This is a genomic window from Thalassolituus oleivorans MIL-1 (assembly GCF_000355675.1).
In the GTDB taxonomy this organism is placed as follows: Bacteria; Pseudomonadota; Gammaproteobacteria; order Pseudomonadales; family Oceanobacteraceae; genus Thalassolituus; species Thalassolituus oleivorans.
This window is the reverse complement of record NC_020888.1, coordinates 3660135-3717805: the sequence shown is the minus strand read 5'-3', so window position 1 is coordinate 3717805 and position 57671 is coordinate 3660135. Positions and strand designations below refer to the sequence as shown.

Annotated in this window: 57 protein-coding genes, 1 tRNA gene and 1 riboswitch (2 of these 59 cut by a window edge); of the genes, 30 read left to right on the top strand and 28 right to left on the bottom strand. The window is 46.1% G+C overall.

Annotation, left to right across the window (positions count from 1 at the left end):
• From TOL_RS17125 to TOL_RS17115, 3 genes are all read right to left on the bottom strand, one after another.
• Window positions 1-974, bottom strand: the 5' portion of a protein-coding gene (locus TOL_RS17125; protein WP_015488630.1) for a long-chain-fatty-acid--CoA ligase. The gene continues 682 nt to the left of window position 1, outside the view; only the first 974 of its 1656 coding nucleotides appear in the window; the start codon lies at window positions 972-974; the stop codon falls past the left edge of the window.
• Between the two features lie 163 nt (window positions 975-1137).
• Window positions 1138-2316: an acetyl-CoA C-acetyltransferase gene (locus tag TOL_RS17120; protein WP_015488629.1), complete on the bottom strand. Its 1179-nt coding sequence runs from the start codon at window positions 2314-2316 to the stop codon at window positions 1138-1140.
• 197 nt (window positions 2317-2513) lie between these two features.
• Window positions 2514-3083 (bottom strand): MarR family winged helix-turn-helix transcriptional regulator, encoded by a 570-nt coding sequence (locus tag TOL_RS17115; RefSeq protein WP_015488628.1) that lies wholly within the window; start codon window positions 3081-3083, stop codon window positions 2514-2516.
• Window positions 3084-3341: 258 nt separating this feature from the next.
• Here TOL_RS17115 and ectA point away from each other — a divergent pair, with 258 nt between their 5' ends.
• From ectA to TOL_RS17085, 6 genes are all read left to right on the top strand, one after another.
• The gene (gene ectA / locus TOL_RS17110) at window positions 3342-3983 is read left to right on the top strand and encodes a diaminobutyrate acetyltransferase (RefSeq protein ID WP_317615432.1); all 642 of its coding nucleotides are present in this window, start codon (window positions 3342-3344) and stop codon (window positions 3981-3983) included.
• 5 nt (window positions 3984-3988) lie between these two features.
• Window positions 3989-5254: a diaminobutyrate--2-oxoglutarate transaminase gene (gene ectB / locus TOL_RS17105; protein WP_015488626.1), complete on the top strand. Its 1266-nt coding sequence runs from the start codon at window positions 3989-3991 to the stop codon at window positions 5252-5254.
• A gap of 19 nt (window positions 5255-5273) precedes the next feature.
• Window positions 5274-5672, top strand: coding sequence for an ectoine synthase (locus TOL_RS17100; RefSeq protein WP_015488625.1), 399 nt, complete (start codon window positions 5274-5276; stop codon window positions 5670-5672).
• Between the two features lie 66 nt (window positions 5673-5738).
• On the top strand, window positions 5739-7232 hold the full coding sequence (locus TOL_RS17095; protein WP_015488624.1) for an aspartate kinase: 1494 nt from the start codon (window positions 5739-5741) through the stop codon (window positions 7230-7232).
• Window positions 7208-8155 (top strand): TPR end-of-group domain-containing protein, encoded by a 948-nt coding sequence (locus tag TOL_RS17090; protein WP_015488623.1) that lies wholly within the window; start codon window positions 7208-7210, stop codon window positions 8153-8155. Before TOL_RS17095 ends, TOL_RS17090 begins: the two co-directional genes overlap by 25 nt.
• Before the next feature lie 159 nt (window positions 8156-8314).
• A complete protein-coding gene (locus TOL_RS17085; RefSeq protein ID WP_015488622.1) occupies window positions 8315-9178 on the top strand; it encodes a patatin-like phospholipase family protein in 864 nt (287 codons plus the stop codon).
• A 14-nt stretch (window positions 9179-9192) separates the two neighbouring features.
• On the opposite strand, the gene hemW is transcribed toward TOL_RS17085, so the two are convergent.
• The 10 genes from hemW to TOL_RS17035 form a co-directional block, all read right to left on the bottom strand.
• Window positions 9193-10338: a radical SAM family heme chaperone HemW gene (gene hemW / locus TOL_RS17080; RefSeq protein WP_015488621.1), complete on the bottom strand. Its 1146-nt coding sequence runs from the start codon at window positions 10336-10338 to the stop codon at window positions 9193-9195.
• 7 nt (window positions 10339-10345) lie between these two features.
• Window positions 10346-10672, bottom strand: a complete 327-nt coding sequence (locus TOL_RS17075) for a hypothetical protein (protein ID WP_015488620.1) — start codon at window positions 10670-10672, stop codon at window positions 10346-10348.
• Window positions 10673-10750: 78 nt separating this feature from the next.
• Window positions 10751-11350 carry an RdgB/HAM1 family non-canonical purine NTP pyrophosphatase gene (rdgB, locus tag TOL_RS17070; protein ID WP_015488619.1) on the bottom strand — a complete coding sequence of 200 codons (600 nt, stop codon included), beginning with the start codon at window positions 11348-11350 and terminating at the stop codon, window positions 10751-10753.
• Window positions 11351-11387: 37 nt separating this feature from the next.
• On the bottom strand, window positions 11388-11855 hold the full coding sequence (locus TOL_RS17065) for a DUF4426 domain-containing protein (protein WP_015488618.1): 468 nt from the start codon (window positions 11853-11855) through the stop codon (window positions 11388-11390).
• A 4-nt stretch (window positions 11856-11859) separates the two neighbouring features.
• Window positions 11860-12462, bottom strand: coding sequence for a methionine biosynthesis protein MetW (metW, locus tag TOL_RS17060; protein ID WP_015488617.1), 603 nt, complete (start codon window positions 12460-12462; stop codon window positions 11860-11862).
• Entirely contained in the window at window positions 12455-13621 is a 1167-nt protein-coding gene (metX, locus tag TOL_RS17055) for a homoserine O-succinyltransferase MetX (protein WP_015488616.1), read from the bottom strand. Before metX ends, metW begins: the two co-directional genes overlap by 8 nt.
• Before the next feature lie 57 nt (window positions 13622-13678).
• Window positions 13679-13990, bottom strand: coding sequence for a DUF167 family protein (locus TOL_RS17050; RefSeq protein WP_015488615.1), 312 nt, complete (start codon window positions 13988-13990; stop codon window positions 13679-13681).
• A gap of 3 nt (window positions 13991-13993) precedes the next feature.
• The gene (locus TOL_RS17045; protein WP_015488614.1) at window positions 13994-14581 is read right to left on the bottom strand and encodes a YggT family protein; all 588 of its coding nucleotides are present in this window, start codon (window positions 14579-14581) and stop codon (window positions 13994-13996) included.
• A gap of 96 nt (window positions 14582-14677) precedes the next feature.
• Window positions 14678-15496: a pyrroline-5-carboxylate reductase gene (gene proC, locus TOL_RS17040; RefSeq protein WP_015488613.1), complete on the bottom strand. Its 819-nt coding sequence runs from the start codon at window positions 15494-15496 to the stop codon at window positions 14678-14680.
• A 64-nt stretch (window positions 15497-15560) separates the two neighbouring features.
• A complete protein-coding gene (locus tag TOL_RS17035) occupies window positions 15561-16247 on the bottom strand; it encodes a YggS family pyridoxal phosphate-dependent enzyme (RefSeq protein WP_015488612.1) in 687 nt (228 codons plus the stop codon).
• Between the two features lie 159 nt (window positions 16248-16406).
• Here TOL_RS17035 and TOL_RS17030 point away from each other — a divergent pair, with 159 nt between their 5' ends.
• Window positions 16407-17441 (top strand): type IV pilus twitching motility protein PilT, encoded by a 1035-nt coding sequence (locus TOL_RS17030; protein WP_015488611.1) that lies wholly within the window; start codon window positions 16407-16409, stop codon window positions 17439-17441.
• 18 nt (window positions 17442-17459) lie between these two features.
• Window positions 17460-18569 (top strand): PilT/PilU family type 4a pilus ATPase, encoded by a 1110-nt coding sequence (locus tag TOL_RS17025; RefSeq protein WP_041588548.1) that lies wholly within the window; start codon window positions 17460-17462, stop codon window positions 18567-18569.
• A gap of 74 nt (window positions 18570-18643) precedes the next feature.
• Here TOL_RS17025 and moaE read toward each other — a convergent pair whose 3' ends face one another.
• From moaE to moaA, 6 genes are all read right to left on the bottom strand, one after another.
• Window positions 18644-19099, bottom strand: coding sequence for a molybdopterin synthase catalytic subunit MoaE (moaE, locus tag TOL_RS17020; RefSeq protein WP_015488609.1), 456 nt, complete (start codon window positions 19097-19099; stop codon window positions 18644-18646).
• A 1-nt stretch (window position 19100) separates the two neighbouring features.
• Window positions 19101-19349 carry a MoaD/ThiS family protein gene (locus TOL_RS17015; protein ID WP_015488608.1) on the bottom strand — a complete coding sequence of 83 codons (249 nt, stop codon included), beginning with the start codon at window positions 19347-19349 and terminating at the stop codon, window positions 19101-19103.
• Window positions 19346-19834, bottom strand: a complete 489-nt coding sequence (gene moaC, locus TOL_RS17010; RefSeq protein WP_015488607.1) for a cyclic pyranopterin monophosphate synthase MoaC — start codon at window positions 19832-19834, stop codon at window positions 19346-19348. Before moaC ends, TOL_RS17015 begins: the two co-directional genes overlap by 4 nt.
• A gap of 6 nt (window positions 19835-19840) precedes the next feature.
• A complete protein-coding gene (gene moaB, locus TOL_RS17005; RefSeq protein ID WP_015488606.1) occupies window positions 19841-20383 on the bottom strand; it encodes a molybdenum cofactor biosynthesis protein B in 543 nt (180 codons plus the stop codon).
• 1 nt (window position 20384) lies between these two features.
• Window positions 20385-20978, bottom strand: a complete 594-nt coding sequence (mobA, locus tag TOL_RS17000) for a molybdenum cofactor guanylyltransferase (RefSeq protein WP_015488605.1) — start codon at window positions 20976-20978, stop codon at window positions 20385-20387.
• A 1-nt stretch (window position 20979) separates the two neighbouring features.
• Window positions 20980-21954 carry a GTP 3',8-cyclase MoaA gene (gene moaA, locus TOL_RS16995; protein ID WP_015488604.1) on the bottom strand — a complete coding sequence of 325 codons (975 nt, stop codon included), beginning with the start codon at window positions 21952-21954 and terminating at the stop codon, window positions 20980-20982.
• Window positions 21943-22102: riboswitch (molybdenum cofactor riboswitch) on the bottom strand. Its footprint overlaps the gene before it by 12 nt.
• Window positions 22103-22348: 246 nt before the next feature.
• On the opposite strand from moaA, the gene TOL_RS16990 reads away from it, so the two are divergent.
• Entirely contained in the window at window positions 22349-22633 is a 285-nt protein-coding gene (locus TOL_RS16990) for a DUF6916 family protein (RefSeq protein ID WP_025266500.1), read from the top strand.
• 29 nt (window positions 22634-22662) lie between these two features.
• On the opposite strand, the gene TOL_RS16985 is transcribed toward TOL_RS16990, so the two are convergent.
• The gene (locus TOL_RS16985; protein WP_015488602.1) at window positions 22663-23157 is read right to left on the bottom strand and encodes a GNAT family N-acetyltransferase; all 495 of its coding nucleotides are present in this window, start codon (window positions 23155-23157) and stop codon (window positions 22663-22665) included.
• Between the two features lie 86 nt (window positions 23158-23243).
• Between TOL_RS16985 and TOL_RS16980 the strand changes: the two genes are divergently transcribed.
• From TOL_RS16980 to TOL_RS16955, 6 genes are read left to right on the top strand one after another with little or no spacing between them, the layout of a single operon-like run.
• A complete protein-coding gene (locus tag TOL_RS16980; protein ID WP_015488601.1) occupies window positions 23244-23765 on the top strand; it encodes a phage tail protein in 522 nt (173 codons plus the stop codon).
• Window positions 23766-23800: 35 nt separating this feature from the next.
• The gene (locus TOL_RS16975) at window positions 23801-24325 is read left to right on the top strand and encodes a phage tail protein (protein WP_015488600.1); all 525 of its coding nucleotides are present in this window, start codon (window positions 23801-23803) and stop codon (window positions 24323-24325) included.
• Window positions 24326-24337: 12 nt separating this feature from the next.
• The gene (locus TOL_RS16970; RefSeq protein WP_015488599.1) at window positions 24338-24874 is read left to right on the top strand and encodes a phage tail protein; all 537 of its coding nucleotides are present in this window, start codon (window positions 24338-24340) and stop codon (window positions 24872-24874) included.
• 58 nt (window positions 24875-24932) lie between these two features.
• Window positions 24933-26210, top strand: a complete 1278-nt coding sequence (locus tag TOL_RS18565; protein ID WP_051052435.1) for a S8 family peptidase — start codon at window positions 24933-24935, stop codon at window positions 26208-26210.
• Window positions 26211-26213: 3 nt separating this feature from the next.
• Entirely contained in the window at window positions 26214-27383 is a 1170-nt protein-coding gene (locus TOL_RS16960; RefSeq protein ID WP_015488597.1) for a TIGR03032 family protein, read from the top strand.
• A 10-nt stretch (window positions 27384-27393) separates the two neighbouring features.
• Entirely contained in the window at window positions 27394-34155 is a 6762-nt protein-coding gene (locus TOL_RS16955; RefSeq protein WP_015488596.1) for a beta strand repeat-containing protein, read from the top strand.
• Window positions 34156-34195: 40 nt separating this feature from the next.
• On the opposite strand, the gene TOL_RS16950 is transcribed toward TOL_RS16955, so the two are convergent.
• Genes TOL_RS16950 through TOL_RS16940 form a run of 3 tightly spaced genes read right to left on the bottom strand, consistent with a single transcriptional unit; the run spans window position 34196 to window position 36466 of the window.
• Entirely contained in the window at window positions 34196-34975 is a 780-nt protein-coding gene (locus TOL_RS16950; protein WP_015488595.1) for a CLCA_X family protein, read from the bottom strand.
• 31 nt (window positions 34976-35006) lie between these two features.
• Window positions 35007-35744, bottom strand: coding sequence for a hypothetical protein (locus TOL_RS16945; protein WP_015488594.1), 738 nt, complete (start codon window positions 35742-35744; stop codon window positions 35007-35009).
• On the bottom strand, window positions 35741-36466 hold the full coding sequence (locus TOL_RS16940) for a hypothetical protein (RefSeq protein WP_015488593.1): 726 nt from the start codon (window positions 36464-36466) through the stop codon (window positions 35741-35743). Before TOL_RS16940 ends, TOL_RS16945 begins: the two co-directional genes overlap by 4 nt.
• A gap of 345 nt (window positions 36467-36811) precedes the next feature.
• On the opposite strand from TOL_RS16940, the gene katG reads away from it, so the two are divergent.
• From katG to TOL_RS16930, 3 genes are all read left to right on the top strand, one after another.
• Window positions 36812-38995: a catalase/peroxidase HPI gene (gene katG, locus TOL_RS16935; protein ID WP_015488592.1), complete on the top strand. Its 2184-nt coding sequence runs from the start codon at window positions 36812-36814 to the stop codon at window positions 38993-38995.
• A 222-nt stretch (window positions 38996-39217) separates the two neighbouring features.
• A complete protein-coding gene (locus tag TOL_RS19060) occupies window positions 39218-39373 on the top strand; it encodes a hypothetical protein (RefSeq protein WP_015488591.1) in 156 nt (51 codons plus the stop codon).
• Between the two features lie 178 nt (window positions 39374-39551).
• Complete coding sequence (locus tag TOL_RS16930; RefSeq protein ID WP_015488590.1) at window positions 39552-40796, top strand: succinylglutamate desuccinylase/aspartoacylase family protein; 1245 nt, start codon at window positions 39552-39554, stop codon at window positions 40794-40796.
• Window positions 40797-41156: 360 nt separating this feature from the next.
• On the opposite strand, the gene TOL_RS16925 is transcribed toward TOL_RS16930, so the two are convergent.
• Window positions 41157-41570 (bottom strand): C40 family peptidase, encoded by a 414-nt coding sequence (locus TOL_RS16925; protein ID WP_015488589.1) that lies wholly within the window; start codon window positions 41568-41570, stop codon window positions 41157-41159.
• Between the two features lie 98 nt (window positions 41571-41668).
• Here TOL_RS16925 and TOL_RS16920 point away from each other — a divergent pair, with 98 nt between their 5' ends.
• The 9 genes from TOL_RS16920 to TOL_RS16880 all read left to right on the top strand — a co-directional run bounded on the left by TOL_RS16920 (window position 41669) and on the right by TOL_RS16880 (window position 54074).
• Entirely contained in the window at window positions 41669-42064 is a 396-nt protein-coding gene (locus TOL_RS16920) for a helix-turn-helix domain-containing protein (RefSeq protein WP_015488588.1), read from the top strand.
• Window positions 42065-42098: 34 nt separating this feature from the next.
• On the top strand, window positions 42099-44531 hold the full coding sequence (locus tag TOL_RS16915; RefSeq protein WP_015488587.1) for a type I restriction-modification system subunit M: 2433 nt from the start codon (window positions 42099-42101) through the stop codon (window positions 44529-44531).
• A complete protein-coding gene (locus tag TOL_RS16910) occupies window positions 44528-45820 on the top strand; it encodes a restriction endonuclease subunit S (RefSeq protein ID WP_015488586.1) in 1293 nt (430 codons plus the stop codon). Before TOL_RS16915 ends, TOL_RS16910 begins: the two co-directional genes overlap by 4 nt.
• Window positions 45817-46944, top strand: coding sequence for a DUF262 domain-containing protein (locus tag TOL_RS16905; protein WP_015488585.1), 1128 nt, complete (start codon window positions 45817-45819; stop codon window positions 46942-46944). The genes TOL_RS16910 and TOL_RS16905 overlap by 4 nt, the downstream gene beginning before the upstream one ends.
• Window positions 46937-48046: a DUF3696 domain-containing protein gene (locus TOL_RS16900; protein WP_015488584.1), complete on the top strand. Its 1110-nt coding sequence runs from the start codon at window positions 46937-46939 to the stop codon at window positions 48044-48046. Before TOL_RS16905 ends, TOL_RS16900 begins: the two co-directional genes overlap by 8 nt.
• A complete protein-coding gene (locus tag TOL_RS16895) occupies window positions 48043-49020 on the top strand; it encodes a hypothetical protein (RefSeq protein ID WP_015488583.1) in 978 nt (325 codons plus the stop codon). Before TOL_RS16900 ends, TOL_RS16895 begins: the two co-directional genes overlap by 4 nt.
• 20 nt (window positions 49021-49040) lie before the next feature.
• The gene (darG, locus tag TOL_RS16890) at window positions 49041-50105 is read left to right on the top strand and encodes a type II toxin-antitoxin system antitoxin DNA ADP-ribosyl glycohydrolase DarG (protein WP_015488582.1); all 1065 of its coding nucleotides are present in this window, start codon (window positions 49041-49043) and stop codon (window positions 50103-50105) included.
• Between the two features lie 151 nt (window positions 50106-50256).
• Entirely contained in the window at window positions 50257-53361 is a 3105-nt protein-coding gene (locus tag TOL_RS16885) for a type I restriction endonuclease subunit R (RefSeq protein WP_015488581.1), read from the top strand.
• Window positions 53361-54074: a M48 family metallopeptidase gene (locus tag TOL_RS16880; protein WP_015488580.1), complete on the top strand. Its 714-nt coding sequence runs from the start codon at window positions 53361-53363 to the stop codon at window positions 54072-54074. Before TOL_RS16885 ends, TOL_RS16880 begins: the two co-directional genes overlap by 1 nt.
• A gap of 129 nt (window positions 54075-54203) precedes the next feature.
• On the opposite strand, the gene TOL_RS16875 is transcribed toward TOL_RS16880, so the two are convergent.
• Window positions 54204-54280, bottom strand: a tRNA-Arg gene (locus tag TOL_RS16875).
• Between the two features lie 117 nt (window positions 54281-54397).
• Entirely contained in the window at window positions 54398-54550 is a 153-nt protein-coding gene (locus tag TOL_RS18855) for an EAL domain-containing protein (protein ID WP_231847995.1), read from the bottom strand.
• 68 nt (window positions 54551-54618) lie between these two features.
• Between TOL_RS18855 and tnpA the strand changes: the two genes are divergently transcribed.
• Genes tnpA through tnpC form a run of 3 tightly spaced genes read left to right on the top strand, consistent with a single transcriptional unit; the run spans window position 54619 to window position 56916 of the window.
• Complete coding sequence (gene tnpA, locus TOL_RS18560) at window positions 54619-54918, top strand: IS66 family insertion sequence element accessory protein TnpA (RefSeq protein ID WP_015485608.1); 300 nt, start codon at window positions 54619-54621, stop codon at window positions 54916-54918.
• Window positions 54905-55261 carry an IS66 family insertion sequence element accessory protein TnpB gene (gene tnpB / locus TOL_RS16865; protein WP_015485607.1) on the top strand — a complete coding sequence of 119 codons (357 nt, stop codon included), beginning with the start codon at window positions 54905-54907 and terminating at the stop codon, window positions 55259-55261. Before tnpA ends, tnpB begins: the two co-directional genes overlap by 14 nt.
• 23 nt (window positions 55262-55284) lie before the next feature.
• Window positions 55285-56916: an IS66 family transposase gene (tnpC, locus tag TOL_RS16860; RefSeq protein WP_015487750.1), complete on the top strand. Its 1632-nt coding sequence runs from the start codon at window positions 55285-55287 to the stop codon at window positions 56914-56916.
• Window positions 56917-56942: 26 nt separating this feature from the next.
• On the opposite strand, the gene TOL_RS16855 is transcribed toward tnpC, so the two are convergent.
• Together TOL_RS16855 and TOL_RS16850 are read right to left on the bottom strand one after the other, a co-directional pair.
• Window positions 56943-57161, bottom strand: coding sequence for a hypothetical protein (locus tag TOL_RS16855; protein WP_041588547.1), 219 nt, complete (start codon window positions 57159-57161; stop codon window positions 56943-56945).
• Window positions 57162-57480: 319 nt separating this feature from the next.
• On the bottom strand, window positions 57481-57671 hold the 3' portion of the coding sequence (locus tag TOL_RS16850) for a class I SAM-dependent methyltransferase (RefSeq protein ID WP_015488577.1). It continues 586 nt past the right edge of the window; the window shows 191 of its 777 coding nt (coding positions 587-777); its start codon lies off the right edge, out of view; its stop codon occupies window positions 57481-57483.

Below are 57671 nucleotides of genomic sequence, written 5' to 3'. Positions count from 1 at the left end.
CCAAAATCTTTATCTAAGGTTTCAACCAGTGAACGTGGCGAGGCAGAGCCGCCAACACCAACCGTTTTAACCGACGGAATGCTGAGTTTATTAGCTTTTAAATAATCGACTAAACGCAACCAAATAGTCGGCACACCGAGCATTAAATCGACTTTGGCGTAATTAATTAGCTCGTATAGGTCGGGGCCATCCATGCCTTCGCCTGGCAGTACTAACGTTGCGCCGGACATTGGTGCGATATAAGGCATACCCCATGCGCATACGTGGTACATGGGCACCACAGGCATGACGACACTGTCGGCACCTACGCATAATGCATCAGGGTTACGACTCGCATACGCATGTAACACGGTAGATCCTTGTGAGTATAAAACCCCTTTAGGGTTGCCAGTCGTGCCGGACGTGTAGCATAAGCAGGCGGCGCTATCGTGGTCTAAACGCGGCCATATATATTCGCTGCTGTTTGCGGCTAGTAAGGTTTCGTAGTTTTGCGCGTTGGGTAGTGTTGTTGGCGGCATCTTGTCTTCATCGATCATCAAGATGAAGCCCTTCACTGATGTAAGCTTGTCAGCAATGGTTTCTAGTAATGGAGCAAAACAAGCATCTAAAAACACGTAGCAGTCTTCAGCGTGTTGAATGATGTATTCAATTTGTTCGCTGTATAAACGTGGATTTACGGTATGGCAGATAGCACCAATACCGGATATCCCGTAGTAGCACTCAAAATGGCGATAGCCATTCCACGCCAGCGTCGCCACTCTGTCACCAGGCTGAACACCCAACGAGATTAATGCATTGGCTAACTGCTTACTGCGAGCTAAGGCATCGCGATACGTATATTGATGAATATCGCCTTCTAAACGTCGGCTAACAATCCCGTGCGAACCGTGATGCATCGCTGCATATTCGAGTAAATCAGAAATAATTAAAGGCTGGGTCATCATCTGACCGGGCACGGTGTAAGCAGAAGTCATAAAGCTGTCCTTCGCGTGGAATTTTGATCCACTCAGCTTAAGAGGCATTGAGGAAAACTGCCACAGTAAACGTGAAGTTTGTTGAGGTTAATTGTCAAAATAAATAGGAAATAAAAACGGGGCTATAAGCCCCGTTTTTATTGGATATCGATGTGCTTCATTCTTAGCGTTCAATCGCCAGCGACACTCCCATACCGCCACCAATACATAAAGTGGCCAAGCCTTTGTGTGCATCGCGACGAATCATTTCGTGCAGTAAGGTTACGAGAATACGGCAGCCTGACGCTCCAATTGGGTGGCCAAGAGCAATAGCACCGCCGTTAACATTAATTTTTTCAGCATCCCATTCCAAACCTTTGTTCACTGATAAGGCTTGTACCGCAAAGGCTTCGTTGGCTTCGATGAGGTCTAAATCGCTCACGCTCCAACCGGCTTTTTGTAAGCATTTTTTCGTCGCAGGAATTGGGCCTGTGCCCATGACTTTCGGGTCAACACCGGCGTTAGCGTATGCTTTGATGGTCGCTAAAATCGGCAACCCTAAGGCTTCTGCTTTTTCTTTGCTAGCGAGCATTACCGCCGCTGCGCCATCATTGAGTGACGAGGCGTTACCAGCGGTTACTGTGCCGTCTTTTTTGAAGGCTGGACGCATACCGCCTAGCTTCTCTGCGGTGATGCCAGCGCGTGGGCCTTCGTCGGTGGCGAAAATGATAGGGTCGCCTTTACGCTGTGGAATCGAGACGGGGGTGATTTCATCAACAAAGCGACCGGCCTCAATGGCGGCCAATGCTTTGCTCTGCGAGGCCGCGGCAAAAGCGTCTTGTTCTTCACGGCTAATATCATATTCGCAGGCAATGTTTTCTGCGGTGATACCCATATGGTAATCGTTGAATGCATCCCACAAGCCATCAACAATCATAGTATCAACCATAGTCCAAGGGCCCATGCGCTGACCATCACGTGAGTTTGGTAGAGCGTGAGGCGCATTCGACATGGATTCTTGGCCGCCAGCAATAATCAGGTCGGCATCACCACAAGCAATGGCTTGTGCTGCGAGGTGCAATGCTTTTAAGCCCGAGCCGCATACCTTGTTGATCGTCATTGCTGAGGTCGTTGCTGGCAATCCAGCCTTAATTGCCGCTTGGCGCGCGGGGTTTTGCCCTACTCCAGCGGTGAGCACTTGGCCCATCAATACTTCGTTGACCTCTTCACCAGCAATGCCGGTTTTTTCCATTAACGCTCGTATTACCAAAGCACCTAAATCGGTCGCCTGAATACCGGCGAGTGAGCCGCCGAAAGACCCAATAGCGGTGCGCGTAGCGGCAACAATAACGACGTCGGTCATAGAATTCTCCATTAGAAAACAGTAGCGGGCAGGTAATACGTCCATAGGAGAAGGAATACCCCTCTGGCTTCCACGCCCAAATTAACGTGGGTACTGAATAAAATCAGTGGATAGGATTATAACGGAACTTGTTGTAACTGCTCGCCTTGGCTTTCACCTCGGCGAGCAAAGATGTTAATGCAAGCAGGTTGGCTCACTTAATGACTCGGATCAATTCGGTCTAGCTGACCGAGATCAAGCACAGGGGATGCATCAATATGTTGGGCATCCATCATATGCGCTACTCGTTCAAGAGCCGCGAGTATCATAGTTTGTTCCCAGTCGCGCAGATCTTGGAATTGTTGCACAAAGCTTTCTTGCAGGGGCTTGGGTGCATTTAACAACGCTGTGTCTGCTTCTGGAGTGAGATAGACAAATACTTTGCGTTTATCGACGCTACCGCGTTCGCGTTTCACAAAATTACGCTTTTCTAAGCGATCAATAATGGTGGTCACGGTTGCTTGTGACAGACTAATTTTCCGCGCCAACTCGCCCACCGTCAGCTCTGAATGTAAACGCAATGTCTGCAATATCAGTAGTTGCGGGGATGTTAGCCCAGAGATCTTACTTAACTTTTTCGAGTGCATATCCGTTGCACGGATAATGCGGCGCAGGGATACCAACACTTCATCGTATCGATTCATATCGTCTTTGTAGGCTTTAGAAATTGGCGGAGTGGGTATTTTAGCGGTTTTCTTATCTATAGAGTACGAAATATTTGCGGTCATGCTTACTCCTGATCCTCTTCGGATCACCATTGCGGCTCAATTGATGTGTCTAATTGAATAGACATCTATGTATATTGTTTCGTGTATTGTACGAAAAAAGTCCAATTTAATGTGATATTGCATCGTAGTTGTGCGTTATTTTTGCCAATAAATGACACTTTCATGATTCTGGTGCGTTATTTGGCTGTGTTGAAAGCATACATGTTTAGTGTTGTAAATAAAATCCAACAGTGTTAAATTGTTTCGTGTACTAAGCAAATGACTGAGTACGTAATGGTGCGGGCGATCAAAAGCTACACCGGTACGCGGACTCTGATGAAAGTTATGAACCAGTCTCTGGCTCAGAAAAACGCAATAACGAATACAGAACAAAGCATTATCACTATGCGTAAGCCCAATCCAGAAGACGGATCTACCGTCTATCAGCTGATTGGTCGTTGTAAGCCCCTTGATGAAAATTCTATGTATTGCAACTTGTTGCAGTGCTCTCATTTTCGCGATACCTGTGTGATTGCGGAGCAGGGAGGCTTGGTGGTCGGTTTTGTTTCGGGCTACTTCTTGCCTGACCAGCCAGATACTTTGTTTGTTTGGCAGGTAGCAGTAGGTGAAGAAGCTCGCGGCCAAGGGTTGGCCAGTAGAATGCTTTCTAAATTATTGACTCGCCATCAAGGTCGAGTTCGCCATCTTCATACGAGTATCACGACTGGCAACGATGCCTCGTGGAACACGTTCAAAAAGCTGTCTAGAGAAAATGATGCGCCACTAAATACGCGTGTGATGTTCGACAGAGAGCAACATTTCGGTGGCCAGCATGATACAGAAATGCTGGTTCATATCGGTCCTTTTAAAGCGCTTGCGGGTAGTACCTCTACGGCAAGCCGCGCACATCTTCAGGAGTAAAATTTATGGGTATTTATAAAGATATTGAATCGAACGTTCGTGGTTACTGTCGTTCATTTCCGGTGACATTTAAAACCGCCAAAAATGCACTCCTGACGGATGATCAGGGCACAGAATATATCGACTTTCTGGGTGGCGCTGGCACGTTAAATTACGGTCATAACAATCCAAAATTTAAAGAAGCACTCATTGAATATATTGAGAGTGACGGTATTACTCATGGTTTGGATATGCATACCGAAGCCAAGGGTGCGTTTTTAGAAACCTTCCGTGACTTGATCCTTGAACCGCGTGATATGAACTACAAGGTTCAATTTACTGGTCCTACAGGTACTAACGCGGTTGAAGCTGCTTTGAAAATTGTGCGCATGAATACCGGTCGTTCAACCGTTGTTTCGTTTACCAATGGTTTTCATGGTGTGACTCAAGGCGCTGCTGCGGTTACCGCCAATGGCTATTACAAAAAGTCGATTGGCATGGAATTACCTGGCGTGCAGTTCATGCCATTTGATGGTTACCTTGGTGACTTCAATACACTGTCGTATTTCGAAAAAGCGTTAAAGGATAAGTCTTCAGGTCTAGGCCATCCAGCTGCAGTTATTGTTGAGTGTATTCAAGGTGAGGGTGGGTTAAACGTCGCCAGTAAAGAGTGGATGCAAGGCTTGCAAGACCTATGTAAGCGTTATGAAATGTTATTAATTGTTGATGATATTCAAGCCGGTTGTGGTCGCAGTGGTACTTTCTTTAGTTTTGAAGAATTTGGTATTCAGCCAGACGTTATTACCTTGTCTAAATCACTCAGCGGTTACGGCTTACCATTTGCGTTAGTGTTATTAAAAGAAGAACTTGATACTTGGTCGCCGGGCGAGCATAACGGTACTTTCCGTGGTAATAACCATGCATTTGTAACGGCACGTCGCGCGTTAGAGTGCTATTGGGCTGACGATACTTTTAGTAAATCAGTACAACATAAAGCCAGCATTATTCGTCGTCGCTTAAAAGAAATTCAAGCAGAGCACGGTGGCCAATTGAAGCACAAGGGTCGTGGCATTATGCAGGGCCTAGAATGTGCAAATGGTGAAGTTGCGGGAAAAATCACCGAACTTGCATTTACTCGCGGTTTGATTATTGAAACCAGTGGTTCTGATAGCCAAGTGGTTAAAATTCTGACGCCGCTGACGATTGAAGAAGATCAGTTATTGAAGGGCCTCAAGATTTTGGAAGCATGTATTGGCGATGTAATGGCTGAGCAAATTTCAAAAGCATCTTAATTTAGAGGACTAAAGAAACATGATTGTACGTACCTTAAAAGATTGTAAAAATTCCGAACGCGCGATAAATGGTGGCACTTGGGAAAGTGTTCGTATGTTGTTGAAAAACGACAATATGGGGTTTTCCTTTCATATCACTACTATCTTTGCCAATACCGAAACCCCTATCTGGTATCAAAATCATTTAGAGTCAGTGTATTGCATGAGCGGACGCGGTGAAGTTGAAACCGTAGCGGATGGCAAAATCTATCCGATCGAGCCTGGCACTTTGTACATCTTAGATAAAAACGATAAGCATCTATTGCGTGCTAGTGAAGATATGGAAATGGCGTGTGTGTTTAATCCACCGTTGAATGGCAAAGAAGTTCACGATGAAAATGGCGTTTACGCGTTAGACGGCGAAACATTGACAGACTGACATCCTGAAATCGTCATCCGCAAAGGGTGATAGCAACTTATTCAATAAGAAATTTCAGGAAATAGAATGATGACCATTATGGAAAAAAATACGAATCGCGTCGCCAATAATATCCACAGCGTGGAGAAAATTGGCGGCACGTCGATGAGTAGCTATAACGATGTTTTAAATAATATCTGGCTGCGTAAACAAGTACCGTTTAGTCAAGATGCCGCGTCTTATTACCAACGAATTTTTGTGGTTTCGGCTTACTCAGGTTTAACCAACGCTTTGCTTGAACATAAAAAAACTGGGGAGCCTGGGGTGTACGCCCTATTTGCCGAAATGGATGAAAATCGCCCTTGGCAAGGCAAGCTAAACGAAGTCATGCAGATGATGTTGGATATCAACTCAGATATGTTTTCTGAGCACGAGCTAGTGCGTAAACGTGCAGATCAATTTATTCAGGGGCGCATGGCCGACGTAAAAGACTGCCTCGAAAACCTTGAGGTCGTTTGTTCGTTTGGCCACTTCCATTTGGATGATCACCTTCATCGTGTGCGCGAGATGCTTAGTGCAATGGGTGAAGCACACAGTGCTTATAACTCAGTGCAGCTGTTGCGATTGCATGATGTGAATGCTCGTTTTATCGATTTAACCAATTGGCGTTCAGATACACAAAAATCATTTGATGAGCATATTACCTATGCATTTTCTGATGTTGATTTAGCGACTGAAATGCCAATTGTTACTGGTTATACACAGTGCCGTGAAGGCTTAATGAGTACCTATGACCGCGGCTATAGCGAAATGACCTTCAGTAAAATTGCGACGGTTACTGGCGCGCGCGAAGCGGTGATTCATAAAGAATATCACTTGAGTACTGCCGACCCTATGCTCGTTGGTGCTAACAATGTGCAGCCGATTGGTTTAACAAATTACGACGTGGCCGATCAGTTAGCGAATCTGGGTATGGAAGCTATTCACCCTCGAGCGGCAGCAGGTTTGCGTAAAAGAAATATTATTTTACGTGTGAAAAATACCTTTGAACCTGAGCATAACGGTACCGAAATTCGTAATGACTACAGTAGTAAAAAGCCGAAAGTCGAAATTATTGCGGGCGCACGTAATGTCTGGGGTTTAGAGATTTTTGATCAAGATATGGTCGGAGACTCTAGCTACGGCCAGAAAATGAATGATCTCGTTTTAGAATCTGGCGTCCGTGTGTTAACCAAAGACTTTAATGCCAATACCGTAACTTTTTATCTAAAAGGTAATAAGCGACGAATTAATTGGTTGATGGATCGCTTGCAGCAAGCATACGCCGGTGCAGATATTCGCGTAGAAAAACTGGCGCTCGTTAGCGCGATTGGTAGCGATATGAAAGTGCCCGGTTTATTAAAGTCAGCTTCTTCGGCACTGTCAGATGCGAACGTCAATATCCTCTCGGTACACCAAGCAATGCGTCAGGTTGATATGATGTTTTTGGTTGCTGATCAAGACTATGGCACGGCTGTGAAAGCCTTGCATTCCCAACTAGTGGAGCATTGTGATACATGGGTAGCAGAACAAACAGCGTAATAAAAGTTGCTCTGCATTTAATGCTTTCGATGCTGTTGTTTGTTTCTGCCTTGGTTCTTTTACCGACTCGTGCTCATGCTGAGCCGGTAAATGGTCAAGCTGAAGCAATAACACATGAGCAAAGCGTTGCCAAAGCAGAAGACACCATTAATTCACTACAAGCACCTTTATATAGCGCTTTCACTGAGCGCTATTTACTAGATGAAGTGAAAAATTTACGGCAAATGATCGCCGATACCCATCTTGAGTTGACTGAAAAAGTGGTTGACCGTGAGCTGGGTGTTGCAGATAAAGCGCTGGCCTATGCTACCGATACGGTGACTTATTTCTTTTATTTAATTGCGGGCGCGTCGACCTTGCTCGTCTTGGTCGGGTGGAATTCCTTGCGCGAAATTAAAGATCGTGTGGGAACACTTGCTAATGAAGAAATAAAACGTATCACCGATTCGTACGAAGCGCGTTTGGATAAGTTAGAGCGCGAGCTGCATCATAAATCACGTCACATTGCAGCGACTCAAGAAGAGATTGAATTGACCAATGAAGTCCATTCCTTGTGGTTAAAAGCCTCACAAGAAGCGAGCCCACAAAGCAAGATTGCTATCTATGATCAGATTCTAGAAGTGCGTCCTGATGACCTTGAGGCATTAACCTACAAGGCGGATGCGGCATTAGGTATGGGGCAGACGCAATGGGCGACAAGCTTAGCGAATCGAGCCTTATCGATTGATCCAGATAACAGTCATGCACTCTATCAGCGCGCCTGTGCACATGCTGAGAGTGGCTATGTAGACGAAGCACTGCGAGATTTAGAGAGCGCAATTGTGCAGTCGGAGACGCTACGTGAGCAGGCAGGTTTGGATGCTAGTTTTGAGAGCTTGCAAGATTTACCGCTATTTAAGCAGTTAGTCGTTACGCGAGAGTAGTTGGTACTTGTTATTGGCCTCTTTGTCTTGCTGGTGACAGTTTTACGCTGTATAAAAACTATCACCTCGATAAAATTTATCAAATATCGTAAACCGAATCTTAGGTTTACCCTGCAGAACTACTCTGTGTAATGTTCTACTTTCCCATGGAGGTCCGCTATGACGTCTCCTCGTTCCGCACTCGTCGTCGAAGGCGGCGCAATGCGCGGCATTTTTGCCAGCGGTGTGCTTGATACTTTAATGCTTGCTGGCTACCAAGACTTCGACTTTGCAATTGGCGTTTCAGCCGGCGCGACTAATTTAGCTGGGTATATCAGCCAACAGCCTGAGCGCAGTAAACGTGCGATTTTGGAATATGCACGTCAGCGTGAATTTTATAGTCCAGTACGTTTTTTTCGCGGCGGGCATCTCACTGATATCCATTGGTTGTGGAATTACGCTAACGAACAGTTACCACTAGCGTCTGAGCAGTTTAACGATGCTATTCCTATGTATGCCGCTATTACTCACGTAGAAACCGGTAGTGCGCATTACATGCGAGTAACCGCCGAAAATGTTCACGACTTAATGGTGGCCACGTGTGCAATCCCGTTTGCTTATCGAGATCAGCCGCTCGTTAATGGCGAATATTATGTTGATGGCGGTGTCGCGGATTCAATTCCAGTACGCCAAGCCTACAATATGGGAGCAAGAGATATTACCGTGGTATTGTCGCGCCAACGTGGGTATCGCAAAAAGCCGGCGTCGTCGCAGTGGATGATGGAACGACTAATTGGTCACAACTCTAGCAATTCGCAACTATTAAATGCCATGTTATTCCGTGGCGATGATTACAACGCTAGCTTAGATTTTATTGAGAACCCGCCGGATGATTGTATCGTGCGGGTTGTAGCACCGCCGCCCGAGTTCAATGTCAGCCGGTTAACGATGAAACTTGATAGATTAACCGCCGGATATGAAATGGGAAAAAACGGTGGATTGAATTATTTGCGGGAGGTTTCGCAGTTGAACCAAGTAGCGTAACGGTCAGTAGATCGTTATTCTTCCTCGGTTAAAAATAAGGATAACAAATTATTGAGGTACTGTTGGCCTTTATCGCTGGCGTAAATTCGATTGTCTATATGCAATAAACCCAGCTTTTGAGCACGTTTGATTGGCTCCGCAACGGCAGACAGCAATAACCCGGTGCGCTCTTCAAAATCTTTAATCGAAATACCTTCTTTTAACCGTAGTGCGTTCATTAAACACTCTAAGCCAATATCTTGATCAATAATGGGCTCAACCGCAGTGGCGCGTAAGGTATCTGGGTTTAAGTAATCTTTCGGTAAGCGTGTTTTTTGCGTACGGAAAATTTCACCGCTGTTGGCTAGGGTAATTTTTCCATGAGCACCCGCACCTATTCCTAAGTAGTCGCCAAATTGCCAGTAATTCACGTTATGGCGCGCTTGTTTGCCCGGTTTACTAAAGGCAGATATTTCATAGTGCTCGTAACCATTTTGCTGCAACAAAGTTAAACCAGCTTCTTGAATATCCCAAAGGGTGTCGTCTTCCGGCAGTGTTGGTGGGCGCTTATAAAATTCGGTATTGGGTTCAATGGTCAGTTGATACCAAGACAAGTGGTTGGGATTAAAGCTCAAGGCTTGATTAAGATCTGCGAGCGCTTGATCAATCGTTTGATTGGGTAAGCCATGCATTAAATCTAAATTGAAATTATCGAAACCTGCCAGCTTGGCCAACTCGATTGCGCGTAAAGCTTGGTCGCGATCATGCACTCGCCCTAAGGCTTGTAGATGCTCAGGGTGGAAACTTTGAATACCAATGGATAAGCGATTAATGCCGAGCTTGCGATAAGCGGAAAACTTTTCAGCCTCAAACGTCCCTGGGTTTGCTTCTAGGGTGATTTCAATGTCGGCAGCAAAGGTTAAACGCTGCTGCAGACCAACGAACAAGCGTTCGTAGGCTGTTGCTGATAATAAGCTGGGCGTGCCACCGCCAAAAAATATGCTCTGAATGTCACGCCCTTGTACCCAAATAAGATCGCGATCTAAATCGGAAAGGAGGGCGTCAATGTATTCAGCTTCAGGTAGGTTAGCGTCTGCTTTGTGTGAGTTAAAATCACAATAAGGGCATTTGCGTATACACCAAGGAACATGAATGTAGAGGCTTAGAGGTGGCAGTGTCATCAGACTTTCAGGCCGTTACCGACTGCTCGATGGCTTCTAGTAACGCTGCTATTTTCGCGTCCTGTTCGCTTTTTTCGTGAGCTAGGCGCACGTTGTCTTTTTTCGCTGATTCTAGTTGTTGCTGCAATGCCGTCAGTGCAGTATCGCGATGTTCTAAACGCTCTGCTGCTTCAAAAAGCTGGGTATCTGCATCGGCTAGCTTCATGCGCAGTTGAGCGAGTTCTTCGCAGCCTTCTTCTAGTTCTTTTGTTAAGTTGTCACGTTCGCTGCGCAGTGTTTCTAATGCATAAATAGCGTCTAAAACTTTGCTTTCGAGTTGTTCTAAAATATCCAAGGAAATGTGCCTATTGTGTCGCTGTTATAAAGGGGAGTGCAGCCGACTATTGGGCTGCGATATAAATAACTGGCATTGTTATGGACGCCAGCGTTGCAATACTTCTTTAATCGCTTGGCCGCGATGGGATAGCTGATTTTTTTGCTCTTTGCTTAGGCTCGCGGCGGTACAGCCTTCACTCGGCACATAGAACACGGGGTCATAACCAAAGCCTTCAGACCCGGCCGCTTGGTTAACAATTCGGCCTTCCCAGCAGCCTTGAAATACTTGTGGTGTCGGGTCTTCGGCATGGCGCATGTAGACGAGCACGCACTGAAAACGGGCCGTGCGTTGTGCTTCTGGAATACCCACTAATGCCGTTAACAATTTTTCATTATTCGCGCTGTCGCCTTGGCCAGAATAGCGCGCACTGTATATACCCGGTGCGCCCTGTAAGGCATCAACTTCTAAACCCGAATCATCTGCTAAGGCTGGTAAACCAGTAATTGCGCAGGCGTGGCGGGCTTTCAGAATAGCGTTCTCAACAAAGCTCAAGCCGGTTTCTTCGGCGTCATCGACACCTAAGGTTGTCTGCGGAATCAATTCAACATTGGCATCGGCGAAGTGCTGCGCAAACATCGCTGAAAACTCACGCAGCTTTCCTGCATTGCCGCTCGCCAATACGATTTTGGTGGTCATATTCTCTATTTGCTCAATCTATCGAATTTCTATAATACTATTCTTGATAAAACTGCTGACTGAAAGTGACATCGAAAGTGCGGGGTTGGCCTTCCGGAGTCGCTTTTAGATCAATGGTGTACATATCTTTATCATCGAAGCGAAACGTTGAGATGTAATACACGGCATTAGTCTCTTTAATTTCACGAAATTCCAGTTCACGCACCTGACCAATTAAATTACGGATGGTCCCGGTTAATTTTGCCGAAACAGGCACTGCTAATTCGCCACCTTCGTCTTTAAGAATAGAAATGCTTAAATAACCTAACGAACGAGAGCGCGGGATATTATAGGCCGCAGCTGCATCTTCGGGTAAAAAGCTCGAATTTAAACCAATATAGTGAACTTCGTATTCACCAAAAACTTTTTTCTGTTCACCAGTATCAGCCGCTTGTGCATGGGCGCTCAATAAAACGAGAGCAACGGCAACGATTTGAGCAAATTGACGTACGAATAATAATTTCATCAGCCTATCTCCTTGTGATGTGGTAAACCGCAATTTCGCCCAGCATGGCTGGCCATACTTGCATGCGCCAGTGTTCTTTATGCTGATCGTCGACTACGGTTTTATTTAAAATCCGAATGCCTTTGCCGCGACATAACACTTCAAAATCGCGGAAGGTGCACATATGAATGTTCGGCGTATCGTACCAGTTATACGGCAAGGTCTCCGACATGGGCATGCGGCCTTTAAGCATAAGATAAAAACGCGTGCGCCAGTAGCCAAAGTTAGGAAAGGTGACGATGGCTTCTTTACCAATTCGCAACATCTCGTCTAACAGTAGATCAGGACGCTGCACGGCTTGCAGTGCTTGGGTCATGATGACGGTATCAATGCTGTTGTCGCGAAAATTACTAAGGCCATTATCGAGATTTTGTTCAATAACATTAACGCCGTTGCGAATGCAGGCGGTAATTTTATCGTCATCAATTTCTAAGCCATAGCCGCGGACATTTTTACTGTCTTGTAGGTAGCGCAATAAGGTACCTTCACCGCAGCCTAAATCGAGCACTTGGCTATTTGGTTTCACCCATTGCTGAATAATGGCGAGGTCTTCACGTAATTTATTCATGCGCTACCTCCGGCAAATTGCAGCTGGTTGCAACGCGTTCCATGTAGGCATGGAATAAATTGAGATAGCGTGGAATGGGCAGCAAGAAAGCATCGTGGCCATTGGTGGATTCAATACAGGCATAGCTGACGTTTTTATCAGCATGGGTTAATGCATTAACAATTTCTAACGAGCGCTCAGGCGCAAAGCGCCAATCGGTAGTAAACGAGACTACGAGAAAATCGCATTTAGACTGACTTAGACACTTTACTAGATCATTGTCGTAATCGCGTGCAGGATCAAAATAATCCAGCGCTTTGGTCATCAGCATATAAGTGTTGGCGTCAAAACGAGTACTGAATTTTTCACCTTGATAATGCAAATAACTTTCGACTTCGAACTCAGGTGCGAAGCTGAAGTTCAATTTCCCTTCGCGTAGTTCGCGGCCAAATTTTTCGCGCATAGCATCGTCCGATAGGTAGGTCAGGTGACCTAACATACGCGCCTGCATTAAGCCGGACTTAGGGATGGTACCGTGCTTGTGATACCAGCCATCATGGAAGTCTGGATCTTTGGCAATGGCTTGACGTGCGACTTCGTTGAAAGCGATATTCTGTGCAGAGAGTTTAGGTGCTGAGGCAATAACCACTGCATGTTTTACGCGCTCGGGGTATTGGATCGACCAGCGCAATACTTGCATACCACCAAGCGAACCACCAACCACCGCTGCCCATTGCTTAATGCCTAACACATCGGCTAAACGTGCTTGGCTTTGTACCCAGTCACGCACAGCGACGATTGGAAAATCTGGGCCGTAAACTTCCCCAGTTTCTGGGTTGATGCTGGTTGGTCCAGTGGAACCTGCGCAACCACCTAGATTATTCAACGCAACAACATAGAAGCGACGCGTATCAATGGGTTTGCCAGGACCAATACACGAATCCCACCACCCCGGCTTCTTGTCATCCATGCTGTGATAACCAGCCGCATGATGATCACCACTTAACGCATGGCAAATCAAAATGGCGTTAGAGCAATCGGCGTTCAGTTCACCGTAGGTTTCGTAGACAAGATCATATTGCGGCAACACACGGCCACTGCGTAATGTCAGAGGCTCATCGAAATGCTGTGTTCTCGGGCTGACCAGACCGACGGAATCATGAGGAATAACATCCGGCATCGAGGGTGGATATCCGTAACTAGGGGGTTCAAATTTTAGCAGCGCAGTGTAGCAGGATTAAAGAGGGTTCTCATTCATTAACAAAACAGCCGCCAACGCTTCCGGTATCTTCTTCGGCTGCGATACTCGCACCCGCTTATGCCGATTCAGTTCACCGCTAATCACTTCAATATCGCGCTTACTGACACCAAACTGCTTGGCTAAGAACGCAATCAGGGCGGCGTTGGCTTTGCCTTCAATGGGGGCTGCTTTGATGCGGATTTTGATTGCTTCGCCGTGTTCGCCAGCAAACTCATCTTTGCTGGCTTTCGGTTGGAGATGGCAGGTGAGGACCAGATCTTCCGCCTGCCATTGGTAGAATAGGCTCATGTTTTACAACATGAGGCCTGCAGGCATGCCAACTGCTTGAACTAGTGGGCCTAGTACGGCGATTTCAATTACTTGAATGCTGAGGAAAACAACAATCGGTGATAAATCTAATCCTCCCATGTCGGGCAGCATTTTACGGATAGGTCGGATGGCCGGTTCTAGTATTTGATTGATCAGTATTAGCGCTGGGTTGTAGGAGTTAGGCGCAATCCAAGAAGCAATAACCGTGATCAATAGTCCCCAAAAATAGATCTTTAGAATAAGCGAGAATAGCGCCACTGGAGCCCAAGGAATCATGGAGACCCACGGTATGTTAATAGAGCCCGTCGCGATAACAACGAGTATGGCTAGCAGAAGGTACTGAGTAATTAATGCCAGTACGATTGAGGCTACATCTAAGCCGCCAAAACCCGGAATAACTTTACGTAGTGGAATCAGTGCTGGATTGGTGAAGCGCACGATGAACTGTGATAACGGGTTATAAAAGTCTGCGCGTACCAGCTGTAATAAAAAACGTAACACAACAATCAGCAGAACCATGCTGCCTATTGTGTTGGCTAAAAGCATACCTACTTGAGACAAGGTGGACATGAAAACTCCATCAACTCTTAATTTATGCCATTAAACTGGCGATGTTCTTAACATATGGGCACTGGCGATATTTTACCAGTGCCTATCTTGCCTTATTCAGTCCCCAAGTTGTTCGCTGAGTTCCGCGGCACGGCTGCAGGCGGATTTCATCGCAGCACTTACGATGTCACGCAGGTGCGCGCCTTCGAAGGTGGCAATGGCTCGTTCCGTCGTGCCACCGGGTGATGTCACGCGACGGCGCAGTTCTGCAGGGTCAACATCGGCATTCATCGCCATCTGTCCGGCTCCCAAAGCCGTTTGCAATGTCAGCTTCGTCGCGGTTTCTTCGCTTAAACCCAGTTCTCGTCCTGCGGCGATCATCGCTTCCATGAGTAGGAAGTAATACGCCGGGCCGCTACCGGATAGGGCTGTCACTGCGTCGATCTCGGCCTCTGTTTTCACCCACACGGTAATACCTGTTGCTTGCAGTAGTGCATCGGCTTGGTTGCGTTGATCCAAGGTAACTTCACTACTGGCGAATAAGCCGGTCGCGCCAGTGCCAGTTAACGCCGGTGTATTTGGCATTGAACGCACAACGGATTTACAGCCACTCCATGCTTGTAGTGACGGCAGATTGATGCCAGCAGCAATAGATATGATCAGTGGCTGACGTGCCGACAAGGTCGCTTTTAGCGGCAGCAGAACGTCTTTCATCATTTGCGGTTTAACGGCCAATATCACAACGCCAGCATTGGCAATGGCCTCTTGATTATCCGCGTGTGTGTTAACAGCAAAAGTCGCAGTCAATTTTTCTCGTTGCTCGGCACCCGGATCGCTGACATGGATTAAGTCTGCACTGATGTTACCTTGACGAATTAAACCACCAATGATGCTGGTAGCCATGTTGCCGCCGCCAATGAATGCAATTTGAGTCATTTTTGTTCCTTGTATCTATTCGGCTGATAAGACAGGCCGTTATTTTCTAGAGTAGCGGGTGTTGTTAGTTACGTGCGCCAAAAATATCAGTGCCAATACGAACTTGGGTTGAGCCACAGGCGATGGCTAATTCTAGGTCTCCTGACATTCCCATCGACAAGGTGTCAGCTTCTGGAACGATTTGCTGAAGTTCCAGAAGAAGTTGTTGCATGCGTTCAAACTGATGGCGCAAGTGTTCTTCATTAGGAGTATCTTCAGGGATGCACATGAGACCACGCACCTTAAGCTTAGGCAACGATTGTAGCTGTTGCGCGAAGGTAGCAACGTCGTTTGTTGCGATACCGGCTTTTTGTGGTTCGTCGCTGATGTTGACCTGAATGAGAACATTCAGTGGCGGCAGACCCTCGGGCCGCTGCTCATTGAGCCGCACGGCTATTTTTTCGCGATCTAAGGTTTCTAACCACTGGAAGTGATTAGCAACAGGGCGTGTTTTATTCGATTGCAGTGGGCCAATGAAGTGCCACTCGATATCAGACAAGTGGCTGAGAGCGGTTATTTTGTCTAAGGCATCTTGGAGGTAGTTCTCGCCGAAGCTGCGTTGCCCCATGTGATAGCAGGCCTCAACCATTTCTGCAGGCTTGGTTTTGCTAACGGCTAACAGGCGAACATCACCGCGCTTTCGTCCGCTGGCGTCACATGCGCCGTGTATTCGATTAACAACCTGCTGGTATTGAGTTTCAATAGTAGACATTACAAAGGCTTTGTTTAGGATGTGTGGATTCAGTGAACCTGGTCAACGAATGCTAGTCTTGATCATGATACACCAGACATCAGCGAAACGGTCAGCGTAGGCTAGAGTCATCAAAGTTAGCGTTGCACCAGATAAGCATCTTTTTACATAGGAGTGGCTATGGATATTACCGAACTATTGGCATTCAGCGCGAAGCAAGGCGCATCCGATTTACATCTTTCAGCTGATTTACCGCCGATGATTCGTGTAGACGGCGATGTGCGTCGAATTAATTTGCCGCCGTTGGGTCACAAAGAAGTACACGCGCTGGTTTACGATATTATGAACGATAAGCAGCGTAAGGATTTTGAAGAGTTCTTAGAAACTGACTTTTCGTTTGAAGTGTCAGGCGTTGCCCGTTTCCGTGTGAATGCCTTTAATCACAATCGCGGTGCCGGTGCAGTGTTTCGTACGATTCCATCCAAGGTTTTGACGATGGATCAGCTCGGTATGGGGCAAGTCTTTAAAGACATGGCCAATATTTCGCGCGGCATTGTGCTGGTGACTGGGCCTACCGGTTCAGGTAAGTCGACGACGTTAGCGGCTATGGTGGATTACATCAATGAAACCAAATACAACCATATTCTAACGGTTGAAGACCCGATTGAATTCGTACACGAATCCAAAAAAAGCCTGATCAACCAGCGTGAAGTGCATCGCGATACTCTAGGTTTTAATGAAGCGTTACGCTCGGCGTTACGTGAAGACCCGGATGTGATTCTCGTGGGTGAGATGCGCGACTTAGAAACTATTCGTTTGGCCTTAACCGCGGCAGAAACCGGTCACGTGGTATTTGGTACTTTGCATACCAGCTCGGCCGCGAAAACCATTGACCGTATTGTCGACGTGTTTCCGGCAGAAGAAAAATCAATGGTGCGCTCAATGTTATCCGAGTCGCTACAAGGCGTTGTGTCTCAGGGTTTGTTAAAGAAAAACGGCGGTGGTCGAATTGCGGCTCATGAAATCATGATTGGTACACCAGCGATTCGAAATTTGATTCGTGAAGACAAAGTGGCGCAAATGTACTCGTCGATACAGACTGGCGCGAGTTACGGTATGCAGACTATGGATCAGTGCTTGCAAAACATGGTCGGTAAAGGATTAATATCTCGTGAGACCGCACGAGAAAAAGCCAAAATGCCAGAAAATTTCTAGGAGTAGATCAGCGTGTCAATGGAAAAATTTTTACGGCTTATGGTCGAAAAGAGTGCCTCAGACCTGTTTATTACCGCAGGTGTGCCTCCTTCGATGAAAGTGCACGGTAAACTGGTGCCTTTAAATAAGACGGTATTGAGTGCTGAACAAACCCGCGAAATTGTTGTTGGTATGATGAACGAACGTCAACAACATGAGTTCGAAGAAAAGAAAGAATTGAATTTCGCCGTTAACGCCTCAGGTATTGGGCGTTTTCGTGCGAGTGCGTTTTTTCAGCGCAACACAGCAGGCATGGTGTTACGTCGAATCGAAACCCGTATTCCTAGCGTTGATCAATTAGGCTTACCCGACATTATTAAAGACTTATCAATGTCGAAGCGTGGTTTGATTCTATTTGTGGGGGCAACGGGGGCCGGTAAATCAACTTCGCTAGCCGCGATGATTGGTCATCGTAACCGTAATAGCAAAGGCCACATCTTAAGTATCGAAGATCCGATTGAATTTATTCATCAGCATGACAATTGTATCGTTACCCAGCGCGAAGTGGGTTTGGATACGGAAACCTTTGCGGTTGCCTTAAAAAATTGTCTGCGTCAGGCGCCCGACGTCATTATGATTGGTGAGGTGCGTTCAGCAGAAACAATGGAACATGCGATTACCTTCGCAGAAACCGGTCACTTGTGTTTGGCGACCTTACACGGTAATAACGCTAACCAAGCACTGGATCGTGTTATTCACTTCTTTCCACAAGAACGTCATTCGCAAATTTGGATGGATTTATCGCTTAACTTGCGTGCCATTGTTGCTCAGCAATTAATTCCTACCCCTGATGGTCGTGGCCGTCGTGCCGTGGTGGAAGTGTTGCTGAACACCCCTTTGGTGTCTGACTTGATTCGAAAAGGCGATGTACACGAATTGAAGGCTCTGATGGCGCGTTCAAACGAACTCGGTATGCAGACTTACGATCAAGCTCTTTATTCCTTGTACGAGCAAAGCGAAATCACTTACGAAGATGCAATTGCTCACGCGGATTCACCAAACGATTTACGTTTAATGATCAAGCTTGGCAATGAAACCAATGCGGATCGTTTTGATGGTTCTTCGAACAACTTACGTTTGCAAGATTAGACATGAGCTAATGTGAGCTATAAATAAAAAACGCCGATTTTATCGGCGTTTTTTATTTGGATTGCTTGTTGCGTTTATTTATTCCAGCGAGTTTTCGCTTCTTGATCTTTTGTTTGCGATTCAATCCAGTGATGGCCATCGGTGCGGGTTTCTTTCTTCCAAAATGGCGCCTCAGTTTTCAAAAAATCCATAATAAATCGGCAGGCATCGAATGCAGCTTCACGGTGAGCGCTACTAACACCAACAAATACGATTTGATCGTTAATATCGAGTTGGCCGATTCGATGTATTAATCGCACTTGCAAAATAGGCCAACGCAGACGTGCTTGTTTAACGATGTCTTCTAGCGAGCGTTCGGTCATGCCAGGATAGTGTTCGAGAAATAAACCGGTGACATCGCTACCTTCATTACGGTCACGTACGAGTCCACTAAAAAATACAATCGCACCCGCTTCAGTGTTTTGTCCACATAGCGCCTGATATTCATCAGCGATATTGAAGTCGTTAGTTTGTACCGTGATGGAATCCATTTTAGCCGCCAGTCATAGGAGGAAAAAGAGCAACTTCATCTGAACTGGTAATCACTGATTGATCATCATGGCATAACACCTGATTAATAGCGGTTAATACTCGACCGGCCTGTATTTCATCGGCCAGTAACGAGTAATTCTCAGAAATTATAGATTTTAGCGTTGCCAGATTCGACGGTTCAGGTAGCTCAATATCAATAAATGTTTGGCCAATCTCGTCACGCAGACGTGCAAACAACATTACCTTCATTGTGAAGCTCCGCTCACATGCCAGTGCCCAGATTTACCACCAACCTTTTCTAATACGCGGATGCCATCAATTTGCATGGCTGGATCTACTGCTTTGCACATATCAAATAATGTTAATGCAGCAATCGAAACAGCGGTTAATGCTTCCATCTCGACGCCAGTTTGGCCCGTTAATTTACACATACTAACGATGCGTACACGGTTTTTATCTTGTTGGATTTCAAAATCAACTGCGACTTTCGACAACATTAACGGATGGCACAATGGAATTAAATTGGCACATTGTTTCGCTGCTTGAATGCCTGCAATGCGTGCCACACCAAACACGTCACCTTTATGATGATTACCACTAACAATTTTTTCTAATGTAGTGGGCTGCATGCTAATAAAGCCTTCGGCCTGCGCCATGCGCACGGTTGGTGTTTTTTCGCTGACGTCGACCATACAGGCTTCGCCACGACTATCAATATGAGAGAACTCAGTCATAAGTGATTATCCGCGGGTTAAACAATTCTTACGCACATTTTTTAATCGAAGTGCGAAATTGCAAGGATTATGTCGGCTATCAATTTGACTCCTAATAATTTTTTCCCAACCCATTCGGCATGCACTAGTCGATCCGGGAATGCAGAAAATTAAAGTGTCATTTGCTAGTCCTGCAACTGCTCGACTCTGAATGGTAGAAGTACCAATGTCGTCATAAGATAATTGGCGGAATAATTCACCAAATCCGTCAACGGTTTTATCAAATAATGGAATTACGGCTTCTGGCGTGGAATCTCGCTCGGTGAAACCCGTTCCCCCCGTAATAATAATAACTTGAGTTCGATCATCTGCAATCCAGTGGCTCAATTGTGCGCGCATCTTATATACGTCATCGATCACAATTTTTTTATCACTAATGTGATGTCCGCTAGCGGTAATGGCTTCCACTAAATATTGACCACTGGTATCTGTTTCTTCAGTACGGCTGTCAGATACTGTTAAAACAGAAATCTTTAATGGTATAAATTCGTCGTTATAGGTTTTAGCCATATTAAATTCCTTTAAAACTGTGTGATGAATAGTGGCGGAATACGCGCTGCCATTCTTCGGGTGTATTGGCGTTTGCTAAGAAGTTACTATCGACGGGCAGCGCTAGTGCGTTAGCATTTTTTAATAGACCAAACACTGACCGTCGAGCATCAGGGTTTTCAAGTTGCTGCGCGATATACGAAGTGGTCGTATTATTAATAGGTAAATAACACGGTAAATAATGTTTGCAGAAATAGCTGGCACACTGCAGGTTTTGTCCGCGTTCTAATAATTCTGCTAGAAGCTCGTCGGTTAAAAAGGGCAGATCTACAGGAATAATCAGTAATGCATTAGCTTCAGGTCGAGCATTGATAACCGCGGCTATACCACTTAGCGGACCGAGATTAAATGTTTGGTCGGCGATGCAGCTAATATCTTGCGCGATCTTGTCGGGGCGAGTTGCACGGCTAATAACAACATCAGCCAACCCTAGACCGTTTAATAGTTCGATACTGTGTTCTAACAAGGTCTTGCCGTTTGGTAGGCGCAATAGTGCTTTATCTTGCCCCATGCGGCTTGATTTACCGCCTGCCAGTACAACACCAATGACACTCATGCTAGCCCCCAATCATGGCAAAGTGTTGGATTGCGCCGGTTTCGCCATCGTGTAAAAAGTGGGTGGCCGTCTTTTTTTGTAGAAGTTCTTGTAAAGCCAGTTCCAGTTCGGCCTCTTTATCGACTGTCATTAATGGTCGTAGATCGTAGCCATGCTCGCCAAATAAACATAGATGTAATTTACCCAGCGACGAAATACGTAAACGATTACAAGTGGAGCAAAAATCCTTGCTGTACGGCATGATTAAACCAATACGGCCTTCGTATTCCGGATGGCAAAACTCTTGTGCTGGGCCGGCGTGAGCACGACGTAGAACAGGCTGCCAGCCGTTTGCTTCTAAGCGTTGCTTAATACTCTCGCCCGATACGTGATTGGCGGCGAAGTAATCTTGGTTGTCGCCTGTTTGCATTAATTCAATAAAGCGCAGGGTGATGGGTGTTGTTTTTATCCAATCTAGGAAATGATCGAATTCGGCAAGATTGTAGTCGCGTAATAATACAGCGTTGACCTTAATGTTTTTAAACCCCAACGTTTGCGCTAGCGCGATGCCATCCAATAATTCTTGTAAGCGATCATGTCCTGTAATCGCCTTAAATTGGCGCGGATCTAAGCTGTCGATACTGACGTTAAGCTGGGTCAGTCCGGCTGCGTGCCACGCAGGAAGGTGCTTGGTGAGCTTATAACCATTGGTGGTGATGGCCACTTGCTCAATGCCGGGGGTATTTGCTACGGCCTGAATGATTTGAGGTAAATCGCGACGCAGGCTAGGTTCTCCGCCAGTAATGCGGATTTTACGGGTTCCTTGAGCCGCAAAGGCGCGGGCCAAGTGAGTGATTTCTTCAACCGTTAGCGACGCCGTATCGTCGCTGCACTCATAACCGTCTGGCAGACAGTAATTGCAACGAAAATTACAGACGTCAGTAACCGACAGACGCAAATAGCTAAAGCGCCGTCCGTGCGAGTCTTGCAGAGTCATGTTACACCTTTCCAAATGTGGGAGGCTCAACCGTTTCCGGCGGAACCCTGGTGGTACTGCTAATGAGTACCACGGCGAAGACATCATGCGGCTGCATTCGTAAGGAAGGCGGCTGGTTAGATGCCAACGCTCGGCGTTGTTAAGTATTCAGTGTACGTATCTCGGGTAGTGCGGCCAAGAGTTTATTTGCGACGGCACTAAGGTATTTTTAGTGGGAAATGATATATGCGGGTGGCTCGAGCCGACCTCACTGAATACGAAATTGGAATTTGAGTGGCGTAGAATGGCCAGCTTCTGTGGCTGATATCCAGCTCAGTGGTCAATCGACCATGAAGGACGGTTGACTCTTCATGGTCATATCCGTCTGATAGTGTGCAGTTGCTGAGAGAGTGATATGAGTAGATTGAATTTCGACAGTATGAGCGCTTTGCTGGGTAGCAAGGTGGCTGTATTTGATAGCGCTGAAAACTCTGTTCAGCTGAGTGTGGTTAGCGTTGAAAAATCGCCTATCGACGGTGATGACTGGGAAGGTTTTGCGGTGCTATTTAATGGCGATGAAAGCTTCCGGATTCCGCAAGGATCTTACCGCGCAGTTCATGATTCGTTTGGGCAGGAAGAAATATTTATTACTGCTCACGGTCCGACTGAATATCAAACCGTTATCAGCCGAAAACGGTGAGTTAAAACGCAGGGACGCGAATGAAAATATTAACAGCAGGTACGCTCCATCAAAATATAGACCTCGTTCGTACGACTTTTTTCTTTAAAGCCCAGTCTTTCATACAATCGTTTTGCTGGATTATTTTGCTCTACGTGAATCGTTACGGGTTTTTTCAACGTTCTCCCTTGTTCTATGACCTTATTCAACAAATAGCCTCCAAGCCCTTGGTTTTGAATGTGCGGCGCCAAGGCAATATCGACTATTCGTATTTCGTTGTCCCAAATATCGATAAACAAACGCCCAGCCATTTGTCCATCGACTTCAATAATTTCAAATTTTTCAGAATTATAGTGGGTCGTGTAATGCGTAAGCTGAGCGGTGAATTGCTGTTTTATAAATAAAGATTTTTGCTCGTCGGAAAAGGGTGTCATTGCTAATTCAGTAACCCGGCCAGCGGCATACAGTTGTTCCATGAAGGTGAGGTCTTGCTCGGTAAACCGACGTAATTTAACTCGGTTTGTCCAGCAATTTTTGTCGGTCATTGTCTTTTCTCTAAAAAGGATAGTGTCAGGCATCTAGGGCAAATTGTGGGGAACCCCACACCTAAAGTAAACAAAAGGAGATAGATATGGCTGAACCCTTTTTAAGCGAAATCCGTATGTTTGGATTTGGTTGGGCGCCGCGCGGTTGGGCACAGTGTGATGGGCAGATTCTGCCAATCAATCAAAACCAATCTTTGTATTCGTTGCTAGGCACTACTTATGGCGGTGATGGTCGCACATCATTTGCGTTGCCGGATATGCGTAGCCGCACCCCCGCTGGTGACGATGAGCAGTTATTACAAGGCGCAAAGCAAGGTATTGAATATGTCACGTTAACAGCCGCTGAAATGCCGGCTCACTCGCACGCGGTAAAGGCAACCACCGCAAACGCTACGACTAAGCAGTTTACTGGCTCTATGCTCGCGACGGCTGTTGATAAAACCCAAAATGTGCCAACAAATATGTATGTAGCGCCATCATCTTTGGTTGCCTTGGCTCCGGCGTCTGTTTCTACGGCGGGTAGTGGGATGGCTCATGATAATAATCAGCCATCTATTGCTGTTAATTTTTGTATTGCTCTGCAAGGGCTTTTCCCTTCGCGTAGCTGAAGCAACGCAAAATTTATCTAACTAAGGAGTCTATTATGTCAGAACCATTTGTTGGCGAAATTCGTATGTTCGCTGGAAATTTCGCTCCGCGTGGCTGGGCATTTTGTGATGGTCAGTTGATGGCGGTTAGCCAGAATGATGCATTGTTTTCTTTGTTGGGCACTGTTTATGGTGGTGATGGTCGTACCACGTTTGGATTGCCCGATATGCTTGGTCGTCTTCCGGTGCATCAGGGGCAAGGCCCAGGTCTTTCTTTGCGTCGCCTTGGCGCTCGCTACGGTGAAGAAAATGTAACCTTAACTGTGAATGAAATCCCTCCGCATAGTCATGGTTTCATGGCGTCTACGGCTGAAGTTTCATCTTCTAATCCTGCCAATGATGTATTAGGTAGCCATACCGACGGCGATGAATCTTATACATCAACACTATCGAACGTTGTGGGATTAAGTAGTGATGTTGTCGCTACTGCGGGTGGTTCTCGAAGCCATACTAATCTCATGCCTGCGCTTTGTATCAATTACATCATTGCGCTGTTCGGTATTTATCCGTCACGTCATTAAGGAGTCAGAATTATGTCAGAACCATTTATCGGAGAAATTAGAATAATGGGCTGTAATTTTGCCCCTAGTGGCTGGGCGAAGTGCGATGGACAGTTGTTGCCTGTCTCACAAAATACGGCGTTGTTTTCTATTTTAGGCACCACGTACGGCGGTGATGGCCGAACTACTTTTGGATTGCCCAACTTAGCAGGGCGAGCCGCTATGCACCCAGGTCGGGGGCCGGGTCTGACGGCGCGTCGTTTAGGCGAGAAAACCGGCGTCGAATCCGTTACCTTAACTGAGGCTCAGATTCCGGCCCACAAACATATCGTTTATGGTTCGCAATCAATCAGCAACTCTGCAACGCCTGGCCCAGATAAAATGATGGGCATTGATAAGCCTGTTAATGACAATATCCTGTATTTAGATAATACCGGGACTGTGAATACCACCATGGCACCCGAGGCCTTGTCTGAGACAGGGGGCGGTCAGTCACACGAAAATCGCCAGCCGATGATTGGCATGAACTATTGCATCGCGTTAGTGGGTTTGTACCCTAGCCGCGGTTAGTGCAGCTTGGCCATGGATGGCCACCTTTTTATGAAAATAATTTATGGTTCGAGCTTGGATGTCTGTTTTTTTTAGAAAGCTGTTTGGAGTTTTATGTTTACTGTGGGTGAGCACTGCTTTTGCCTGCGAGATTCCTTTTCGAAATTTTAATAAAACCTACTGTTTAACGCCCATTGCTAACGAGTCTAATGGTGTTAATCAGACGAGTGATGTTTATAGCGTCTCAGGCAAAGCACTGCAGGTGTCGTTGAGTAATCGTCTTATTGTCCGTGCATCAGGATTGACGAAGCTCTCTTTGCAGGCACTCGATTCGCGTATCGCTGCCGTGAATGAGCTGTATTTAATGCCTGAGTCGAATTATTACTTGGTGACTTTAAATACCCGTGATCAGCTTTCAGCCGTGATGAAGGTGTTGAGTAGCACTTCTAATATTTCTTTGGTGCAGCCGGATATATTACAGCTGACTATCCGTACTGACACTGGTCGTACAAATACTGAAGATCAACAGCTGGCGCTAAATCCCGCCCCCTATTTTTCGCAATTAGATATTCCCACCCTTTGGCAAACAACCAAGGGGCGTGGGGTGAAAGTCGCAGTGATTGATGACGGCTTTGCGCTAAGCCATGAAGAGTTACGTTTCACCGATGTTGTGTTTTCTTACGACGCCGAACAAAAGGTTCAGGATGTTAGCCCAAAGAGCGAGCTCGACATTCATGGTACTAAGGTGGTTGGTACTATTTTCGCAGCCCACGATGAGCGAGGAATTGATGGTATCGCCCCTGAGGCTGGACTCATTGCAATACGGAACTCCGATACATGGACGAGTCGTACTTTACTCAGTTTCTACCTAGCTAAACTGTCAAACGCTGACATCATTAACGCCAGTTGGGCTTCTCAATGGCTATTAGACCCACTAGCTGATATCGTTTCTGACTTGGCGCAAAATGGCCGCGCTGGAAAAGGTATTGCTGTGGTATTTTCAGCCGGCAATGCAGGGTTGGAATTAACAGCTGACGCGAGTGAGGCGTCACTGCTGGACGCCGTTGTCGTTGGTGCAGCGGATGAACATGGAAAAAGGACGAGGTTCAGTAATTATGGAAGCTCCGTGGATGCCTACATTTATGGAAAGCCCAGCCCAGCTATTAAGGCAGGGGGAGGGTATGGGCATTTCTCAGGAACGTCATTGTCGGCTGCTGTTGCTTCAGGTTATTTCGCGTTACTTCTTTCTGCTACCCCCTCGCTTACACTCGATCAGCTCGTTTCGCAGTTACAAATTGCCCAGTTTGGGTCTCAAGTCATTCCTTCTTCTACCCCTATTCACTTGCGGGATTTGTAAGCCATGACTGATAACGTTGAACTCGCCGATTTTTCTTATACTTATTCGGATAATTTACCGGCAGTTTTTAAACATCTGAATATATCTTTGGCGTTCACGTCGTATCAGGCTGGACGCTTGATGCTGGTGCGTACTGATGGCGAATCGCTCGAAATTAATTTTAAAGAATTTCCACGCCCGATGGGCCTGACGGTGACGGATCAGGGGCTGATTCTTGGTACATTTACTCAGATTATTCATTTTCAGCGTGAAGATAGATTACTGACTCAAATTAAACATCCTCTTCCGGATATTCATAAAGATGTCACTGCCCCTCGTGTGTTTAACGATGATGAGGCAAACCAGGAAGACATTGAGATTCGTGCTAAAGACGAAGAATATCAACGTAAGTTACAGCCTGTAGATGCACGTGTGGATGCGTGTTTTATCACTCGATCCTCACATTACACCGGCATGATTAACATTCACGATATTGAATGGGGAAATGCTGGATTGTGGGTGGTTAATTCCAGTTTTTCTTGTTTGTCCACGGTCGACCCTGCATATAGTTTTGTCCCTCAGTGGAAGCCGCCTTTTATTGACAAGCTGACTCCGGAAGATCGCTGCCATTTAAATGGCATGACTCTGCGTGATGGCGAGCCTGCTTATGTGACGACCTTTTCTCAATTTGAGAATGCCAAACAGTGGCGTGACAGCGATAAACGTACAGGCACGTTAATTGATGTTAAACGCAATGAAATTGTTGTCAGTGGTTTGTCCATGCCGCACTCGCCACGTTGGCATAACGGTAAAGTCTATTTCTGTCATTCAGGTGTTGGTCAGGTGAATTGCTATCACCCTGATACTGGCGAAACGGAAGTCATTGCTGAATTACCCGGCTTTACTCGCGGTATCGATATTTATGGCAGTTTAATGTTTGTTGGTTTATCGCGTCGTCGTAACAGCGATGTATCTGCACCTGCCCTTATTGACGAAAAAGAAGGGGAAACGTGCTCCGGCATTTGGCTGATTAATCTCGAAAATAACGAGGTGGTTGGTCAGATTAGTTTCCAAGGTAATGTTGATCAAATTTATGACATTGCCATTTTAAATAACACCTGCTTTCCGGAAGTGATTGAACCCAGTCATCCGAGAATGCGGAATCATTTTTGCCACCCAGGACTCACCACCTGAAGGATTTTCCATGGATAAGAAACTCCCAACCCATCGCCCCAAAACGCTGAATGCGTTAAAAGCGGTACTGCCAATAATGGCGATGGCGGCACCACTCGCCAATGCGTCGATACGCCCCGCAAGTATTTCCCGTAATGGGCTAAATACACGAGCGGCGATTTCTCAGTATGAGAAAGCAGACACAGGACAAAAAAGCCAAGCATTTGGGGCTTTTGGGAATAGTCACTATGTCAAGCCAGCGTCTCGACAAGTTGACTCTGAGGCTCTTGCCTTTTTGAGTGAAAACAACTTTCTTGCGGGTGGCGAGAATGTGGTTGGTGATACCTCGGGTGATATTAGTGGACTGACCGGTCGTAAGAGCTTCTTGAGCTGTGTGACTGCAGGCGGAGCGCCTGCTTATTATACGACGGGCGATCCAATTATCAGTGACAGTATCTGTACGATTCTAGGATACACATGGACAGACGGCGATAACTTACCGCCGGTCTTCCCTAAGGATAACCCAGGCGTATTTCTTACGGATATTTCATTAGCCGTGGGAGGTAATATTACGCTGGATTTTGAAATTGAAGATCCCCCGATTACTGGCGCAAATTATTTAGACGTTATTAATGTCACCGTCTCATCTGACAATCAAAGTGCAATTCGTAATGCAGATATTAGTGTTACTCGCGACCCCGGTACTTCACCAGGTAACTTATTTTATCTGACGATTGCCAATGTGGTTGGCCAAGGTGGCGCTAACATCACGGTTACTGCAACCGATGCGAACAATAATTCGACGTCGGATAGTTTTTTTGTGAATACCGGTGCCGTTCCGTCGATGGCTAACTCAGCCGTTGCCATTACCGTACTAGAAGACTCTGGCAGCAATGCGGTAAGTACTTCTAACTTTGCAACGTCTGATTCAGACTCGGGCCAGACGTTAACTTGGTCCGCCTCTGGCGGTACAAAAGGCACGCCACAGGCTTCCGGAACAGCTTCCACTCCTACGACTAACGGTACGCCAAGCTCCGTCACTTATACGCCTACGACGAACTTAAATGGAAGTGATACTTTCACTGTTATTGTGAGCGATGGCAGCAATACGGATAGCCGCACGGTGAACGTGACGATTACCCCGGTTAACGACGAACCTACGATCTCCTCGCTAGCTAATCAGACGTTCAACGGTGTGGGCGGAAGCGCTCAAACGGTGGCTGGTTTTGCGTCGATGTCGAGTGCTGGCGGCGGTGCGGATGAAAATACGCAAACCGTTTTGGGTTATGTGGTCAGCGAAGTGTCTGATCCAAGCGGTGTCGTTTCTTCTGTCAGTATTGCGAGCAATGGCACACTGACATACACCCCAACAGCGAACGTTGAAGGCGTTGCCACCATTCAGGCGCAAGTGCGTGATAGTGGCGGCGTGACGAATGGCGGTGATGACCTTTCGCAGCTCAAGACTTTTACTATCACGGTTGATACCTTGGCCCCTAGCCTTTCGGAAGTCACGGCAGTGACCAGCCCAACGAACGATCCAACTCCTGATGTCACGATTAATATCAGTCAGGCGGGTACGTTAGCGGTTGGCGGCTCTTGTGGCAGTGCCAGCGAAGGCGCAGTAGCTGCGGGTAACTTAACCTTTAGTTTGACTCAAGCAGATAACAGCACACCATTGGTCGATGGCACCTACAGTGACTGTACTGTTACCGTCACGGATGCCAACGGTAACGCCAGCAGTGCGTTGACATTAAGCGCTTTCCAAATTCAGCTGGATGCGATTCCGCCAACGGTTACTCAGGTTACCGCTCCGGCGGATGATACCTATATGACAGGCGAAACGTTGAGCTTCACGCTGACTGCAAGTGAAGTATTAACGGTTGATACGGCAAGCGGTACGCCAGCGTTAGATCTAACGATCGGTAGCAGTAATGTGAGTGCTGTTTATCTGTCGGGTACTGGCAGCGATGCCTTAACGTTTAGTTATACCGTGCAGAATAATGACGAAGATACCGATGGCATCAGTATTGATTCGTTAAGCTTGAACAGTGGTGCCATTACCGACGTTGCGGGCAATGCCATAGTGATGGCCCTGAACGGTGTGGCTAATACCACCGGTGTGCTGGTGGATGGTGTGCAACCTACCGTCGCGATTACCGGTGCATCAGGCAATATCAACGCAGCCTTTACCGCGACCATTACCTTTAGCGAAAGCGTAACGGGATTTGATGTTGGCGATATTTATTCGCCAAATGCTACGCTGAGTGATTTCAGTGGCTCTGGTGCTGTTTATACCGTACTGGTCACACCGAATGCTGAAGGCATTGTGGTGTTAGAAGTCGCTGATACGGTCGCCGTAGACGCCGCAGGCAATAGCAATAGTGCCGGCCCTCAGTTGCAGTTAACGTATGATGCGACTGCTCCAACTGCAGTGATTAGTGGGGCTTCCGGTGATATCAATGCCGCCTTTACGGCAACGGTCACCTTTAGTGAAAGCATCACCGGTTTTGATCTCAGTGACATCATTGCCGTCAATGCCAGCCTCAGTGATTTTGCTGGATCTGGTTCTACTTATACTGTGTTGGTCACCCCGAATATCGATGGTCCAGTTACTGTGGATGTTGCTGCTGCCGTTGCTACCGATGGCGCCGGCAATGGTAATACAGCAGCCGCTCAGCTGACGGCAACCTATGATGGTTCAGCGCCAACGGTTGTTATTGGCGGTGCGTCGGGATCTATTAATACTCCCTTTACTGCAACCCTGACCTTCAGCGAAAGCGTGAGTGGCTTTGATGTCAGCGATGTCGGTATCAGCAATGCACTTCTTAGTGACTTTGCCGGTTCTGGCGCTGCTTACACTGTGCTGGTAACACCGAATGCTGATGGTGCTGTAACACTTGATGTGGCTGCTTCTACCGCAAGTGATAGCGCGGGTAATGGCAACACGGCAGCCGCTCAGCTGGCGGTTACCTACGATGCCACTATTCCTACACTTACCCTTGATGGTGCATCTGGCGATATTAATGCGCCATTTACAGCGAACATGATCTTTAGTGAAAGTGTCAGCGGTTTTGATCTTAGCGATGTCCAAGTAACCAATGCCACCTTGAGTGATTTCAGTGGTTCTGGCGCGAGTTACAGTGTGTTGGTAACACCAACTGCGGATGGTGTTGTGACTCTCGACGTGTCTGCAGATGCTGCACTAGACGCAGCAGGAAACGCCAATAGTGCCGCCACTCAATTGCTTGCGACCTATGATGGTTCTGCTCCAACTGTAGCGATTTCGGGGGCTTCTGGTGCAATTAACACGGCCTTCACCGCCACGATTGCCTTCAGCGAAAGCGTCAGTGGTTTTGATGTTAGCGATTTAGGAGTTAGCAACGCTCTTCTGAGTGATTTTGCTGGCTCAGGAGCGTTATACACCGTATTGGTAACACCGAATGCTGACGGCGCGGTGACATTAGATGTCGCCGCCGCGGTAGCTCAAGATGTTGCCGGTAACGACAATAGTGCCGCGACTCAGCTGACTGCTACCTACGATGCAACAGCGCCAACAGCAGTTATTAGTGGGGCATCTGGCTATATTAATGCTGCGTTTACCGCGACTATTACCTTCAGTGAAAGCGTGAATAACTTTGTTGTCGGTGATATTGCCGTGTCGAATGCCACGCTGGCTGATTTTAGTGGCTCGGGTGATACCTATTCTGTGCTGGTAACGCCAACCACGGATGGTGCGGTGACGCTAGATGTTGCTGCTAATGCGGCTCAAGATGCTGCGGGTAACAACAGCGCAGCCGCAGCACAGTTAGCGGTTACTTACGATGCTATCGCTCCAACTGTATTGCTCTCAGCGCCAGCTACGTTGGTCAATGCAGCGTTTACCGCAACCATCACCTTTAGTGAAAACGTGACGGATTTTGTTGTCGCCGATATCAGCGCTAGCAACGCCACCTTGAGCGATTTTAGCGGTTCTGGCACCAGCTATACCGTGTTGGTAACGCCGACTACGGACGGTACCGTAACGCTTGATGTGGTTAATGCAGTTGCGGTGGATGTTGCTGGTAATAGCAATAATGCAGCCGGTCAGTTAGTGGTTACTTATGATGCAACAGCCCCAGCAGTTGCCCTAACGACTGCAGCAACCTTGGTTAACGAACCATTCATCGTGACCGCAACCTTTAGCGAAACGGTCACGGGTGTAGAGCTGACCGACTTTGTTGTGACAAACGGCACCGCGGGCAACTTGGCTGCACTTGGTAATACCTATAGTGTGCTGATAACACCAACGGCCGACGGTGACGTAACCGTCAATATGGCTGCGGGTGCTGCTAGCGACGCAGCAGGAAATACCTCAACGGCAGCGGTTGAGCTAACCACGAGCGCGGATACAACGGGTGCGACGACCACCCTTACTGGCGTGCCGAGTTCAGCGATTACGGCCTTCGATGTCACTGTTACCTTTAGCGAAAATGTCTCAACTCTGACGTCGGCTGACATTACCGTTACCAACGGTGTTGTCACCCAATTGCTGGGTGGTGGCACTGGCTATACGGCTACTATTATGCCGACGGCATCGGGTTCTGATACCACCGTGAGTGTGGCAGCGGATGTTGTCACCGACGATGCAGACAACGGTAACCAAGCATCGGCCGTGGCTACCGTTGCCATCGTTAATGATGTGGGTGTTGCCTCGATTAGTGGCGTTGCTGCAGAAGGCGAAACACTGACTGCAGACATCGCGGACAACAATGGCTTAGCCAACGCGACGATTCAATATCAGTGGACGTCGGGTGGTGAAGTCGCTGGCAGCGATCAAGATACCTATCTAATTACCGCGTCTGACGTGGGTAATGTGATTGGCCTAACCGTTAGTTATACCGATGACTTACTGGCGGTTGAGACCCCAGTAGCTGCGGATACGGCAACGGTTATTTCGTTGGCTCAGGTCGCTTTGAATACTATCTCCAGCCAAGCGGATGCTAGCGGATCTACGCCTGCAACCATCACTGAATACGATACTGCTGGCGTCACAAGTGTCACGGCTACTGTATTGGATCTCATCAATAACGCGATTGCCCGTTCGAACTTGGCCGATGTGAATGAGCTCAGCGAAGTACAAGCGCTGGTGGATATCATTCTTGAAGGCCAAGACGATGACGGTGATGGTTTGCCGAACATGCTAGAGGGAGACGACACAGTCGACACTGATGGTGACGGTATTGCTGATCGTGATGACACTGATTCGGATAACGACGGTATTTCGGATCTTGTGGAATTGAATTTGGATTTAACCGATACCGATAACGACGGCATTATTGATGCAATCGACGCAGACATTGGCAACGACGGCATTGTTGATACCGGTCTTACTGATGACAACCTCGATGGCGTTAACGATGCAATGGATGAGCTAGCCGAGTGGCTGGTGGCATTCGCCAGTACCGATCAAGACGGTGATGGCTTGCTGAATATGATCGATCTAGATGCCGATAACGATGGTTTGTTTGATGTCGCGGAAGCTGGATTGGGTGACCAAGATGGAGACGCCTTGCTGGATGATGGCGTGGATATCCTGACGGACGTTATTCAGTTACCGGATAGTGACGGAGATACCTTGCCTGACAACTTAGATGTAAGAAGTAATGGTGTCGATACCGATTTCAGTAACTCGAATCTGCCAAGCGATCTAGATGGCGATCTGGATGGTGTGTTGGATAGCACTACCGACGTAGATCGTGACGGTATTATGGATGTGGTCGATAACGCTATTGGTGCGTTTGGTTCGCGTGCCGACTTCGATGGCGACGGCATACCTAACCATCTTGATGACGATGATGATGGTGACGGCATTAGCGATGCGGATGAAAATCCACAGCAAGCCTTCTTCACCGGCGAAGATGCTGATGCTGATGGCATTGATGATGGTGTTGATGCCAACGTGAATGGCGTTCTTAACGGCGAGGATCTCGATGGCAACGGTGTACGTGATGATCGCGAAATGCCTGACCTTGATGGTGATGGCTTTGTTGATCACTTGGATGCTGACGCTGATGGCGATGGCATACCAGACAACATAGATCCTGAGATTGCCTTACCGGTGGATGCAGCACCTGAAGCACCGGGGGCCGGCATTACCGATGCGGACGGTGATGGCGTAGACGACAGTATTGATCCTTCGATTAATACCGGCGTAGACGTTGAGACATCAACTGGTGGCGGTAGCATGAGCCTAGGCCTAGTGTTCGGCCTTGCACTCTTGCTGGTGGCGCTGCGTCAACGCCGTTTTTCGGCAACGGTAATGGCTGCATTGCTTGCAACTTCGATGTCAGCGCAAGCGGGTGAGTGGAGCGTTGAAGGTGGCGTTGGCGTTTCTCAGTTGGATCCAAAGTTAAATAATAATTTAACCTTGAGTGATGACAGCGATAGTAGCTGGCAGTTGTCTACGGCCTATCACTTCAACCGTGAATGGGCGGCGCAATTACGTTATGTCGATATGGGGAACGCCAGTATTGGTAATGGTCGAATTAACTACCAAGCGCTGGCAGCGATGGCCCAGTATCGACCAGACGCCTTGCGCATGGGCCGCTGGACGCCGCAACTTCAGCTTGGCATGGGCCGCTTATTTAACGATAGTCAGGGCGGTTTAAATTTAAAATCGCATGATGACCTTCGGTTAATGGTCGGAGCGGGTATCGACTGTCGTTTAAATAAAACGGACTACTTAGAAGCTCAAGTAAATTCGTATGCTGAGGACGCCCGTGTTTGGACACTAGGATTCAGACACCATTTCTGATTGCATATCAGCATAAAAAACCCCTCATTTGAGGGGTTTTTTATTGGCTTTTATTTAAAATTAACGCTCGTCCAAGCTGTGCAAAGTAATTTTGAAAAGCTTGATTGATTAAAACTCTCTGTTCACCTTGAGGGTAAAGTCCAAGCTTTGCTTCTTCTGATTGTTTAGTGCCTTTTACCAAATAGTTATTTTTAATATGGGCATCTTGAACAAATGCCTCGAAAGCACGAGCGCACATTTCTTCTGGTAGGCTGTAATAAACGGTACCAGCAGCTCTATCTATTTCGGCGGAGCTTAAAAATAATTCACTGGGCTGTTCGCCGGATTTATCCAACAGCACGGCTCGATAGCAATTAAATAACAAAGCGTTAAGGGAGTGCTCAATCGGTGCATATTGTGCCAGCCAAGCGGTCGAGGCAAACAATCTCGGTTTGTTAACATTAAATGCTTTATTGCAAATATAATGATCGAAGGCGTGAAACCATTCGTGGGCAATGCTGCCCGGCCCTGCGTTTTTTGCCAGTGCAAAAGCCCGTTGGTCGGGTGCGTAGTGGGCCGCCACACCAGGGCGACCACCTTTACCGTATTGCAGAACCAAAGTGCCCCGCAGAGAAATAACTTCGTCGGGTACTGCGAGGATTTTAGTTAAATCACACAGTGCGTCGTAAAAATAGACGGCGGCTTTTTCTTGTTCTTTCTGCGTAACCCAAGCGCCAATTTCTACCCCGCGAAAATCAAAACGGTCACGTACTTCGCGAAACGAAATATATTCATCGTCAGAGCGATGGTGCGGGCCGCGACGATATAGTTCAAATTCCAAAGTCGATCCTTAATACAAGCCTGCGCATTGGCTAAGGCTCTGTTGTCGAAACGGAATTAAGTTCTCCAGTGGATAACTTAGGGTAGGAATATTTAATATTTTCTAACGGAATATCAATGAGAACATTGTCAAAGGTAATCGGAATGCTGGCGTCTTGTGCATGCATGGAGCCATAAAACGTATTGGTGACGGGCGCAGTAATCATTTGGTCTATGTGCATGCTGGTAGTGATGGTTTGCTGAATATTGGGCGTTATTGTTTGATTAACATAAAAAGAAATCGGTCCATGATAGCTTAGTGGCAAACTTGTATTCACGGGTACAGTAAACGCGACGGGTAATTCAAAGCGGATAGGTATTGTTCCGCGTACTGGTAAATTGGGCAGCCAAGAACTTACTAGTTCGGTGCCTGCAGCTACCTCTAGATCGGTCTCAATTAAAATAGTATCAGAGAAATCGGCGGTTAAATTCAGTGGTATAGAGGAGTCAATATCTAATTGCGCTTGGTATTGCCCTTTAATGTGAAGTGGAATGCGTAGATTATTTAATGGCACACTGATGGGGATGTCGCCTAACAAGCGAAAATTAATATTACTGTTAAGGTCGGTATTAAATGTCAACGGTGAATCAAAGCGAATCAAGCTCGCTTGCTGCTTTAGTGAAATGCCCATGACAACATTGGAATACACGACAAAGCCGAGTATTGCACCGATAACGGCGAGTACAACTAGAATCCAGCCGCCAATAATAATGCGCGCCAAAGTGATCACGGTTTGTCTCCAACCTGAGCACTTGGGCTAAAGGTAATGGCTTCAAGCGGCACATCGATGTTCAGTTCACGAATCGTGATGTCGGTTGCTTTATCTAAGGTGACATTAGCGCGTAGCGGCTCTAGAACCGGAATGGATAAGGATTTTTTTACCGGAATATCGGCGATGATATTGGTATCTAGGCGTACTTTTATTTTGTCTGAAATTGCCACTTGAGCTGGCGCGCTAAACGCTAGATCAATATTTCGGTCGATAGGAATGCTTAGATTAACCGGAATGTCCGCCTTTACAGGAACAGAGCCTTTTAGCGGCAATTTAATCCATGCGCCTAGCAACTTAACGCTGACTTTGCCGTCAATAGGTATGACTTGATCAATATGAATGGACTGGTGTACGGGCAACGTCATTTTAATGGGTACTTGACCGTTAAAATTAACCTTAACGTCGAAGGTTTCTTCTAAAGGAATGGTCAAGGTTTGATTAATCGGGACATTTGCAGGGATTACAGTGTCTATATTTACCGACAATGGGTCGAGAATATCGACTGTCGCAGGAAAAGCATCGGCGATTTCAATGCGGGCTTTTTGGTCATACAAGGGAATGTTGGCCGTAACGTTATTCCAGATCCAATAAGCCACAAACGCGCCCCCTGCAATGGCAGCCAATAGGCCGAGGCCAGCAATAGTGAGAAGCACGGCAACAAGGATCTTGCGAAGGCTCATAGCGCGCTCCGTAAGTAAGAAAACCAATCGATAATAAAAGACATCACATCCGCGATCCGTTTTGGGCGATACAAAAATTGATCATACCACTTCTATACACTGGCTAGTGGAGGTCTTGCAGGTCGACTGCGCAAGTATGCTCGCAACTGAGTGTAGATAAGCTATGTTTAATAGCGGTAGCGTGACCGTCATATGCGCCTGCGAGGTGCATATCAGATCAGATATGCAAAATTACTATCGCATCTATAAATATAATTAAGTTTTTAAATAGATAGAGACGCCTATTATGGAGTCACAAGAACACATGATTTAACCCGTTAGACGTAACTCAAAAGGAGTCATACCATGGACAACAATCAATCTTCAGCCGGTAAGTGCCCAGTCATGCACGGCGCAAACACAGCCAACGGTAACTCCAACACCGCGTGGTGGCCGAATGCACTCAACCTCGACATCTTGCATCAGCACGACACTAAGACGAATCCTCTTGGAGAGGACTTCAATTACGCCGAAGAATTTAAAAAACTGGATCTCGACGCCGTTAAAAACGACGTTAAAGCCATGATGACCGAAAGCCAAGAATGGTGGCCAGCCGACTGGGGACACTACGGCGGTTTGATGATTCGTATGGCATGGCATTCAGCCGGAAGTTACCGCATTGCCGATGGCCGTGGTGGTGCAGGTACGGGTAACCAACGCTTTGCGCCGCTGAACAGCTGGCCAGACAACGTGAACTTAGATAAAGCACGCCGTTTGCTGTGGCCAATCAAAAAGAAATACGGAAACAAGCTATCTTGGGCGGATTTGATGATCTTAGCTGGCACCATGGCGTATGAATCAATGGGCTTAAAAACCTTTGGATTTGCCGGTGGACGTGAGGATATTTGGCACCCAGAAAAAGACACCTACTGGGGTTCTGAAAAAGAGTGGCTGGCCCCTAGCGGTAGCGAAGGTACTCGTTATTCAGGAGAGCGTGATCTCGAAAATCCGTTAGCCGCCGTAATGATGGGCTTGATCTACGTGAACCCAGAAGGCCCAGATGGTAAATCGAATCCGCTAAAGAGCGCGCACGATATTCGCGAGACCTTTAAGCGCATGGCGATGAACGACGAAGAAACCGTTGCTTTAACCGCCGGTGGTCATACCGTGGGTAAAGCACACGGTAACGGCAAAGCCGAAAACCTAGGTGCCGAGCCAGAAGCTGCTGATATCGAAGAGCAAGGCATGGGCTGGAACAACCACAAAACTCGTGGCATTGGTCGTGACACAGTAACCAGTGGTATCGAAGGCGCGTGGACGACTAACCCAACGCAGTGGGATAACGGCTACTTCGATTTATTGTTGGGCTACGACTGGGAGCTAACGCATAGCCCCGCCGGTGCGAGCCAATGGCAGCCCATTGGCATTAAAGAAGAGCACATGCCGGTAGATGTAGAAGACCCGTCTATCCGTTGTATGCCAATGATGACCGATGCCGATATGGCGATGAAAATGGACCCAGAGTACCGTAAGATTTCTGAACGTTTTCATAAAGACCCAGCGTACTTCTCCGACGTGTTTGCGCGCGCTTGGTTTAAGTTAACGCACCGTGATTTAGGGCCTAAAAGCCGCTACTTAGGCAGCGATGTACCTGCGGAAGATTTGATCTGGCAAGATCCGGTTCCGGCGGTGGATTACACCCTAAGTGATGCTGAAGTAACGGATATTAAAGCTAAGATACTGGCGGCGGGTGTGAGTGGTGCAGACCTGATTGCAACGGCATGGGACAGCGCTCGAACCTTCCGCGCTTCCGATTATCGCGGTGGTGCTAACGGCGCACGTATTCGCCTAGCGCCGCAAAAAGATTGGGAAGGCAACGAACCAGCCCGTCTGCAAAGCGTATTAAGCATGCTAGAAGGCATCCAAGCAGGCCTAAGTAAACCAGTTAGCATGGCTGATTTGATCGTGTTGGCTGGTACGGCAGCGGTCGAAGCGGCTGCCAAAGCCGGTGGTGTCGATATTACGGTACCCTTTACACCGGGCCGTGGTGATGCAACCGACGACATGACGGATATTGAGTCGTTCGAACCACTGGAGCCTGTGCATGATGGTTTCCGTAACTGGGTGAAAAAAGACTACACCGTACAGCCGGAAGAAATGCTGCTTGATCGCACACAGTTGATGGGCTTAACCGCTCCAGAAATGACGGCTCTGATTGGTGGTATGCGTGTACTGGGCACCAACTATGGTCGCACAAAGCACGGTGTATTTACCGATAACGTGGGTGTACTAAGTAACGACTTCTTTGTCACCCTGACCGACATGGGCTACGACTGGAAGCCAACGGGCAAAAACTCGTACAACATCGTTGATCGTAAGACCGGTGACGTGAAACATACGGCAACCCGAGTGGACCTAGTGTTTGGTTCTAACTCGATTTTGCGTTCCTACGCCGAAGTGTATGCTCAAGATGACAACCGCGAGAAGTTTGTGCGCGATTTCGTTAAAGCTTGGGTGAAAGTGATGAACGCTGACCGTTTTGATGTGTAATTAAAACGGTGTGATCTAAAGCCATAACGAAGCCTTGAAATAGAAATATTGAAAGGAGAAAAGAAAGCCAGCAAGAGAGGAACCTCTTGCTGGCTTTTTTAATACTTTGAGGCCTGATGCCCAATTTATGTGTCGTCAGGCTTTCTCATAGGTTTCAGGCATTCTATGATGAGTGCATGCTGACGATATGGCGTTCAATAGTCCTTCTTTGGAGACACGATTATGAGTGATGCAGTAGTTGATCAAAACAAAACGGATGAGACGACCGATTGGGATGATGTGTCGTTCCTGGATGAGATGGAATTAGGCGAAGTAGACCCTGAGTCCTATCAAGAGCAAGACGATGACGGCTGCGAAGGCGGTGCCTGTAAGATTTGATCCCTCAACGCTATCGATAAGGCTGATATGGCGCCGGCTTATAAGAGTCGGTGTTCGATCATTATCAGCTAAGCTGTATCGACGTCCCCACGAATATTCTCAAAAATTGTTCCGAACCCTAATTCCAGCAAGTAGTCATATGGCTCCCAGCTCGGTTGTCATATAAGGATTTCAATGCATGTCGTTTTTCTACCGGTCTCCAGCTTTATTCGTTTTATTTTTGAGTGTTTTAATCAACAACGCACAGGCAACTGAGTTAGCCGATGATGAAGACATAGTCGTCGGTGTAGTAGAAGAAAAACTGACAATAGAAGAAGCCCCAGTAGAGAGTGCGGGGAATGAGGGAGTTTTAGAAACCTCAGTTGAAGAAGCCGCTAAAGAAGCAAAACAGGTGCCCTTGCAGTTATTAGGAGAAGAAGTTCCGCCGGGAGCTTTTATGCCACTGAGCTGGAGCCCCGAACAATCTTTTCAGAGTCTTAATACACCCGTCCCCGTGCTGGTTGCTCATGGTGCAAACCGTGGCCCTGTAATGTGTTTAACGGCGGCAATTCACGGCGATGAATTAAATGGCATTGAAATGATTCGACGCCTGATTTATCAACTTGATCCAGAAAAAATGAACGGCACTGTCATAGGCATTCCTATCGTGAATTTAGATGGCTTTCGTCGTGGTAGTCGCTATTTAGCCGATCGTCGTGATCTCAACCGCCATTTCCCCGGCAGCCCGAAAGGCAGTGCTGCTGATCGTATGGCATATTCGCTATTTCATAATGTTATTCGCCACTGCGAGTATTTGGTTGACCTGCATACCGGTTCACTAAAACGCACTAACTTGCCACAAATTCGTGGTGATTTAGGGAGTGAAACAGTATTCGATTTTAGCCGCCATTTTGGTGGCATTACCGTATTACATGGCGTCGGCGCAGAAGGCACCTTACGACGCGCTGCTGAAAATATAGGTATTCCGGCGATAACGCTTGAAGCGGGTGGGCCAAATCAACTGGATAAAAGTTCTGTCGATGCTGGACTTAAAGCGCTCGAAACCCTGTTGCAGAATCTGGGTATTCAGCCAACGCTGCGTTTTTGGGGTTCACCGCAACCGGTTTTTTATCAGTCTCATTGGATACGCGCCGATCAAAGCGGAATACTCATATCCTCAGTTGAACTGGGTGATAAAGTTAAAAAAGGTGACGTACTCGGGATAGTGACTGACCCAATGACCAATACCGGCAGTAAAATAATAGCAACATTTAATGGCCGTATTTTAGGCATGGCGTTTAATCAGGTTGTACAAACCGGTTTTGCTGCGTATCACGTCGGCGTCGAAAAAGAACCCGAAGCGGTGAAAGAAGAAGTGCTCATTGAAGGCGAAAAAATCGACAAGCCAGAGGCGCTGCTAGAAAGCAAAATAGAGCAGGAGTGAAGGCCGTTTTGCTGACTATTAGTTTTATCGATGGTCAGTAATTACGCTATTTCATCCTCAGTAAAGCTAGAAAGACTCTTAACATCCAAATTTAACAGCTCGATCATCTTTATCTGAATACCAATGCCATGCTTAATAAGAAATCACCATCAATTAACATAATTGGGTGCCACTAGGGTCGTTGCTTTAATGAAAGCCTATGCCTGAAGATATAGAAGGAAAAGTGGGACGAGCTTTCGTAACAATTTCCATGGCAATATCCATATCAATAGAACTCTTTGATCAAAACCAATTAAGTACAGATCACTAGCAGCAATCCAGACGATACTTGCCGTACCGTCTGGCAGCAACCCTGCCCCGTCAACGCTGGCTAAGTGCTAGTCCAGCGACACCTCCTATTAATAAACTCTGCCACAGAGGGCCCTTGGATAGTAAAGCTCCTATAGCCGCACCCGCGACAGCGGCCTGCACTTGCTTACTAATACGCTGATTACGAGCAACATAGTTAGCAATGTGTTCGCAGTTATTACTCAATAATTGATAACCAAGTGTAAGTACTTCATTTATACGGTCTTCAAATCCATCAACTGGCTCACATTTTACTACTGAGACAGCTTTACCATCACTGAACTCTTCAAATGTCACCAAGCGACAACCGCGCTTAGATTGGTTAGGAAGGATATCCAGAACCAGGTCATTGCCTATGTAAACACCGTAATGAGTTACTAGGCCTTTGCGACGCGTCAGTATGTCGCCTTTTGTTATATTTTTCATTTTAAATCCTTAATTTATATTCGTTAGTTCTATATTAACTCGCAAACAGTAATGCGGTACGTTATGCTTCGTCAAGTAAAAATTTTAGGAAGGTCAATATGACTCAGCAGACGTCGATCAGCGCTGTACTAGGTGTGGTCATTGCAAACCAAAGGGCAATAAAGCATTTGGATCAGGCTGCTGTTGCCGCGAATATGGGCTTATCTCAAGCCAGTTATAGCCGTTTAGAAAGCGGTAAGGCCGTATTTAGCGTAGAGCATTTGTATCGCCTCTCGGAAATACTAAAAACAACACCGCAGGCATTATTGCAAGAGGTTGATAGATACCGTGCGACCCTTAAAACGCAGAAAGTAGCAGTAGAACCCGCAGTACGCGCTAACAGCACTCAGGCTAAAACCACACCATCTACAGACAGTGATGGCCCCGGAATCGGTACCTTTGTCGCGGGCGCGGCGCTTGGCGCATTAATCATGACGGCACTTACGCGTAAGTAAATAATTTCACGGAAGTAGTAACTCAGGACACAACATGGCGATCAAGAAAACCGAACTCTACTCCTCCTTATGGGCTAGCTGCGATGAACTGCGCGGCGGGATGGATGCCAGCCAATACAAAGATTACGTACTCACTCTACTGTTTATGAAGTACGTATCCGATAAATACAAAGATGACGCTTACGGCATGATCGTCGTACCAAGCGGTGCTAGTTTCGACGACATGGTTGCCTTAAAAGGCGATAAAGAAATTGGCGATAAGATTAATAAAATCATCAGCGCTCTAGCCGAAGAGAACGACCTGAAAGGCGTGATCGACGTTGCCGACTTCAACGATGAAGATAAACTCGGCAAAGGCAAAGAAATGCAAGATCGCCTCTCCAAGCTTATCGGCATTTTTGAAGGACTAAACTTGTCTGGTAATCGTGCCGACGGTGATGATTTATTGGGTGACGCCTACGAATATCTTATGCGTCACTTTGCTACCGAATCTGGTAAATCGAAAGGCCAGTTTTACACTCCTTCCGAAGTCTCGCGAATTCTCTCCAAAGTCATTGGTATTACTTCTGAAACAGATCAATCAGAAACCGTATACGACCCAACCTGTGGTTCCGGTTCGCTGTTGTTAAAAGCCAGCGACGAAGCACCGCGCGGCTTGTCAATATTCGGGCAAGAAAACGAAGGCGCTACCGCCGCCTTAGCCCGCATGAACATGATTTTGCACAACAACGCCACGGCTAAAATATGGAAGGGCAATACTCTTTCTTCACCGCAGTGGAAAGATGCCAATGGCAAACTAAAAACATTCGATTTTGCCGTCGCTAACCCGCCTTTTTCTAACAAAAACTGGACCAGCAGCATCAACCCCAATGAAGACGAATTTGATCGTTTTACATGGGGCATTCCGCCAGAAAAAAATGGCGACTACACCTTTTTACTGCACATCCTTAAAAGCTTGAAAAGCACAGGGAAGGGCGCGGTTATTTTACCTCACGGCGTATTGTTTCGGGGCAATGCCGAAGCACGCATTCGTGAAAACTTAATAAAACAAGGCTACATCAAAGGCATTATCGGCCTGCCTGCTAACTTATTTTATGGCACAGGCATTCCCGCGTGCATTATCGTGATTGATAAAGCCCATGCGCACAATCGCACAGGTATTTTTATGGTCGATGCCAGTAAAGGCTTTATTAAAGACGGCAACAAAAACCGCCTACGCAGCCAAGATACTCATAAAATTGTCGATGTTTTTACTAAGCAGCTAGAACTGCCGCGTTATAGTCGCATGGTCACCCTAAGTGAAATAGCCTCTAACGACTACAATCTGAATATTCCGCGTTACATCGACAGCAGCGAGCCAGAAGACCTGCACGATTTAAGTGCCCATTTGCAAGGCGGCATACCTAACCGCGACATCGACGCGCTGCAACATTATTGGCAAGTATTCCCCAGTATTCGCGCTACCTTATTTGCACCGCTGCAAGAAGCAAAACGACAGGGCTACAGCAAAGGGCTAGTGCCAGCCAGTGCGGTAAAAAGCACCATTCTTAATCATCAAGAGTTCAAAACCTTTGCCGCGCAAAGTCTAAAACCTTTTACCGCTTGGTGTAAGCAAGCAAAGCTAAAAGATATTCAGGTTGGCGATGTGCCTAAAGCCATTATTCATCGTATTAGCGAAGAATTATTAGAAAGCTATTCGCACAATGCATTGCTAAGCAAATACGACATCTACCAAATCCTGATGGATTACTGGGCCGATATGATGCAAGACGATGTCTATGTGCTGGCTCAAGACGGCTGGGCAGCAGGGAGTGTACTGCGAGAACTCGCCGCTAAAAAAGGCGAAAAGCTAAAAGAAACTCCCGATTTAGTGATTAACAAAACCAAATACAAAGCCGAGCTTATTCCTCCGGCGCTCATCGTTGGCCGTTTCTTCGCCAGCGAGCAAACAAAAATAGATGCATTACAAGCCGAGTTAGATACTGCCAGCCAAGAACTAGAAAGCTTCATTGAAGAGAATAGCTCTGACGATGGCCTATTAACCGAAGCATTGAACGATAAAGATAAAGTCACCAAAGCGACAGTTACCGCACGTTTAAAACTGGCGATAGACCTTGAAGAGATCGTAGTGCTGAAACAAGCGAAGTCATTATTTGATAATGAAGCCGATGCCAAAAAAGCTCTAAAGGATGCCCAAGATTCTCTCGACCTCGCGGTATTTAAACACTACTCAAAATTAACTGAAGCCGACATTAAAGCGCTTATTGTTAACGATAAATGGCTGGCAACCCTACAAGCCAATATCATTGCCGAAATCGAACGCGTCACCCAGCAAATGGCTAATCGTGTGAAAGAACTGGAAGAGCGCTACGCCGAGCCACTGCCAGTCATAACCCAATCTGTAGAAAGCCTGAGCGAAAAAGTCTCTGGCCACTTAAAAGCCATGGGGCTGGAGTGGGCGGTATGAACAGCGGAGTAGCGGAAGTGAGTCCGAAGTATCTGGCGGAAGCGGCTTCGAATGCTGTGCCCGTTGGATACAAACAAACTGAAGTTGGAGTGATTCCGGAGGATTGGCAAGTAATTGTTTTTGGAGAGGTGCTATCAATTCGGCATGGAAAAAGCCAAAAGCAGATTGAATCTGAAAGTGGCTTGTATCCTATTCTGGCTACAGGTGGACAAATTGGTTGGGGTAATAGCTACCTATGGGATAAGCCTTCTGTTCTTATTGGTAGAAAAGGTACGATAAATAAGCCTCGCTATTGCGATGAGCCTTTTTGGACGGTAGACACACTTTTTTATTCAGAGATATACAATCAAGCCGACGCTAAGTTTACCTATTACAAGTTCTGCATGATTGATTGGATGCAATATAACGAGGCATCCGGTGTTCCTAGCTTAAATGCAAATACTATCGAAAATGTTGCAGTAGCGTATCCACAGAAAAAAGAACAAACCGCCATCGCCAATGCGCTATCCGATGTTGATGCGCTGATCAGCGAACTGAAAAAACTGATCGCCAAAAAACAGGCCATCAAAACCGCCACTATGCAACAACTCCTCACCGGCCGCACCCGCTTGCCCGATTTTTCCCTTCGGGAAGATAGCTCGAAAAAAGGCTACAAGCAAAGTGAGCTGGGAGAGATCCCGGAGGATTGGGAAGTGGTTAGCTTTGGTAATCTGTTTGAGTCAAATATTTTAAGAAAGCCAATCAAGCCATCGACGCTAGTAACATTTGTTGGAATGCAAGATGTAACTGAAAATGCTCATTTATCAAACCAAAGTGTAATTAGCTACGAAAAGGTAAGATCTGGTTTTACTTATTTCGAAAGAGGGGATGTACTAGTAGCAAAAATAACCCCTTGTTTCGAAAATGGTAAAGGTTGCCTCACCCAGCTACTAAAAACCGAGTGTGGCTTCGGAAGTACAGAGTTTCATGTTTTACGAGCCAATGAATCTTCAGATTCAAAACTTATATTCTATTGGTCTACTCGGAATGTTTTTAGATTAGACTTAGAATCAGAAATGGTCGGAAGTGCAGGTCATCGTAGGGTTCCATTTTCTGCTGTGTCTGACTATAGAATTCCATGCGCTACTTCCAAAACTGAACAAACCGCCATCGCCACCATTTTATCCGATATGGATGAAAACATTCAGGCACTTGAACAACGCCTAAGTAAAACCCTCCAAATCAAACAGGGCATGATGCAAGAATTATTGACGGGAAAAACGAGATTAATTGCAAGGAATTTAATATGAATAACGAATTGGATTTAGAAATCGAACTTGAAATTGATGATTCTGAAGATGAGGAATCTGAATTCCTTGACCCAGTCATGCAGCCATTTAATCCAGCAGATATAGATATCGTTGTAGAGCCAAAATCGCTTGATGCACTAATAAAAAGAATGCAGCATGACGAAATTGATATGAATACAGACTTTCAACGTCATGCAGAGCTTTGGGATAACAGAAAAATGAGTAGGCTAATAGAGTCTATTCTAATACGCTTTCCTTTGCCTGCATTTTACTTCGATGCTTCCGATGAAAATAACTGGCTGATCGTCGATGGTCTTCAGCGTTTGTCTACGATTCGAAAATTCGTAATTGAGAAAAAATTAAGATTAAGTGGGCTTGAATTTTTGACTGAACTAAATGGTAAAAACTTCGATAAGCTTCATCGACAGTATCAGCGACGAATAGAAGAATGCTCAATTACGGTTTATATGATTAAGCCTGGCACTCCCGGTGATGTTAAGTATTCTGTGTTTAGACGTATTAATACTGGTGGCCTAACACTTAATAATCAGGAAATTAGGAATGCACTTGCTAAACCCAGAGACCGGAATGTATTAGAGGAACTTGCATCTCTGGAGTGCTCTAAAGTGATGCTTGGTGATCTTTCTAAACGAATGAAGGATCAAGAATTAGTATTAAGGTTCTGGGCTTTTTATCGCTTCGATTATCTTGATCCAAAGAACAAGAAAGAAATAGCTTCATTTCTTGATAAAGCAATGGAAGAGTTGAGGAATGGTGACTCGGATTACTTAGAATTATTCAAAACCTCTTATTTGACTGCAATAAGTCGCTGTCATTCATTATTGGGGGTTTGTGGGTTTGAGAAAGATACGTCTTCAGATAATCGTAAAAAGTCAAAGAACACGGCACTATACGAGGTTTGGATGGTAGCCCTTGCGCAGATTTCCGAAGAACAATTTGGGATTCTAGAATCAAAAAAAGATATTTTTCAAGAGAAGTCTCAGAGGTTGCTTAGCGACTCTCTGTTTTTTAATGCAATTACATATTCTACTCAGAAGAAAGATCATGTAGAAATTCGATATGATCGCGTCCGGAAACTAATAGAGGATGTTCTAAATGATTGAGTTTATCAATATAAAGAATTTTAAGACTTTGCTAAATGCTAGTTTTCCACTGGGTACTCTGAACTTATTTTCTGGTCTTAATGGAATGGGTAAATCGACGCTGATTCAGAGTCTGTTACTGCTAAGACAATCCCACGAACGTAATACGCTAAAGAGTAAAGGTCTTCTTCTTAATGGTGATTATGTAAGTATTGGAACTGGCAAAGACGCGCTTTCAAGTTTCAGTGAACAGGAAGAAATAATATTCACAATTAAGTGGAATGAGTTAAATGGTCCCGTTAAATTTGAGTTCGACTATGAATATGATTCAGACCTTCTTCCTCTGAGAAAGTGTAATAAAAGCGAAAACTTTGAAGAGTTGAGCTTGTTCAACTCTAATTTTCAATACTTAAGCGCAGATAGACTAGGTCCGCAAAGTCATCATCAATTGTCTGAGTTTCATATTCGTGACTTAAAATCTTTAGGGCACCATGGAGAATTTACAGTCCACTTCATAGCTGTAAATGGGGCAAAAGATCTTGAGGTGGAAGCGTTAAAACATCCTAAATCTGTCTCTAATACCTTGCTTGCTAATATTGAATCTTGGATGTCAGATATTACACCTGGCTTGAAAATTAAGGCTGTGGCACAACCCCAGTTTAATTCGGCGAGTCTTAGTTATTCATTTAATCAAGGTAAGGAAACGACGGAAGAGTTCAAGCCGCAAAATGTAGGCTTTGGGCTGAGTTACGTTTTGCCAGTGGTAGCTAGCATTTTAAGTGCTTCGAAAGGTGATTTGTTAATTATTGAGAATCCAGAATCACATCTACATCCTGCAGGGCAGTCTCTGATGGGTAGACTATGTGCGATTGCAGCCAATAACGGCGTACAATTGATTGTTGAATCACATTCCGATCACTTTCTCAATGGTATACGGGTTGCAGTGAAACAGGAAGTAGTTGCTGCTAGTGATGTTAAAGTTTTCTTCTTGCAGCGTGATGTTCATAACCCAGTACACTCTTCAGAAGTAATGTACCCAAATATTGATGAAGAGGGGCGCATTGACTGTTGGCCTGATGGCTTCTTCGATCAATGGGATAAGGAGCTGGATCAGCTGCTATGACTAATGGAATTGTACTGAACCATCACTCTTTGCCATTTGCCAGCAAAGAGGATGCAGATAATGGATTATTGGCTTTTTTTACGGTGCTTAAAGTCTGTCGAGCTGCTGGGCTGAAAATTTTGCTGGTCGATGAAGATCAAGATAAGTCGCTGATGGGGCTTGAATTAGCCAATGGTTACTTTGTGCGCAATTGGTTTGCCTCAGCAAGTAAGGCTGCAGAGCTAACTGATTGGTGTCGGTTTCTTAAATCTCTTGAAACGAAGCAGCCCCTCTTTGAAGCCGTGGATATTGAAAGTGTTGGTGATACGGTGGAAGTTGGGTTGCCGGGAGAGACGTCAGGCAAGCAGGTGCTATTGGCTGCGTTTCATTTTGAAATTTTTCTTGCCAGTTTCACGGCACTGTCCGTTTGGGCAAATAGTCACATTAAAGTATGGGTTTTTGATCTTGAGACGACACCAGAACAAAGAGATGAAACGCTTTCAAATCTGAGTGATTTTGCGAGTTTGGATACGCATGGTGATGAACTCAAACAACGTCGCAATGCGTTGTTAAAGACCGCTAAGGATATTTGGTTGCAAAGAACGGAATTGTTTCCTCATCTCACTTTGTTGCCAAATCAAATAGGTACAAGCTTGCAAGGTTGGTCTGCTAGACAGGATGTATTGTTCAAGGCGCGTGATGCGCTAAATGTGTTGGAGTCGTTTGGTGAGAAATGGCTTGCAGGTGAGTATGTTGATTATCGCCATGAGTATTTAAGAGATTTGGGCCTAGCATCTGAAGTCAGCGGTGAATCGGACAGTGTCCGTAACGATCCCAAAAAGAAGAAAGAGCGTATGTTTTGGTTAGTTGATGGTCGGCAGGTCTATTGCGAGAATCATGTAAAACTACCTGACGGCAACCGTATTCATTTTTATGCTGACTCAGTAAATAAGCATATATATGTGGCGTATTTAGGACCGCACTTGACTTTATAATCTGATAGAGACGCATTCGGATGATTGAGTACACCACAGGCAATTTATTGGATGCCGATGCTGAAGCACTGGTCAATACCGTGAATACAGTCGGCGTTATGGGCAAGGGCATCGCCTTGATGTTTAAAGAACGCTTTCCCGCCAATATGAAGGCGTACGCCGATGCGTGTAAACGTAATCAGGTGAATACCGGTGAAATGTTTGTCACGGATACGGGCGAGCTAATGGGGCCTCGTTGGATTGTTAACTTCCCCACTAAGCAACACTGGCGTTCGCCTTCAAAAATGGAATGGATTGATGCCGGTTTACAAGACTTACGTCGGTTTATTGAAGAGAATCACGTTAAGTCGATTGCCGTCCCTCCTTTAGGTGCAGGCAACGGCGGCTTGAGCTGGGATGTAGTAAAGCCGCGAATTATTGCATCGCTGGGCGATCTTGACGATGTTCGAGTGATTGTCTTTGAGCCTACTTCCACCTACCAAAATGTGAGCAAGCGTAAGGGGGTTGAGAAGCTCACGCCCGCGCGTGCTCTGGTGACAGAGCTGGTGCGTCGTTATTGGTTGTTGGGTATTGATTGCAGTTTGTTAGAAATTCAGAAGTTGGCTTGGTTTTTACAGCGAGCCATTAATATGAAAGGTCTGAATGATCCTTTGCAGTTACAGTTCGAAGCCCACAATTATGGCCCTTATGCTAATAACCTTGATCATTTGTTAAATGGTTTAGACGGTAGCTATTTAAAGGCAGATAAACGTATACCGGATGCCAGTCCGTTAGATGTGATTTGGTTTAGGGATGAAAAACGAGACAAGGTTCAGGCATATTTAAACTCAGAAGCTAAAGAATACTTACCCGCCTTAGCGCTTGCATCGGACATGATTGATGGCTTTGAAAGCCCATATGGAATGGAGCTGTTAGCGACGGTTGATTGGTTACTTAATCGCGAAGGCATTACTGCTGATGTTGCGTCAATTCGTAACGCCCTTAAGCAATGGCCTGCTGGTATACGCTGGGCCGAGCGTAAAGATGGTTTGTTTGATGATCAGAGTTTGAAGATTGCGATTGATAAGCTGGTCAACTATCAATAACTAAATTTGGTTGACTGATGATTGACAGAACTGGCTCAGATGATTGCCTATGCGCTGTGGTGAGGCAGTAACTTATTGAAATATAAAGTAAAATTTTGGTTGCACGTTCGTTGACTGGATGGCATCTAACTAAGGAAGTAAGGGACAGAAGATGAGTAACGTCGGTCAGCGTGAAAGAGCAACCCAAAGTCGAATAGTTCAGTTCTTTCAAACGGAATTGGGTTATCGCTACTTGGGTGACTGGCAGGCCCGAGCTGGTAATAAAAATATTGATGTCGATTTGCTGACTACTTGGCTTAAAAGCCGAGGTGTGAGTGATGCGCTGATTGCTCGTGCCATTCGTCAGTTAGACACCTCTGCTGCGCTTGGCGAAGGTAAAAAGCTCTACTACACCAATAAAGACGTATACCAGCTATTACGTTACGGCGTGAAAGATAAAGAAGGTGCTGGCCATCAACATGAAACTGTATGGTTGATTGACTGGAAAAATCCTGACGCTAACGATTTTGCGATTGCTGAAGAAGTATCTATTAAAGGCGAAAACGAATCACCTAAAACGAAACGCCCGGATATTGTGCTGTATGTGAATGGCATTGCTTTGGGCGTGATTGAGCTAAAGCGCTCATCTGTGTCGGTATCTGAAGGTATTCGTCAGAACTTAGATAACCAGAAGAAAGATTTTATCCGCAATTTTTTCACGACCATTCAACTGGTCATGGCGGGTAACGATACCCAAGGGCTGCGTTACGGCACCATCGAAACACCTGAAAAATACTATTTGGAATGGAAAGAAGACATTGCCAATCCGTATTCTCATATACTGGATTTTCATCTCAGTCGTATCTGCAATAAAAAACGTTTTTTGCAAATAATCCATGACTTTATCGTATTTGATGCGGGTGTTAAGAAGACCTGCCGTCATAACCAGTTCTTTGGTATTGAAGCCGCTAAGTCACATATTGCTCGCCGTGAGGGCGGTATAATTTGGCACACCCAGGGTTCGGGTAAAAGCTTAACCATGGTATGGCTTGCTAAGTGGATTCGTGAAAACGTTCAAGCCAGTCGAGTATTGATTGTTACCGACCGTACGGAGCTCGATGAGCAAATAGAAAAGGTGTTTACGGGCGTTGAGGAAGGAATTTACCGCACGAGAAGTGGTACTGATCTGATTGCAACCCTGAATCAGCCGAACCCTTGGTTGATTTGTTCTTTGGTGCATAAGTTTGGCCGCCAGTCTGATTCAGAAAGCGATGTGGCGACGGATGAATTTATCGCTGAGTTAAAGAATTTTCTGCCGAGTGATTTTACAGCTAAAGGTGATTTGTTTGTGTTTGTCGATGAGTGTCACCGAACTCAGTCTGGCAAGCTGCACGAAGCAATGAAAGTAATATTACCGGAAGCCATGTTTGTTGGTTTTACTGGAACACCATTGATGAAGAGGGATAAGAAGAAATCGGTCGAAGTGTTTGGGCCTTTTATTCATACCTATAAATTTAACGAAGCCGTTGCCGATGGTGTGGTACTTGATTTGCGCTATGAGGCGCGAGACATCGATCAAAATGTAACGTCGCAGAAAAAAGTCGATGAGTGGTTTGAAGCTAAAACACGTGGCTTGTCACGTTTAGCAAAAACTCAGTTAAAACAAAAATGGGGCACCATGCAAAAGGTGCTATCTAGTAAGTCGCGTTTACAGCAAATAGTGAACGACATATTACTTGATATGGACACTAAGCCACGGCTTATGGACGGTTATGGCAACGCTATGTTGGTTTGCTCTAGCGTTTATCAGGCGTGCAAAGCCTATGAGATGTTTAGCCAGACTGATTTGGCCGGTAAGGTTGCGATTGTGACCAGCTTCCAACCAACGGCGGCCAGCATTAAAGGTGAAGAAACCGGCGAAGGTTTAACTGAGAAGCTTCATAAGTACGATATTTATCGCAAGATGCTCGCCGATTATTTTGAGCAGTCAGAAGATAAAGCGGCAAGCAGAGTCGAAGAGTTTGAAATTGAGGTTAAGAAGCAGTTTGTCAAAGAACCTGGACAAATGCGTCTGCTGATTGTGGTGGATAAATTACTCACGGGTTTTGATGCGCCTTCTGCGACTTATCTATACATCGATAAGCAGATGGCTGATCACAACTTGTTTCAGGCTATTTGCCGTGTAAACCGTCTGGATGGTGATGATAAAGAATACGGTTACATTATTGATTATAAAGATTTGTTCCGTTCGCTTGATAAAGCGATCTCTGATTACACCCAAGGCGCCTTCGATGGGTACGATCAAGATGATGTTGCCGGTTTATTAAAAGATCGTTTAGAGCAAGCGAAGCTTGATTTAGACAATGCTTTAGAAATGGTTCGCGCTTTGTGTGAGCCAGTCAAAGCACCGCGCGATCAAGCAGACTACCGACATTATTTTTGCGGCGAGTCGGGCACTAACGGGGATGCGCTTACCGAGAAAGAAGCGTTGCGGTTAACCCTGTATCAAAACGTGGCTAAGTTGTTGCGAGCCTTTGCTAATGTGGCAAATGAAATGCCTGATGCCGGTTATTCTGCGCAAGAGATCGAGTCTATCCGTAGTGAGGTCGCCCACTTCGAAAAAGTGCGTGATGAGGTAAAGCTAAGCAGTGGTGATCTGGTAGAGATGAAACGCTTCGAACCGGCTATGCGTCATCTTTTGGATATGTATATCCGAGCGGATGATAGTGAAGTGCTGATGGACTTTGAAGATCTTGGATTGATTGAATTGATTGTAGAAAAGGGCGCCGATGCAGCGGATGTATTGCCAACAGGTATTCGAAATAACCAAGAGGCAATGGCAGAAACGATTGAAAATAACGTGCGCAGAACAATCGTTGATGAAAATCCGGTTAACCCAAAATATTACGAACAGATGTCGACTCTACTAGATGAATTGATTTTATTGCGTAGAGAAAAAGCGATTGAATATCAGGAATATCTAGAGCGGATTCGTGAGCTCTCTCGGAAAGTCATTCAGCCGAATCATTCTGCTTCTGCCTATCCTTCTTCTATGGATTCTGGTGCTAAGAGAGCATTTTACGATAATTTTGGTAAGGATGAATTACTTGCCACTAAAATTGACAGCGCGATTCGTTATACCAAAAAAGCAGATTGGAAAGGTGATCGTTTTAAAGAGCGTGAAATTGCAAATGCTGTTCGCCAAGAGGCTGCTGGTTACGATGTTGATGTGAAAGATGTTATTGATATAGCCAAAGCGCAGAAGGAATATGATTAATGCCTATGCTCAAAGTCGGCGACTTAAGCATGGATGTTTACCGCAAAGATATTAAAAACCTTCATATCAGTGTCATGCCGCCTGAAGGCCGAGTGCGGTTATCGGTACCAGAGAAAATGACGGATACGGCATTGCGAATGGCGGTCATTAGTCGAATACCATGGATACGTAAGCAGCAGAAAAGCTTTACCGCTCAACCACGACAATCGAAACGTGAAATGGTAAACGGTGAATCTCACTATTTGTGGGGTAAGCACTACCGTTTGGATATTGTTGAAACAACTGGAAAGCATGGCGTATCTGTTGGTGGACGAAAACTTCGTATGGCGATTAATCCGACAACCACTCAAGATAATAGAATTAAGTTACTGAACGAATTCTATCGCTCACTACTGAAAGAAAGACTGGAAGAAATTTCACCTGATTGGATTAAAGAGATAGGAGTAACTCCTAGCTGTATTAGTATTAAACGCATGAAAACGAAATGGGGGAGCTGTAATACTTCTTCTAAGCGAATCCTGCTTAACTTAGACCTCGCACGTAAAGCACCAGAGTGTTTGGAGTTTATTCTAGTGCACGAGTTAATACATCTGCATGAACGTCATCACAATGAGCGTTTTAAGGCACTGCTGAACAAGTATCTTCCTGATTGGCGCGAACGCAGGAATCTTCTGAATAGCTCGCCGTTGGCGCATGACTATTGGGCTTATTGATAGTTAGGGTAGAGGTCAAAAATTAAGATAGCAGTGAAATGTCATTTTTTGCTTGGGCACAAATCGGGCACATTTAGGGCACAACTAAGATTGTGTAAGCAATCACTTACCGGGAATGTCTTTCGGATGTGGCCCGCCCGAGAGGATTCGAACCTCTGACCTCTGCCTCCGGAGGGCAGCGCTCTATCCAGCTGAGCTACGGGCGGTTAGGACTCAGGTTACTTTTAACGGACCGCTGAGCCGCAGCATTGTATACGTTTTTTCTGTTCTGCTCTACTTCCTATAGCACCCTTTAAGCTAGGGTGTTTTTCCTCTGTCGCTGGTTACTTCTCGATATACTCGCTAAGTGCTAAGGCACTGAGTGGTCTAGAAAAGTAATAGCCTTGGAAGCGATCACATCCGCAGGTGGTTAGGCATTCTAGTTGTCCTTGGGTTTCTACCCCTTCAGCCAATACCGTAGTACCGTAAGCGCTCAAACAACCCCACCTAAAACCCACGCCGAAATCCCTCTAAACTGTCTTCAAATTATTTAACGAGACAGCTCATGACCAAATCGGAACAATGGCAACAACACCTTAATCTCTGGCACGAGAGTGGTCTATCCCAAGTCGCCTTTTGTCAGCAGCACAACATAGCCGTTCATAATTTTCAGTATTGGCGTAAACGTTTGTCGCCCAAGACAGAGTCGACGAAAACCAAGGCTCTGATCCCTATCACGCTGACGTCTTCGGCTCCGGCACGACTACGATTGGGCTCGCAGGTGTTGATTGAACTGTCAGTCGAGGCCTTACCCGATCTATTGGTGGCTCTCAATGATCGAGGGCTTTTGTATGCTTCGGCCTAGCGCATCGGTTCAGGTGTATTTATACGCAGGCGCGGTGGATATGCGCAAGTCTATTAATGGCTTGTCCGCTCTGATTGAGCAGGAGTTAGAACTCAACCCCATGATCAATGCGCTGTTCGTCTTTTGTAATCGTAACCGCGATAAAGTTAAGCTACTGTACTGGGAGCGCAATGGCTTTGTGCTGTGGTACAAACGGTTGGAAAAGCAACGTTTTAAATGGCTAAAGCCGACCGACACTGCATCCCTTTGCATCGACGGTTATCAACTGAATTTATTATTGGATGGACTGGATATTTTTAATAATAAACCGCATGAAACGCTATTTTACTCTGCTATAAATTAACGGATTTGGTATAATCCAACCCCATGAAAACACCACCGGCTGATCACTTACCTGACGATATTGTTGCGCTAAAACAACAGCTTTTAGCGCAGAGTCAGTTATTGCAATCGCAACAGAATCAGTTGGAAAAAAAAGAACAATTAATTCATCACCATCAAGTACTGTTAAATAAAAAACAATCACGTATCCAGTTTTTGGAAGAACAGATCATTCTGTTTAAACAGCGTCAGTTTGGTAAAAGCAGCGAGAAGAGTGATCAGCAAGCCGAATTGTTTGATGAAGTCGAACATGAGAATGATGCCTCTGCTCCTGAAATCGCAGAGTCCATTGATGCAGAAGTGAGCACCGCAGAATCAGCCTCTGATGCTGTATCGTCTGCGCCTAAAAAAGCCTCCGGCCGTAAACCTCTGCCTGCGGTATTACCGCGAGTACGTATCGAACACGATCTTGCTGAAGTCGATAAACGTTGTGAATGTGGCTGTGTAAAAACCTGCATCGGTGAAGACACCAGCGAACAACTGGATATTATTCCTGCTGTGGTTCAGGTGCTCGTTCATGCCCGCAAAAAATACGCGTGTAAGGCCTGCGAAAACGGCGTGCACATTGCTGAACTTCCGAAACAACCGCTTCCTAAGAGCAATGCCAGCCCAGGCTTACTCGCCCACATTGCGGTTGCCAAATATCAAGACGGTTTACCTCTCTACCGGATGGAAACCATTTTCAAACGAATGGGCATTCATTTACCGCGTAACACCTTAGCCAACTGGATGATCAAAAGCAGTGAATGTCTGCAACCGCTCTATAACCTGCTGAATGATCAACTTCTGGATAGCGACTACATCCACATGGATGAAACTCGGGTGCAGGTGTTAAAAGAACCGGATAAAACGGCCGAAAGTCTCAGCTACATGTGGGTCCGAAAAACCGGTGATCGAGAACATCCCATCATCTTATTTGATTACGCGAGTAGTCGACGTACAGACGTTGCAGCCTCGCTATTAGGCGACTATCAAGGCTACCTGCAAACTGATGATTACGCGGGTTATCACCGAATTGGGCAGCAAGAAGGCGTCACAGCATTAGGCTGCATGGCTCATGCTCGTCGTAAATTTATCGAGGCGCAAAAAGTCAGCCCTAGCCCGAAAGGGAAAGTCAGCAAAGCCGATATGGCGATCACCATGATCAAAGGGCTTTACGCTATCGAAGCTAGCATCAAAGACCAATCAGCCGAACAAAAATATCAAATTCGACAAGAAAAAAGCCTTCCCCAGCTCAATAAACTCAGAGCTTGGCTGGATAAAGCGTTGCAACAGACCCTGCCTAAAGGAAAAACGGGCGAAGCGTTAGCCTACCTTGATAAAAACTGGGATAAGCTCACGGTATACATCAGCGATGGCCGACTGAACATAGACAACAACCCAGTCGAAAATGCCATCAGACCGTTTGCGATTGGACGCAAAAATTGGCTGTTTAGCGATAGTCAACGTGGTGCAAAGGCCAGCGCCATGCTGTACAGCATAATAGAAACCGCCAAAGCGAATGGACTCGAACCCTACGCGTATTTACGTACGGTACTGACGCGATTGCCGCACTGTGAAACGGTGGAAGATATTGAAAAACTGCTGCCGGAAAATATAGAACTGGCGGTTATTTAAATTGGTAGGTGGGGTTGCTTGAGCGCTTACATAATATCTTTACCGATGAGGCTAATGATGGTTTCTTGTTGTTCAAGAATAGATGAAAAGCTTCCAAACCACTGTTTCACTAATCCGCTCTGGCTTAATGAATAATGGTTCATCATACCGTTCCAGCGAGATACTGATAAAATTGTTAACAGAGCTAGCCCTGATAGCACAAGCATTATGAATATTAACCAAATGTTTTTTTTCAGAGCAGTCATTGCAACGCCTTGCGGTAGTAGTTACGCGTTTATATCTAATTCTCTGCGCTAATAGTAGGTCGATACCAGATCAAATGCTGATATTACTTCATTGTAGTCGAAGGTTTAGTACCTGCCTGCATTGCCTCCCCATAAATGAGAGCCCCGGTAGACATGCATATTCCGTTATGCCGTGGCGTTAGCTTACCTATTATTGAAATGATTTCTTGATCATTAAAGAGGGGTGAGAAGTTACCTATGAGAATTTTGAGTTCTAATAGGTAATATTAATAACAGGAACGTACTTTCTTTTTTAAGATACGCTGATATCAATAACTCATTAAGCTTTTGGCTTTACACAGGTAATGAAGTGCAGTTGCCAGTGTAATCCTACCTTGCCATTCGCCAGTGTTTCGAAGCCTAGTAATTGATCTAGCGCGTTTTCTATCTCTGTTGCTGATGCTAGGTCAATACCAAACATGAGTTTGCAGTAGTCAGCAGCTTGTTGGGAGGAATCAAAACACCAGTAGT

Excerpts from the sequence above, each read along its gene's own strand:
- TOL_RS16915 (WP_015488587.1), top strand. The coding sequence starts at position 42,099 with ATGGCGATCAAGAAAACCGAACTCTACTCCTCCTTATGGGCTAGCTGC.
- TOL_RS17085 (WP_015488622.1), top strand. The coding sequence starts at position 8,315 with ATGACGTCTCCTCGTTCCGCACTCGTCGTCGAAGGCGGCGCAATGCGC.
- TOL_RS16920 (WP_015488588.1), top strand. The coding sequence starts at position 41,669 with ATGACTCAGCAGACGTCGATCAGCGCTGTACTAGGTGTGGTCATTGCA.
- TOL_RS17050 (WP_015488615.1), bottom strand. The coding sequence starts at position 13,990 with ATGAGCCTATTCTACCAATGGCAGGCGGAAGATCTGGTCCTCACCTGC.
- TOL_RS16900 (WP_015488584.1), top strand. The coding sequence starts at position 46,937 with ATGATTGAGTTTATCAATATAAAGAATTTTAAGACTTTGCTAAATGCT.
- TOL_RS17065 (WP_015488618.1), bottom strand. The coding sequence starts at position 11,855 with ATGAAATTATTATTCGTACGTCAATTTGCTCAAATCGTTGCCGTTGCT.
- TOL_RS16910 (WP_015488586.1), top strand. The coding sequence starts at position 44,528 with ATGAACAGCGGAGTAGCGGAAGTGAGTCCGAAGTATCTGGCGGAAGCG.
- moaA (WP_015488604.1), bottom strand. The coding sequence starts at position 21,954 with ATGACTCTGCAAGACTCGCACGGACGGCGCTTTAGCTATTTGCGTCTG.
- TOL_RS17015 (WP_015488608.1), bottom strand. The coding sequence starts at position 19,349 with ATGAAGGTAATGTTGTTTGCACGTCTGCGTGACGAGATTGGCCAAACA.
- tnpB (WP_015485607.1), top strand. The coding sequence starts at position 54,905 with ATGCTTCGGCCTAGCGCATCGGTTCAGGTGTATTTATACGCAGGCGCG.
- TOL_RS16960 (WP_015488597.1), top strand. The coding sequence starts at position 26,214 with ATGACTGATAACGTTGAACTCGCCGATTTTTCTTATACTTATTCGGAT.
- metW (WP_015488617.1), bottom strand. The coding sequence starts at position 12,462 with ATGAATAAATTACGTGAAGACCTCGCCATTATTCAGCAATGGGTGAAA.
- TOL_RS17030 (WP_015488611.1), top strand. The coding sequence starts at position 16,407 with ATGGATATTACCGAACTATTGGCATTCAGCGCGAAGCAAGGCGCATCC.
- TOL_RS16990 (WP_025266500.1), top strand. The coding sequence starts at position 22,349 with ATGAGTAGATTGAATTTCGACAGTATGAGCGCTTTGCTGGGTAGCAAG.
- TOL_RS16925 (WP_015488589.1), bottom strand. The coding sequence starts at position 41,570 with ATGAAAAATATAACAAAAGGCGACATACTGACGCGTCGCAAAGGCCTA.
- rdgB (WP_015488619.1), bottom strand. The coding sequence starts at position 11,350 with ATGACCACCAAAATCGTATTGGCGAGCGGCAATGCAGGAAAGCTGCGT.
- ectA (WP_317615432.1), top strand. The coding sequence starts at position 3,342 with ATGACTGAGTACGTAATGGTGCGGGCGATCAAAAGCTACACCGGTACG.
- mobA (WP_015488605.1), bottom strand. The coding sequence starts at position 20,978 with ATGAGTGTCATTGGTGTTGTACTGGCAGGCGGTAAATCAAGCCGCATG.
- proC (WP_015488613.1), bottom strand. The coding sequence starts at position 15,496 with ATGACTCAAATTGCATTCATTGGCGGCGGCAACATGGCTACCAGCATC.
- TOL_RS16885 (WP_015488581.1), top strand. The coding sequence starts at position 50,257 with ATGAGTAACGTCGGTCAGCGTGAAAGAGCAACCCAAAGTCGAATAGTT.
- TOL_RS17035 (WP_015488612.1), bottom strand. The coding sequence starts at position 16,247 with ATGTCTACTATTGAAACTCAATACCAGCAGGTTGTTAATCGAATACAC.
- TOL_RS16880 (WP_015488580.1), top strand. The coding sequence starts at position 53,361 with ATGCCTATGCTCAAAGTCGGCGACTTAAGCATGGATGTTTACCGCAAA.
- TOL_RS17045 (WP_015488614.1), bottom strand. The coding sequence starts at position 14,581 with ATGTCCACCTTGTCTCAAGTAGGTATGCTTTTAGCCAACACAATAGGC.
- moaC (WP_015488607.1), bottom strand. The coding sequence starts at position 19,834 with ATGACTGAGTTCTCTCATATTGATAGTCGTGGCGAAGCCTGTATGGTC.
- TOL_RS16940 (WP_015488593.1), bottom strand. The coding sequence starts at position 36,466 with ATGAGCCTTCGCAAGATCCTTGTTGCCGTGCTTCTCACTATTGCTGGC.
- TOL_RS17120 (WP_015488629.1), bottom strand. The coding sequence starts at position 2,316 with ATGACCGACGTCGTTATTGTTGCCGCTACGCGCACCGCTATTGGGTCT.
- TOL_RS16905 (WP_015488585.1), top strand. The coding sequence starts at position 45,817 with ATGAATAACGAATTGGATTTAGAAATCGAACTTGAAATTGATGATTCT.
- tnpC (WP_015487750.1), top strand. The coding sequence starts at position 55,285 with ATGAAAACACCACCGGCTGATCACTTACCTGACGATATTGTTGCGCTA.
- TOL_RS17095 (WP_015488624.1), top strand. The coding sequence starts at position 5,739 with ATGATGACCATTATGGAAAAAAATACGAATCGCGTCGCCAATAATATC.
- ectB (WP_015488626.1), top strand. The coding sequence starts at position 3,989 with ATGGGTATTTATAAAGATATTGAATCGAACGTTCGTGGTTACTGTCGT.
- TOL_RS16985 (WP_015488602.1), bottom strand. The coding sequence starts at position 23,157 with ATGACCGACAAAAATTGCTGGACAAACCGAGTTAAATTACGTCGGTTT.
- TOL_RS17115 (WP_015488628.1), bottom strand. The coding sequence starts at position 3,083 with ATGACCGCAAATATTTCGTACTCTATAGATAAGAAAACCGCTAAAATA.
- tnpA (WP_015485608.1), top strand. The coding sequence starts at position 54,619 with ATGACCAAATCGGAACAATGGCAACAACACCTTAATCTCTGGCACGAG.
- TOL_RS16975 (WP_015488600.1), top strand. The coding sequence starts at position 23,801 with ATGTCAGAACCATTTGTTGGCGAAATTCGTATGTTCGCTGGAAATTTC.
- hemW (WP_015488621.1), bottom strand. The coding sequence starts at position 10,338 with ATGACACTGCCACCTCTAAGCCTCTACATTCATGTTCCTTGGTGTATA.
- TOL_RS16980 (WP_015488601.1), top strand. The coding sequence starts at position 23,244 with ATGGCTGAACCCTTTTTAAGCGAAATCCGTATGTTTGGATTTGGTTGG.
- TOL_RS16930 (WP_015488590.1), top strand. The coding sequence starts at position 39,552 with ATGTCGTTTTTCTACCGGTCTCCAGCTTTATTCGTTTTATTTTTGAGT.
- darG (WP_015488582.1), top strand. The coding sequence starts at position 49,041 with ATGATTGAGTACACCACAGGCAATTTATTGGATGCCGATGCTGAAGCA.
- TOL_RS16855 (WP_041588547.1), bottom strand. The coding sequence starts at position 57,161 with ATGACTGCTCTGAAAAAAAACATTTGGTTAATATTCATAATGCTTGTG.
- TOL_RS17025 (WP_041588548.1), top strand. The coding sequence starts at position 17,460 with ATGGAAAAATTTTTACGGCTTATGGTCGAAAAGAGTGCCTCAGACCTG.
- TOL_RS17100 (WP_015488625.1), top strand. The coding sequence starts at position 5,274 with ATGATTGTACGTACCTTAAAAGATTGTAAAAATTCCGAACGCGCGATA.
- TOL_RS17090 (WP_015488623.1), top strand. The coding sequence starts at position 7,208 with ATGGGTAGCAGAACAAACAGCGTAATAAAAGTTGCTCTGCATTTAATG.
- TOL_RS16970 (WP_015488599.1), top strand. The coding sequence starts at position 24,338 with ATGTCAGAACCATTTATCGGAGAAATTAGAATAATGGGCTGTAATTTT.
- TOL_RS18565 (WP_051052435.1), top strand. The coding sequence starts at position 24,933 with ATGTCTGTTTTTTTTAGAAAGCTGTTTGGAGTTTTATGTTTACTGTGG.
- moaE (WP_015488609.1), bottom strand. The coding sequence starts at position 19,099 with ATGGATTCCATCACGGTACAAACTAACGACTTCAATATCGCTGATGAA.
- katG (WP_015488592.1), top strand. The coding sequence starts at position 36,812 with ATGGACAACAATCAATCTTCAGCCGGTAAGTGCCCAGTCATGCACGGC.
- moaB (WP_015488606.1), bottom strand. The coding sequence starts at position 20,383 with ATGGCTAAAACCTATAACGACGAATTTATACCATTAAAGATTTCTGTT.
- TOL_RS19060 (WP_015488591.1), top strand. The coding sequence starts at position 39,218 with ATGAGTGATGCAGTAGTTGATCAAAACAAAACGGATGAGACGACCGAT.
- TOL_RS16955 (WP_015488596.1), top strand. The coding sequence starts at position 27,394 with ATGGATAAGAAACTCCCAACCCATCGCCCCAAAACGCTGAATGCGTTA.
- TOL_RS16895 (WP_015488583.1), top strand. The coding sequence starts at position 48,043 with ATGACTAATGGAATTGTACTGAACCATCACTCTTTGCCATTTGCCAGC.
- metX (WP_015488616.1), bottom strand. The coding sequence starts at position 13,621 with ATGCCGGATGTTATTCCTCATGATTCCGTCGGTCTGGTCAGCCCGAGA.